The following is a 57671-nucleotide window of genomic DNA, read 5'->3' as shown; positions in this document are numbered from 1 at the left end:
CTTTAGAGAGGCTAGGAGAATACGAAGCGGATCATATGTTTTTTATTGTCGGAGTTCAACATGGATGGTATCAGCAAATGGACAAGCGGATGGAGGAAAGCGATGTTCTCCGGCAATTACCGGCTGTGAAGAACGGAACCTTTTATCCAGTAAAACTGGAGGAGTTTCGATTTGATGAAGGGGAGCGTGCGCTTTATTTGATTGACCGATTCGTCTGCCGCTTGTCACAGACAGCTCATCCAACAATTGTCCATATGTAAGTTGCGAGAATCCTCCATAGACCACTTCAAGTGAGGTTGATAGAATACATGAGACTAGTAATTGATAACTATTCTCATTTGGAGTAGGGAAATAAAGGAGGAATATTCAGATGAAAAAGGCGTATTGGATATGTGCTGTCATCCTGCTCATGATATTGGCGGCCTGTGGCAATAAAGAACAAGCCAAAACAGCAGAATCAAAGCAGCAAACGAAAACGGTCGAAACAGTGAAAGGAAAGATAGAGATTCCAGCTCATCCAAAACGAATTATCGTAGATGGATATTTAGGGAGCGCCATTGCACTTGGTGTTCAACCTGTAGGTGCGACCACACAAGATTTAAAGAACGTACACTTGAAGGGCAAGATAAAAGGAATAGAGGATATCAGTGACGAACGTTCAGCTGAAAAAGCACTTAGCCTAAAGCCTGATCTGATTATCACAGCCGTACAGGATGAAAAAGTCTATGATGTGTACAAAAAAATAGCCCCTACCTTAGTGTATCCTTACGGTTCTTTCAAAGATGCACATGAAGAAGTGACAACGCTGGCAAAAGTTTTAAATAAAGAGGAGGAAGGAAAAGCATTCCTTACCACCTTTGATCAACGAATTGAGGCAGCTAGAAAAAAAGTGACATCTGCTTTAAAAGGTGAAACAGTTTCCATCATGGGCGCATTTAAAAACGATGTTTATGTGTATGGTAACGGAATTTACCGAGGCGGGCAGGCGCTCTATCAACAACTACAGGTAAATCCACCAAAACAGGTCAAAGACACGATTTTAAATAGTAAGACAGGTTATGAATTGATCTCATATGAAACCCTTCCGAAATATGCGGGTGATCATATCTTCATTGATGAATCCAATGGCGGGACATTTGATCAAAATAATTCCATCTGGAAAAGCCTAAAAGCTGTCAAAAAAGAGCAAACCTATCAACTGGATACAGAGTTCTTTTGGCCTTATGATCCGATTGCAGTAGCGAATCAAGCGGAGAAGTTTGCCGACATATTGACAGGAACGTCTGATCGGTAGGAGGTCTGTCAATTGTTAAAGCGCTTCTTCTCATACTACAAACCATATATGGGGCTGTTTGTACTAGATTTTTCCTGTGCAGTACTGGCCGCCTTACTCGAATTATCCTTCCCCCTTGCCATCAGTAAAGTCATGGATGACTTGCTGCCAAATGGTGATTGGGAAGCCATTTGGTTTTGGGGCAGTTTGCTCCTCATTTTATATGTGATTAGCTCCACCATGCATTATGTTGTGACTTATTTTGGCCACAAATTGGGGATTAATATTGAAACAGATATGAGGAATCAGCTATTTTCTCACGTCCAAAGAATGTCCTTTCGCTTCTTTGACAAAAAGAAAACGGGGAAACTCGTTTCCCGTATGACAAATGATTTAATGGACATTGGCGAAATCGCTCATCATGGTCCAGAGGATTTATTTATCGCTGTGATGACACTAACTGGGGCCTTTGGCCTGATGCTGTCGATTAACTGGCAGCTTGCCGTCCTCACATTTATTGTCGTTCCATTCCTGATCGGATTATCCGTCTACTTTACGAAAAAAATGTCCGCTGCTTTTGATAAAATGTTCTCAAGCATTGGACAATTCCACTCACGTGTTGAAAACAACATTAGTGGAATACGTGTTGTAAAAGCATTTGGGAATGAGTCACATGAAATGGACCGTTTCATTGAACATAACCAGCAGTTTAGAAAAACAAAGCTGGCCACTTATCAAATGATGGCAGTGCATACAGCGGTCAGTCATTTTCTCATGAAAAGTGTCACGGTTTTTGGTCTTGTGTGCGGGGCATGGTTTGTGCTGCAAAAGAATATGACGTATGGAGAATTTGTTTCATTTGTACTTTTAACAGGCATTTTCTTAGGGCCCATTCAACAAATCAATGCAGTCATTGAAATGTATCCAAAAGGTGCAGCAGGCTTTAAACGATTTGCATCACTCATCGACCAATCGCCAGATGAAAAGGATGCTGATGACGCAATTGAAGTCGATCAGTTAAACGGGGATATCGTTTTTCAAAACGTGTCTTTTCAATATGAATCAGATAAACCAGTTCTGCATGATATCAATCTTGAGGTCAAACAGGGAGAAACGATTGCCATCGTAGGCCCTTCAGGTGCTGGGAAATCTACGCTTTGCAGTCTGCTGCCTCGTTTTTACGAATGGCAGGAGGGAACCATTACAATTGATGGGATTGAGACAAGAAAGATGACACTCGCTTCACTGCGTAGACAAATTGGTGTCGTGCAGCAGGATATTTATTTATTCCATGGAACAATCCGAGAAAATATCTTATATGGAAAACTAGATGCATCTGATGAAGAAGTGTGGAAGGCATTAGAGAAGGCGCAGCTGAAGGATTTTGTGAATAGCTTGCCAAAAGGGATGGATACGATCATCGGTGAGCGTGGCATGATGTTATCCGGCGGACAAAAACAGCGGATTTCCATTGCACGTATTTTCCTTAAAAACCCGCCCATTTTTATCTTAGATGAAGCCACATCTTCGCTTGATACGGAGACAGAGTCATTTATCCAAGCATCACTTGAAGAGCTGGCTGAAGGACGAACAACGTTTATCATTGCCCATCGTTTAGCCACCATACAGCATGCCGACCGTATTGTTGTCTTAACAAAAGAAGGCATAAAAGAGCAAGGAAGACATGAAGACCTGCTCAAAAAGGACGGGCTGTACCGGCGGTTATATGAAACACAATTTAGCAAGTAAAAGAGAGAAGCCGGCAATTAACTGCGGGGCGCAAATAACATCACACTGACGCCGGCTAAACAGATCAAAGCACCCATCCAGTCATAGAGGTCAGGGGTTTTTCGGTCGACCCACCAGCCCCAAAACACAGCAAGGACGACAAAAACACCGCCATAGGCAGCATAAACCCGCCCAAAGGTCGGGAACTGCTGGAAGGTGGGGATGACGCCATAAGCGACCAGGATGAGGCTGCCGGCAATCCCGTAGCCCACAGGTTTTGCTTCACGCAGCCACAGCCAGACAAGGTAGCCGCCACCAATTTCAGCCAAACCAGCTAATAAAAAAAGGACAATCGTTACAATCATTTACGGACACTCCAGTTCTCCTATTTCGTTCTATTATGACATGATGAAAGAATGTGTTCCACCCGCACTACCATTCAGCCCTGCTGCTGGGAACTTGTATGTCCTGACAAAGAGGACAGAACAAGCAGAAAAACCTGTAAAAATCGTTGCGGCAAAATGTCTGGCATCTGCCGTTTATCAAATAGGGCCCATTAAAGGAGCTCAGCCGGTGCTTTGAAAATAGACAGGTAAAAGGAAGCATACGTCAGCTGTCAGCCTTGAATCAAAAAAGGATGCCTTTTAAAGGGGATGCCTTTTAAAGGGCATCCTTTTTTGATAGGCAAAGGGAACTTTTCTCAAAATGAGGCGTAGTACATGTAGAGGTGAAACGCATGCAGTCATGTACAGAGAAACAATTATTTCTTTTATCATTCAGATACGCATTTATCGCATTATACTCTTTGTTGATTCCATTCATTGCAAAAGTCCTTTTTGTGCAGTCCCCTTTATTTATTGTGTTGATCGCTCTTTTCATCACTCACAATCTCGTAGTAAGTATTGTGTGGTTTTACAAATCGAGGAAAATTAGAAAGCGCCAGTCAGGCGACCTATCCAAGCGGGGACATATCTTGGTCCAGCTCGTGCAAAGACTCGAACAGCTCATGATGCTTGGATTTGTGATGCTTTGGGTCAGCGAGTGGATACAGGGAGGGGCAGATAACTTTATCCTCTCATTCACTATGTTTCTATTGATCATCGTTATCCTACAGCACATTCAGTTTTATTACGTTCAGCTCTTTTTTAAGTCCACCAGCTGGTTCACTTATGTTCTCTCTTTGCAAAAGGCTCGCCCTTCATACATGGCGAGGGAGCGAAAGGCTTTCAAGAGGTCCTAAATGTGCCAGCGATTGCTGACCAATCCATAAACTTTAGAAAATTATGATAAAATGTGGAAAAGAAGCATGGAGAAAGGGAGTGCAAGCGAGTGAAAGCAGTTGGATTATTTGAGTACTTGCCGATTGAGGATGAGCAAAGCCTGATTGATCATGAGGTGGCAAAGCCTCAAGCATCTGGCAGGGATGTATTGGTGAAGGTAGAGGCTGTGTCGGTGAATCCAGTTGATACAAAGGTGAGATCACCGAAGAAGCAGAAGGAAGATGAGCTGAAAATTCTTGGCTATGATGCAAGCGGTACAGTGGTGGAGGTAGGCGAAGCGTGTACGCTGTTTCAACCGGGTGACCACGTATATTACGCAGGAGATATCACGCGTCAAGGCTCAAATAGTGAGTACCAGCTTGTGGATGAGCGCATAGTGGCGAAAAAGCCTGCAAATCTCTCTTTCGCAGAAGCAGCCGCAATGCCTCTTACAACGATTACGGCATATGAAGCGTTATTTGACCGGATGCATATGAAGCGGAATGCAGAAGGCGCGACACTGCTGATCATCGGCGGTGCAGGCGGGGTGGGCTCAATTGCCATTCAGCTGGCCAAATTAGCAAAAGCAACTGTGATCGCTACCGCATCAAGACCCGAAACAAAAGAATGGTGTCTCTCATTAGGTGCTGATCATATCATTGACCATCATCAGCCGCTCTTAACGCAGCTTCAGGAAAAAGGGATTGGCGAAGTGGATTATATTTTATGTTTAAATGATACAGATGGTCATTTCAAAGGAATGGCAGAAGCGATTAAACCCCAAGGGACGATCTGTACCATTGTTGAAAATCAACATCATTTAGACATTCAATTGCTCAAAAACAAAAGTGCTGCATTTGTATGGGAATTCATGTTCACACGGCCTATGTACGAAACAGCGGATATGATCAAGCAGCACGAGCTTTTAAAAGAAGCAAGTGCATTATTTGAGGAGGGGACATTAAAGCATACGTTAACAAAGGTACTCAGCCCTATCAATGCGGCCAATTTGAAGCAGGCGCATCAAACGCTTGAGCAAGGGAAAATGATCGGCAAATTTGTGCTTGAAGGATTTTAAGGAGGGGCATCGTATGACGACATCATGACAATATCCGATTGGTTTATATAAACCGGTCGAACGACAAACGAAAGAACAGCTCAAGGCATGGATTGATCAGCAGTCTGCATCGCCGATGGGTCACGTTACTTCGCGAGATGACAGAGGAAGATTTCAACGCTGTTTATTACCATCCAGCTGATCAACAAACGGTGTCCTTATATGATGCAACAGGAATGTACGTCTGGCATTCACAGCATCACCTTGCCCATATAACGGAATTAATCAAAAGAAATCAGTGGAATGAAAGGAGTCGAAAACATGTCTAGTAGAAGAATTGTCGGCGCCATGTTTATCTTCATGGCCACTTTGTTTTATATAGCAAAATATGTTTTATTCGAGATACATTATTTTAATACGAATCTAGAGGATGATGGGAGTAAATTTCAGCTCCTTGAAGAAGTTCTGCCTGGTGGAACATGGATCAGCCTCCTTTTCCTCATCATCGGTGCAGGCTATCTCTTATGGGATGATAGGGAAGTGATTCGTAAATATCTTTTCACCCCAGATCGACAAGAAACAGAAGAAATAAAAAAGACGGATCTCAAGTGACCGTCTTTTTTCCTTTTTTTCTTTTTTCCTTTTAGCCACGTTCGGGACGAAGTGCCTTTTCTAAAATGGCTAGACCTTCATTGACTTTTGCTTTTTCCTCATCATTGAGCCGTTGTAGGGAATTTTTAATTTTTTCGTGCCCTTTTTGATAAATACTTCTGAAAATGTTTTTCGCTTCCTCTGTCAGTTCTACGACAATCATTCGCCGGTCACGCTCTGAATGCTTTCGTTCAACAAAGTTAGACTGCTCTAATCGATCAAGCAGACCTGTCATATTAGACAAAGAAGCGCCCATTTTTTCAGCTATTTCGGACACTTTAAGGGAGCCATGGTTATTAAGCAGCATGAGCACCTTCATTTGAGGCATACTCATATCAAGCTTCATCCATTCAGAAACATCTCCAAGTCCTGCGGCAGTGAGCACTTTCATATAAAGCACCCATGTCTTTTTTTCCTCAGGAGATAGAATTTCCTCTTTTAGTACGGTGGTGTCATGAATATTATATTCCACGCTTGTTCACTTCCTTTAAGCGGCTCTTTTCTTTATATTACTGATTTTTACTTCTAATTGAAAGTATCATGAAGCTTTTGAATGTGAAACTGCATGAATCAAGTGGTATTTGTTGTATAATAATGTTCAGTTGAAATAAATGAAGCAACCTAGAAAGTTGGGAGAAACATGTGGAACAAAAAAACGGGTATGACGATTTTAAAAATGCTCTTTCCCATCGTCATCATCCTTGTCTTAATTTTTTTCGCCAAGCAGGAGCTGAGCGGCCTTTCCATTAAAAAGACGTTTTATATTATTGATAGCTTGAATCGAATGGACTTGTTTATTCTTGTTTTTCTAGGACTTGTCGCTGTTCTATCAATGTCCTTATATGATTTTATTTTAAGAAGAAGCCTTGATATGCCGATCAGTGGCTGGAAAACGATTCGTATTTCTTGGATTGCCAACTCCTTTAACAGTGTACTTGGGTTCGGCGGATTATCAGGAGCAGGGCTCAGAACGCTTTTATACAAGGAGTACATCACAGATACGAAAAAGCTACTGAAAGGCATTGCCCTTTTGACATCCTCTGTCCTGCTGGGCTTATCTATTTTCAGTGATTTGATCTTGGTCAGGGTTCTGCCTGTTGAAAGTATTATTAGTCGGGAGCCATGGCTATGGGCATTTGTCATTATTTTTGCCTGTATTGTGCCCATTTACATCATCATGGCCTCCATTCGAAAAAGCTCGATTGAGAGCGGTGAAAATGGACTGAAGCACCCGATTTACGCTTATATTGGTGCATCGTTTTTAGAGTGGCTGGCAGCTGGACTTGTCATGTATATGGCTGTCGTCTCCATGGGGATGAACGTCGATGTCCGTATCATATTAGGCGTGTTTGCGATTGCATCAATCGGCGGTTTAATCAGTATGGTTCCTGGCGGATTTGGATCGTTTGATCTCATCTTTTTACTCAGCATGCAATACATTGGTTTTGATAAAGAGATGGTGCTGACGGCTCTTGTATTGTACCGCTTTGTTTACTCGATTTTCCCGTTTATTCTTGGGCTTTGTCTTGCCGCATATGATTTAACCGGCACGACGATTAGACGTCTCGAAGGCAACCCGAGAATGGCACCTGCGATTGAAACAACGAACGTCTTAATTATTTTGCACCGTGCCCTTTTAATTCGTTTATTGTACGGCTCTTTATCCATTTTAACGTTTGGAAGCGGTTTGCTCATTATGGCTTCCGTTGTGCTTCCTGTTGATCGCTTAGGTGTGATTACAACCATTCCACACTTTCTGCTGTCAGGATTTAATGGTCTTTCTTTAATGTTCGGGATCATTTTGATGATTTTGTCCATTGAAGTGTATAAAAGAACGAAAAGATCTTATATTTTGACAATGATTGCCCTAGCTGGTGGTTTTGTGTTCACCTTGCTAAAAGGGTTTAACCTGAGTTTAATCTTTATTCTGCCGGTCATCATGGCGGTGTTTTTCTCCCTTCGAAATCAATTTGTGAAGCAGCAGGCACCTTATTCCCTGTATGAATTTGTAGCGGCTGCCGCTGGATATTTACTCGTTTTGTTTAACTATAATGTCATTGGGAACTTCATTTGGACAAAAATCGGACATTTCCTAAGTAAGGACTACTTGGTTCATAATGAACGGCATATCACGATGACAAGTATGATCGCCTTAATTGGGGTACCGCTTTTCTTTTTCATTAGCAAATTGATTTTTAATAAAAAGGCATTTCCAATTGGAGAAGAAGCAGAGGAAGAAAAATTAAAAACGTTTTTAGAAGAAAAGGGAGGAAATGCCCTCAGTCATCTTGGTTTTTTAGGAGACAAAAAGCTGTTTTTCTCCAGTGATGGCGAGGCGATGCTTCAATTTGGCCGTATTGGCCGCTGCGTCATTGTGCTCGGTGACCCATCCGGTCGTCAAGCGTCTTATCCGCTAGTACTGGAAGAATTTTTGCAGCAGACAGAGAAAGCGGGCTATCGTGTCGCTTTTTATCAAGTAGAAAGGGAAGGAATGGCTCTTTATCATGATTTAGGCTTTCACTTCTTTAAGCTTGGGGAAGAAGCCATCATTGATTTAGAAACATTCTCTTTGTCAGGGAAGAAAAAATCAAATTTACGAGCTGTTGCGAATAAGTTTGAACGAGAAGGCTACACCTTTGAAATGCTGGAACCGCCTTTTTCGGATGAATTGCTCACGACGTTGAAACAGATATCTGACAGCTGGCTTGGAAAGAAAAAAGAAAAAGGATTTTCTCTCGGTTATTTTGATGAAAACTACCTTCAAAAAGCGCCAATTGCCATTTTAAAAGATCAACAAGGTCAAATCATTTCCTTTGTGTCGTTAATGCCGATGTATCAAGAAGGAGAGATATCAATCGACTTAATGCGTCATATGCATGATGCGCCGAATGGGATGATGGATGCGCTATTTATCCACTTGTTTCAATGGGCGAAAGAAAAAGGCTATAAGTCCTTTAACATGGGAATGGCGCCGTTATCGAATGTAGGGACGTTCCAACAGTCCTTCCTCACAGAGCGTTTGGCGAGTGTCATCTTCAACAACGTCAGATATATGTATAGCTTCAGCGGCTTACGGTCGTTTAAACAGAAATATAAACCCGAATGGCGCGGAAAATATTTAGCCTATAAAAAGAATACGTCACTGCCCGTCACAATGGTACTTGTCACCAAGCTGATTGGGATGGACCCAAATCGAAACAGGCGTCCATAAGAGCAAAAACCTTTACCTTTCACTAGGTGAAGGTTTTTTTAGACAAAAGAATAGCAAAAGTGGTAAAGTTGAAGAGTAAAGGGGATGTTCATATGACATTAAATGGATGGTTTACAAAGGGATTAACTGAACGTACATATGTACACAATATGGAGAAAAACCGTGAAAACTTACTCACGGTGTACAACCAGTACTCAATTCATCAAAAAGAAAAAGAGCTGCTTCAACGGCTGCAAAAGAAAAAGCTAAGAGCGCTTGTGATCACAGCGGATTGGTGCGGGGATGCAATGGTTAATGTACCAATTTTCATGCGTATCGCAAATGAAGCACTGATTGATGCGCGCTATTTCATTCGGGATGAGCATCTAGACCTAATGGATCAGTATTTAACGAACGGGACCGCAAGATCGATTCCGATTATCGTCATCATTGATCAAGACGGGAATGAAGTGGGGAAATGGGGACCTCGCTCAGCAGAAGCTCAGCGCTTTGTCGACGAGAAAAAGCCGGACAAAGATGCACCTGATTTTGAAGAAGCTTTTCAGGTGTTTGCGAAAGAAGCCGCACACCACTATACGACAGATCGTTACCTATGGAAAGATATTGAGAAAGAAATAGTAGAAGTTTTGGCAAAAATATAAACCAAAAGACTACTTCACCGCAATGGGAAGTAGTCTTTTTTTATCTTGTTTTTGCGTTTTGCCTACAAAAAACACCGCATAAAGATGTAGAAAAACCGCAGAATTCTATCAAATACCGCAGAAAACCGCAAAGCACCACGATTTTCCCAACCACTTTTAGTTGAAAAACCTCATATATGCCATGAAATCATCAATTTTGCCCTTATCTAAAGGCTCATATAACGCACGTCGGATGGCTTTTTCCCAATACAAGAGGCCCATCAACTATAGTAATCTAGTTGTAATCTCCTTTGAACGAACTAAAAAAAACAAATGACGGAAAAGGACTGGCGATCAATCTATGAAAAAAATCATCTATCTCGATCAAGAAAAAAAGAAGCTCGCTGAATCAAAAAAAAGAGAACAGCGTTCCATCAAATCACTCAGGCTGCTTGTGTTTTATGATGGACAAAGTCCTACATGTGCAAAAGCGATTGACCTGTTGAAATCACTCGATTGGAAGAACAGAATTCACTTTGAATCATTTAGACATTCACAGCTGCTGAGGCTGAATAAAATAAGTGAAGAGAAGGCAGAAAAACGAATCGTGTCTATTTCCTTAGCTAAAAATCAGAAAAATTCAGGGATTTATACTTGGCTTCGAATTGCTTGTAACATTCCTGCCCTATGGGGAACGGTCCCATTCATTGTACTCAGCATTTGGCTTGGCTTTGGTCAGCATGCGTACGATTATTTTGCGAGAAAACGGTATATTCATTCTGTCGAACAAGTCACCCGTCCTGATACAGATCAACAAAAGACCATCTAATCAATAGAAAAAGCATGACCTTCAATCGGCATAAGGTCATGCTTTTTTGTAATATGGGACAAATGATGCCAAGTGATCAAGCAGCTTTGTTGTGTAGGACTTATAGGCTTTCTCATCAAGCTCTGAAGCCGCATAGGATAGCAAGGTTCTAAGGGCAAACAAGTACTCGCTATGCAACTCATTGTGTTCAAAGTAAGGAATGGCCGCTTCTACTAAATACGTTTTTAAATCATGAGGATTCTCCTCAATCATCAATTTATAGATTTTAATCATATATAAACAGTTTGGCTGAATACGAGGCTGTTTTAACAGCTCGTGTATGTAAGGAAGCGCCTTTTTTCGATCATATTCTGCATACAATGTCGCAATTTCATAGAGTGTTTCACAGTAACGATCTTCTATCTGCTCTTGATTAAAATAATTGAGTGAATCTAGTAAATAAGGCACAGCTGATGAAAAATCGCCTTCACGTTTTAAGAGAACTCCGTAATAAAAATAAGCTGTCATTTTAATATAGGCATCAGGGTGAAGGGAAGTGTGTAAAATCACTTCTTTTATATATTTTTTAGCTGTTTGAAAGGCTTTTAGTTCGAGTGAGATCACGCCATGAATGAGTGTACAATGGATGACCCGCTTGAAATTATTCTTTTGTCTATATAAATCCATTGCTTGATGTGTTGCTTCAAGCGCATCACCGAGATGCCCCATGGTTCCAAGTGCTTTTGCATAGTGATAATAAAGGTCGCTCTGTTCAACAGAAGCATAAGAAAAACAGTTTTCAAGTCTTTTCAGCCCTTCTTCCAGCTGACCATTTTTGATCTGATGGATGCCATCTAGATATTCAAAAATTTCTTTTTCTGTTTCAATAAAGGTTTTTTCAAACTTTTTAAGCACACGGTACGTTTTTAAGGCAAGCGGCTGTTTGTCAGTTAATAAATAAAATTGAAATAAGGACAAATGATATTGAATCCCCAAATCGAGCGAAAAGAACTGTTCTTCGTGATGAATAATCATTTCTGCATTTTGTTCAGCCTGATCGAGTGCATAGAAATACATGTTCATTTGAAACTCATCGAGCAATGACAGCAGGTGACGAGCCTTTTGCGACAGTGTTTCTTGGCTGATGCCAAGCCGCTCAAGCAGGAGATTAATCGTATCTTGATTGGCCTCCTTTGAGCCATTTTCAATTTTACTTAAATGAGAGACAGAACAAATGCCTTCTGCCAATTCAGATTGGGTCATATTTTGTTTATAACGATATAGCTTGATGATTTGTCCAATATTGATCTTCATTCCATCCAGAAGCCTCCCTTCCAATCATGGGTTGAAAGCCTTTTGAAAAAATGGCCGAATCAAATGAAATGGGAATACATGAAATCATTTCATCATCTTGGATGTTTTCTCAAAATTTGTTTAAAACGTAATATGATTGTAACATTACTTGAAAAAATCAAACAACTTTTTAGCTGACAGGGAAGGGGACTCTATTTGCAACAACACACCATCATGTTTATAATGTGAATGAGAATCAATTTCAATTAAAATTGATTGAAAGGATGACATATATGCCACAAATCAAACAACAAACAGAGGCGTTAACAGTTCGAGACGCTGTCAGATATAGACGATCGATTCGGAAATTCAAAGAAACACCGGTGACCATTGAGCAGCTCCAGCCATTATTAGAAGATGCAGTCTATGCACCAAATCATAAAATCACTGAGCCATGGCGCTTTTTATATGCAACGACTGATGAAGCAAAGGCAGTATTTGTTGAGCGGTTCATTGCTTTCTTTACACGCAATAACCCAGATGCAAAAGAAGAAAAGCTGAATCAATACAGAGACTATTTTTCAAAAGTACCAACTCTTTTACTTGTCGTGCTAAAAGAAGACGAGAACCCAGTCGTGAGAAATGATGATTTTGCTGCAGTGAGCGCCCTTATTCAAAACTTCCAGCTGCTTGCTTGGGATCAAGGAATCGGCATGGTATGGAAGAGCGGCCGTATTTTATACGATAAAGGATTTCAACAGGAGATGGGATTAAACGAAAACGAGCGTTTTGCAGCGATTCTTCACATCGGTTATCCAGATGAAGTGCCTGAGGAAAAATCACGTCAGAAAGCATCAAGCCTGCTTACTGAAATCAAGTAAAAGAAAAACAGACCCTGTGAGAAGGTCTGCTTTTTTTCTTATTGTTTTTTGGCACGCTGATCGGCTTCTTTCATACGTGCCATTGCTTTTATGTCATTTGGATCTGCAAGTTCTTTGGAAAATTCAACATATTCGCCATCCGTCTCCTGTGCAGCGAGCTGGTGGTTGAATTCTTTCTGTTGGTCTTTTTTCAAAGCCTTTCCCTCCTTTACAAGATCACTATAGTTATGTGCTTGTGAAGGAGGAATATCCATTTTATTTGTTTCTTTTTTCTGCTGCTCTTTCCGCTTTTTTGAATTCCTGCTGATACAGGACTTCCTGGGTTTTCTTCAGCTTAGACGTTGGTTGGTGTTCTTTTTTCTTCATCAAAACAGCCCCCTCATATCATTTCTTCATAGGATGGGTGTTTTGTCCATTTTTTATTCCTCTGAATGCAAAATCGCTTCTTGAAGCTCAGGATGCAAAAATTCATAAGAAGACAGCAGCGCCTTTTTCGGCAGGGCACGCTGACCTTCTAAAACAAGTAATGACATGTCGCCAAGTGCAGTTTTGATGACAAAGGATGGTACCTTCAGCCAGTGCGGGCGATGAAGGGCAGAAGCAATCGTTTGTCCAAGCTGTTTCATTTGAACAGGGTTTGGAGACGTGACATTGAGTGGACCTGATATCTGTTCATGTTGAATGGCATAAGCAATGAGATGTGCCACATCCTCCACGTGAACCCATGATACCCATTGCGAGCCAGAGCCAATCGTTCCACCAGCAAAGAGCTTGTATGGCAAGGTCATAAGAGGGAGTGTGCCTTTTTCTCCTAACACAACCCCAAAACGTGTATAAACCGTGCGAATGCCGAGTGCTTCTATTTTTTGACCTTCAGCTTCCCAAAGCTTGGACGTATGACTTAAGAAATCTGTATCGGCTGGAGGGGATTCCTCCGTAAAATCCTCTGTCTTCGAAGTGCCATAAATACCGACAGCGCTTGCCTGAATGAGTACAGACGGTTTCGTTTTCTGCGCTTCTATGATGCGCTTCACTTCCTGCGTTGATTGTAGACGGCTGGAGAGAATGCCTTCTTTTGCCTTGTCTGTCCAGCGTGTGAAGATGGATTTTCCTGCGAGGTTAATCCATACATCAATGGCAGGCAATTCATGTTCAGGGGACGCACCATCTGTCAGCCACTGCACGTAATGTAAATGATTTTGTTCGGATTCCTTCGGATTTCTTGTTAAAATATATAGATGATGTCCTTCAGCTGCGAGCACCTTTGTGACGTGCTGGCCAATAAAACCGGTTCCTCCGGTGATGGCGATATTCAATTGACATCTCTCCTCTCATATACATACCTATATCTTTCACGATTTTGAATCAGAAGAAACATCCTGACTGTTTGAAAAAAGGAGTGATCACAGGATGCCGTATATTACGAAAATTTCTGCTCAGAAAAACAATACAGAGCGCGTGAACATCTTTCTTGATGAAAAGTACGCGTTTAGCGTGGATCTAGATGTGCTCGTCCAACACGATTTGAAAAAGGGGAAAGAACTGGACGAAGCCGATATCATAGAGATTCAATTCGGTGATGCAGTGAAAAAAGGATTTCAGCAGGCCGTTGATTATTTATCCTATCGCATGAGATCGGTGAAGGAAGTCACCGATTATTTGACGAAAAAAGACATACCTGCACCTGCTATTAGTGAAATTATACACAAATTAAAGCATTACAAGTATGTCAATGATCTTGAATTTGCTGAAGCATATGTGAACACTCACCGAAAAACGAACAGCAAAGGCCCGTCCGTCCTAAAAAAAGAATTAAAGCTAAAAGGCATAGACGATGACACCATTGAACAAGCGCTATCGCAATATCCGAACGATTTGCAGCTAGAGGAAGCTGTCAAACAAGTTCTCAAGCTTGTAAAGAAAGAGAAAAATCGTTCTGCAAAAGAGATTGAGCAGCGCATCAAGCTGCAGCTTCAGCGCAAGGGATTTTCATTTGATATCATTGATAAAGCCCTTCAAGAAGCCTATGATGGACAAGAAGAGGAAAAGGAAGAAGAAGCCCTCCACTATATGCTGGAGAAGGCAAAACGCAAGGTAGGATATGACGGGTCATTTGAAAAGAAGATGAAAGTGAAGCAGTTTCTTTACCGGAAAGGCTTTGATCTTAATACAATTGATCACGTTTTAGACAAAGGGGAATGACGGATGGAAAAACGCTATAGTGAGATGACAGAATACGAATTAAAGCAGGAGATTGCCGCCCTTTCTGAAAAAGCAAGAAAGGCTGAGCAGCTCGGCATTGTGAATGAATATGCTGTGTTGGAGCGGAAAATTGACATGGCGAAAGCCTATTTATTAGATCCATCGGCCATTCAGACGAAGACGACCTATCACATCAAAGATACGGACGAGCAGTTTTATGTAGAGTATTTGAATGGGGTTTTTGCTTGGGGATACCGAGTATCAGCGCCAGAAACAGAAGATGCACTGCCGATTTCATTGCTCACGAAAAAGGACTGATCCTAAGATCAGTCCTTCAGCGTGTAGACAAACCCTCGCATTCTTTGTCAGTCCTGCGTGCCGGTGCTCACGAATGTCAAATTCGCTCCGCGCCGGTACTCGTCCTTCCTAGACTGCAAAGGTTTTCAGATCACGCTGAAAAGAAGACAAAGGGCTAAAATAAAGGTCATTTCAGCCCTTTGTCAACAATGAAAGGACTGATCCTAAGATCAGTCCTTCTCTTTACTTCGAACGTTGTTTACGGACGTTGTTCTGAAGTACGATGTCGTGCTGCGTTTGCTGAGTTTCTCCGTTGACCTGAGAGGCAGAATGCTTTGCATTCGCCCATGGTTGAGGGTAAGCGGTTGTCCTTAATTGAACAAAATCTGCCATATACGATTTCCCATTTGAACTCATATCTCAAGCACTCCCTTTGGAAAAATTAGCGTTTCCCTGATGCCCTCATACGTTCCTGTGGACGAGTATTCGTCTCACCATTCGGCCTTTTAGATGCATACGCATCTGTGGCGCCTGGTTCGCCTTCAAACTTGTGATTCACTTGATTTGGAAAGCCCTTTGCTTTATTACGCATACTGATTCCCTCCAAACAATACAAATCATTTGCGTCTTTTGAAGACGTAAGGGTAGTATATGAAAAAAGAGATTTTTTTAATAAGGCACTTTCTGCTAGACGAAGGAGGAACCGGTATGGAACAATACTTTGAGCGATTAACCGAACAATTGATGGAAAAAAACAATATGCTGACATATGAAGAAGCACGTACATGGGTAGAACTGCTATGGAGTGATTTTGAAACGACCTATGCAAAGGCTGGCTATAAGTATAAAGGACAGGAAACAACAGAACGGATTGTCCAAGAATGGATTGAAAGCTACGGCGCGCAGCTCCATTTATTTCAAAATAAACAATCAAAGGCAAACGAGCATTTGCAACAAAATAACAAAGGGCTGCTGCACTAAAGGGGCGGGCTTTTTCACGTCTAATTATCTTTTTTTTTAAAAAAGGAAAATATATAAGTATATAAACAATTTTATGAAACAATACCCAGTCTGTGATAAGAATTACAGGCTTTTTACAATGGTTAAACTTAAAATTACATTAAATTCATCTGGCTGAAAATCACTGGAAATAAAACTTTGATATAATGAGACGATCAAAAATAAATGAAATTTATGGATAATAAAAAAGTGTTTCGTTTTCTGACAAAAAAGGAATAATAAATGTAACAATCTGAAAAAAGTGAAGAGAAGGTGCGATATGGAACGGGAATTGCTCTCTGTTATAATTCCTTCTTATAATGAAGGTGAAAACATCAGACGAATCTTTGAAGCACTTGAGGACGAGTTTCGCGATTTTCATTATGACTTTGAAATCATCTTTATTAATGATGGAAGCCAAGACAACACGCTTCAATACATGAGAGAGCTCTCTCACAAAAGTACAAAGGTTAAATACATTTCCTTTTCTCGTAACTTTGGGAAAGAAGCGGCTATTTTGGCAGGACTTGAACATGCAAAAGGAGTAGCTGCGATCATAATGGACGCCGACCTGCAGCACCCAACGTATTTGATCCAGGATTTTGTCAGAGGATATGAAGAAGGCTACCATCAAGTCATCGCCAAACGGAACCGTAAAGGGGACAGCAAGCTTCGCTCTTACTTATCATCCATGTATTATAAAGTGATGAACAAGGTGGTTGAAGTGGACTTGCGTGATGGTGTAGGAGATTTCCGTTTAATTTCACGCCAAGCGATTGACGCATTGCTTCAGCTGAAAGAGGGAAATCGTTTTTCGAAAGGGCTTTTTTGCTGGATCGGTTTTGAAGAAAAGGTCATCTATTATGAAAATGTAGAAAGACAGCATGGTGATACAAAATGGTCACTGAAGAAATTATTTAACTATGGCATTGATGGTGTGATTTCCTTTAACAACCGCCCGCTGCGTATTTGTTTTTATACTGGCATACTGATCTTATTTCTCTCTTTGATTTACATTGTGGCCACCTTTATTCAAATCGTCAGAACGGGCATCATGGTACCGGGTTATTTCACTTTAATCTCCGCTGTGCTTTTCCTCGGAGGGGTTCAGCTTTTGAGTCTAGGCGTGATTGGAGAATATATTGGCCGGATCTACTATGAAACGAAAAAGAGGCCGCATTATTTAATTCAAGAATCCAATGTCATGGAGCAAGAGACAAGCTCAAAAGAACAAGAACGAGTGTTAACGCAGTTATTTAAATAGCGTGGAGTCACATAACCGGCAAGCACGATTCGCTTGCTGGGTTGTTTTGTTTCAAAGAACAGTGGATCTTTTGTGGAAAGGATTTAGATGATGAAACGTAGATGGAAAATCATTGGAATGTGCCTCATTCTCGCACTATTAGGACACTCCTTTTTCTTATATGAATATACGCAAGGCCGCTATATGACAGGAGATGGGGATGGCATCTCGCAAATGCTCCCATTTAAAAAGCTGCTGTATGACGAATATGTGAAAGGAAACTTCTTTTATTCCTATCAGTTTGGTCTAGGCGGCGGTACATACACACAATTAGGTTATTATTTTACAACGTCGACGGTCTTTATGGTTACAGTCGCTGTCGTCTGGCTGATGAATGTGCTCCATCTCATTCAGTCAACGGACATTCATTTTTGGGCAAATGCTGTGATTTGGCTTAGTGTGATCAAGCTGACGGTCATTTTGTTCATTGCTTACCACGTACTCCTTTCAATCGTTCAGCATAGACTAGGTGCGCTGACAGGTGCTGGCATTTACGGACTGTCTATTGTGTACTTTCGGCATCAAACGTTTTGGGAGTTTTTCACCGACAGCATGATGTGGCTTCCGCTGCTTGTGCTTGGGGTTGAACGAATTTTCAAAACAGGCAAACCGGCTTGGTTTATTGCGGGTTGCAGCCTCATGCTGATCAATAATTTTTATTTTGCCTATATTCATTTTATCTTTTTAGCAATTTATCTCGTTTTCAGATATATGATCAAGCTTCGAAGTGAGGAGCGCGGGTGGAAGGTTTTCTGGACTCTTGCGATATCTACGCTATTATCCTTTGGGATCAGTGCAGCCTTTTTTATCCCATCTGTTTACGGATTTCTCAATAATATAAGGCCGCCGTATGAACAGGCCATTCCTTGGTTCGAGCTGCATGATCATCTGCTGTTTACAAGCAGGGTGTATTTAATCCCTATCATTTTTCTCATTTGCTTGTTCCTCGTTCCGCTTTACCGGAACAGGTGGTTTTTCATGTTCACAGCGATCAGCGTTTTGCTGATGATGTTTCACTACAGTCCAAAGATGGCGAGCGTGTTTAATGGTTTTTCTGCACCGCAATACAGATTTGAATACATTCTAGCCTTTACAGTTGGAGCGGTCGTTGCGATTACCATCAAGCATTTCTCGCAAATAGAGTGGGAGTGGAAAAAGCGAGCGGTATTAGGCGCCTGGATCGTTTTTATCCTCTCTATCATTTTGTCAGAACGAGCGATGCGAAATATGGATGTCGTTGTCTTTACAGGAATAGGACTGCTTGTGATTAGTTTATTCTTCCTCTGGATACATGCGGAAAAACGTCAGCACCTTCGTCTGTTTTCAGCTTTGCTCATTGTCGTTAGTCTACTGACAGCTGGTGTTTATCAACAAGGTTATTTATCTGAACGAAGCAATATCAAGGAAGTGTCAGATACGTATATGAAAAGTGAAGCATATGCGGGGCAAGAGCAAATGAAGCTCATTCAGCAAATTCAAAACCGCTCAAAGGACTCGCTCGCCCGGATTGATTGGATGAATGGTGTGCGAAACAACACCCCGTTATTTGAAGGCTTTCAAGGGATGAGTGTGTATTCGAGTATATTGAATAAGCATTTGCTCAATTTCTACTGGAATGACCTGCAAATTGATATGGGACGGGAAAGTGTCAGCCGTTATGCGACAATGGGTGACCGAGCGAATTTATATAGCTTGACTTACGGAAAGTATTATATGCGAGACAACATGATGTCTTACTCACCGCCAGCTTATTTTAAGCCAATATTGGAAAGTGAGCATTATGAGGTGTATGAAAATACACGGCCGCTGCCATTTGCAAGAACAACAAGCACCGTTTATTCAGAAGCGTCCCTTCAGCATGCTTCAGCGCTTGATAAAGAACATGCCATGCTACAAGGCGTGATTTTAGATAAAAAAGGAAACGCTGTAATCGAACACTCGCCTGATCGAATAAAGGATACAAACATTCATAGTGAACAAGCGGTGTATGAAAATGGCGTACTTGATGTATACGGGGAGACAGGCGGGCTGAATATCACCCTTCCAGATGATATAGCTCGTACCGGGGACGTGTATGTGAGCTTTTATATGAAGCGGACAGACCGTAACGAAGGGTTTCAATTATCCGTTGACAACTACGTCACCTCACGAAAAAGCAATACATCTATCTACAAAACAGGTGTAAATGAAGTGACGATTCGGGTTCCTGCTGAAAAAATCCTCTCCATTCGAGTGCCAAAAGGGACGTATGAGCTCAATCAACTAAAGCTGTATCATGAGTCTTACCGCATACTAGAGAAGGCATATGATAAAGAAAAACAGGATGATGGCAGCCAGCAGGTGAAGCTTAAAAATAACCGCTTTACGATTTCATATGATAACAAGCGCGGCGATAATTATATGATTCTGCCTGTTCCATATGAAAAAGGCTGGGAGCTCACTGTGAACGGCCAGCAAACTGATATTGAAAAAGCCAATTACGCATTTATCGGCTTTCCAATAGAAAAAGGCAAAAACAAGATTGTGCTAACCTACTATCCGCCGTATATCAGGATTCTTGCGTTCATTTCACTGATCAGTCTGATCGTTGCGGTCCTATATGCACGGAGAAAACACAAGGAACACCACTTTACATCATAAGTGGTGTTTTTTTTCTCATCACTTAATTGATACAATCAACATAAGAGCAAATGAATGGGGGAGAACCATTTGACGTTAAACAGAGAGTCCATTATTGATCACTATGAACACTCCATTGAATGGGTACAATCGCTAATGGAAGTAACAGACGAAGAATGGCGCAGAGCCATCGCCGATGGAAAATGGAGCATTGCTGAGATCACTCGCACATTTCGTTCCGTGGGATGAATTGATTTTACACGATCAATCGTTACCTCAAGCACCTGATGTGCATGACATGAATCAGCTAGGCAGCCGAAAGAGCGAGAAAGGAAGAGAGAAGCGAGACGATTCGACGATTTGCTGCCGTCAGAACAGAATGACTTCAAGAAATGAAGAAAATCGAAGCATCTCGCTGGACTGAATTCTTTTTGATTGCTCAAACTGAGCGGACGTTATCAAATTATTTTCAAGGGCTGATTGAGCAGGATATTCATCACATGAAGCAAATCAAAGAAGCCCTCTAACCAGAAAGATCATAGAGGCATCAGGTCACGAAGCTTCTTTCTCAAACGGACACGTAGCACAATCAAACAAAAAATGAAACAACCACAGACTCACAGCAAAGAGAATTTCCTCAGAAGTAGACAACAAAATGCCGTCGACAAACTCATCTGATAAATAGACGGCTCCCCAAATAAACAAAAGATGACATGTAATGGCATAGAAAACGATGGCGTGTTTATTAAACCTACTCTTTCTAACAAACCGCATGAGTACATGCTCTATATGCTCAAAGGACAACCCAATCACAACATATATGCCCATAAACAGAAGGATCGATAAAATCGATTGATAAAAAGCACCCGTCAAATGAAAGAACAGCACACAAAACAACAAAAATATGTAACAGACAGCCGATGTCGCCACGAGCCATTTCAGTCCTTGCCATAAAGCGTGAACAGATTGCTGCATAGGTGAACAATCACTCCTTTACATGAAGATACCTGCAAAAAGGGGAGCCCTTTTTGCAGGAAGTAATACGTTAATCCTCTTTTTTAGGTCCAGCGATGACAGGATGTTTTTTTGTATCAAGCAATTTTAAGAAGTCTTCTCCCTGATCTAAATGATCGAGAACGAGCTGTTTTGGTGTGACCGCAAGCCACTGATTGAGTGAAATGTCTGCATAATGATCGCTCTTGAAGATTTCTAAGAAATAGAGCGGTTCGTCCCCAATATTTTCTACATAATGACCCATCGCAAATGGGACATATCCAACGTCTCCTGCCTGATAGTTGAAGGTTCTTGCATGTCCATCAGAAGCAAACACTGTCATTCGTGCCTTTCCAGAAATGAAATATTGCCATTCATCCGTATTTGGATGCCAGTGCAGCTCACGAATGGCACCAGGATCGACTTTGACAAGAGCAGACGCAATCGTTTTAGATGCTTTGAAATTGTTTGAGTCCGCGATCCAGACTTGTCCGCCGCTTGAAGTAATCGGCTCTTGTTTTAACAGCTCGTATTTAAAGGAATTCGGAACTTCTCCTTGCTCTGTTTTCACCTTGTCACATTCAAGCGAACCAGGCAGTCCTTTTTGGAAAATATACTTCTCTTTCTCTGGCAGCTTGTTAAACTGCTCCTTTGTCATACCAAAGTTCTTGAGCACAACTTCCTCTGGCGTATGAGCAAGCCAATCGGTTACTTGGAACGTACTATTTTCCGAGAAAGACCCATCATCAAACACAAGCAAGAATTCAGCTCCCGGTTCAAGTGCTTGGATGGAGTGCGGTAAGCCAGAAGGGAAGTACCACAAATCACCCTCGGTCACATCCTCTGTAAAATTACGTCCTTCTGCATCAACCGACGTAATCCGTGCTTCCCCATAAATCATGTATGCCCATTCCGCTTCCTTATGCCAATGCAGCTCACGAATCGCACCAGGCTTTAGGCGCATGTTCACAGAGGCAAGGCTTTGAGAGATTGGTAATTCACGAACTGTTACTTCTCGGGCATAGCCGCCTTTTTCTAAACGGTTGTGCGTATCAGAAAAAGAATATTTCATGTTGGAGACTGTTCCATGATCTGTTTCCGGCGGCGTGAGCATATCTGGGTTTTGTCTGTCTCGCTCGAGGTTACGCGGAATTTTGACCGTTGCTCCTTTTTCTCCCCGGATTGGCTGTGGTACACCATTTTGTTTTTCACTCATAATAAAATCCCCTTTCAACATCGTATTGGGTGAGGTGATAAAAGGCCTTTCATTTCGCCCTCGTTTTCATAAGGTGAAACCAATCAAGCGGATGTCAATCTGATTCATCATTTTTTTGAGCAGCGACTAACGTTTGGATGAGCTTGCTTAATTCATCAAACTTTCGTTCAAAGCGTGTCAGTAAGTAAACCGTCAAAATCGCAGGGAAGCCAGCCTGACCGAGCTGCTTCAGCCATTCCTCTGAAAAAAAGTTTTCCATTTGTCTCACCTCCCAGCTCATGCTCGTCTTCTTTATAGGTGGTATGAAAGAAGAAATAGGAAATCAAAGCGGGAGAAAATGAACCATTAGACCCGTTTCATAGAGTTTACTTTTTTTAACTTTTGTCCACTTAATTCAAATAGAGGAAACAAAGGGGAGGATGCAAATGGATTATCGGCTGTTATTGAAAGTAAAATGGAAGGAAATCATTGATCACCCGCTCATTCAGCAATTTTTAAGCAATCCTAATAATCAGCAGCTGCTCAGGCAAGTCATGAAAGAACCAAACGAGGAAAATGCCAAAAAGCTAGATTCCGAGTTCAAGCAGTTCTATCAAAAAATCCGCATCATCAAATATATTTCCACGATGATACGTATCTTTTCAGTCGATTTTGACAAACGGGTGAAAAAGAAGCAGCAGCGTTTTCCGCTCACACTGGATCATCCTGATTATCAAGAAGTGAAAGACTCTGTTCAAACAGATACGTACGAAGCTGTACTCTCCAACCAGCAGGACCTAGGGGAACATCTGCAAGACCCAAGACTGTACAAGGCCTATCAGCAGCTCACAGACAAACAAAAAATGGTGTTGACCCATATTTATGTCGAAGGCCAAACGATGAAGGAAATCGCTGACCGGCTAGGCGAAACAAGACAAAACATCTCAAACATTCACAAAAAAGCACTCAACAAACTAAAAGAAGAAACAGGGGGAGATGTCCGTGAAAGAAGACAAAATCACCAATGGAGAAATGGAAAAACTCATTGAAACCTTTACACCCATGATCAAAAAGAAACTACAAAACACGGCATATCAAGAAAGAGAAGACCTCGAACAAGAACTCTATATCAAACTGATCGAAAGAGTAGACTGGCTGATTTATCAAGAAGTACCTGGTTTTTGGGAATTTATTGTGGATTATCTAACGAAGTTGTAAAAGAGGCTGATGGTGCGAATGTGAGGTGAACATAAAATCCCCGGAGCATTCGCACCTTTTTATTCGACAAAATTGAGAAAAAATGTATATTTTGTAGAGGGGAAAACAAAATTTGAATGAGAATATTGGTGATTTTGACTGTGATGCCCTAAAAAATGTTATCATTAGGGCAGAAATCGCCGTCGCACTCTATGTGAGTGCGTGGATTGAAATAACACAGATGATATTGAAGTCCTTAAAACAGATGCAGTCGCACTCTATGTGAGTGCGTGGATTGAAATATCCATGAATTTATCATTTTTTAATAGCTCTAAGTCGCACTCTATGTGAGTGCGTGGATTGAAATTAAGGGAGAAACAAATAACATCACAACAGGTAAGTCGCACTCTATGTGAGTGCGTGGATTGAAATCTAACATGTGTGGATTTAAATTAGCTAAAACTTTGTCGCACTCTATGTGAGTGCGTGGATTGAAATTCGCATACTATCATGTGTAATTGGAGCAAGGGGTGTCGCACTCTATGTGAGTGCGTGGATTGAAATCCTAATTCCATGAATCGTGACTGGAACCTGCTCATGTCGCACTCTATGTGAGTGCGTGGATTGAAATTCTTGTCAGTAAGACAGCTGGAAAGAAATGTTGACAATTGCGCTTGATTTAGGCTTGAAAAACATGAGTCTTTTTAAATGAATTCTAAGATGATCAAGAGCAATAGTTTCTAATTAAATAGGATTAAAAAATTTGGTGCGAATGTAAGGTGAACATAAAATCCTTGGAACATTCGCACCTGTTTATTCGACAAAATTGAGAAAAAATGTATATTTTGTAGAGGGGAAAACAAAATTTGATTGATAATATTGGTGATTTTGACTGTGATTACCTAAAAAATGTTATAATTAGGGCGAAAATCGCAGTCGCACTCTACATGAGTGCGTGGATTGAAATTCTCCTTTAGTAGAATTAAAGAATGTGTTAATAGTCGCACTCTACATGAGTGCGTGGATTGAAATACCTTGTGTAACGTACAGGTAGTCCATTGGGAATGTCGCACTCTACATGAGTGCGTGGATTGAAATGTATAATATTAAGTCTGACAGGCGTTCCAACGCGTGTCGCACTCTACATGAGTGCGTGGATTGAAATATAGCCATTGTAGCTATGTTCTTGGTATCAAAACAGTCGCACTCTACATGAGTGCGTGGATTGAAATTTGATGATATTGGTGCAGAGTATGTCAAAAGAGAGTCGCACTCTACATGAGTGCGTGGATTGAAATAACAATCAACCGTAAAGTGATATCAGTTAAAGGTCGCACTCTACATGAGTGCGTGGATTGAAATACAATTGATATATCATCTCCTCTTAATACTCCAGTCGCACTCTACATGAGCGCATACATCACAATTTCAAGTGCCTATCCAATTCAACATCTACACAAATGAATAATCAACATAATGTACTCTCCCCTAGATCCAAGCCCTACATAACACAAAAAAAGACTCGCTCACACAGAGCCGAGTCTTAATTTTTTTTGCAGTTTTTCTTCACTGAAAATCCAGCCGGTATAGGAATTTTTGATTTGGTGGTCCATGTCGATATGGCAGATCGCGACAAAAGGATAGTGACCTTTGCTGCGGTAGCGCAAATCAATGAACCGCACCTCATAATGATCCTTGTATTTATCTACTTCCCACCGGTAGACAGGGGAGAAGGAGAGAAAGGCTGAAATGTTTTCATCTTGTTTGGCAATTTTCATAATTTCTGTATCAGGGACAGGCACACGGTTAAATGTGTCTAAAATGACGATCTCTCCATTCATACTGCGTCCAACATGGAAGGAGGATTTACATTTCACGGCAATGCGCCATTGTCTGAACTTCATTGTAGGCGAAATAATAATGTCTTCAATGTCATCAAATCGTGCACGCAGCTGACGTTTAATCTGAAGCTGCATGATCACCCTGACGATATAGTAACAGAAAATCACGGCATACAGCGAGATGAACGTATAGCCGGGATGCCCACCAATTGCCCAAATGACAATGGCGACAAGGTGTGTAAAAAAGATAAACGGATCAAAGGTGTTAATGATCCCAAGGGCTACCCACTTCTTCGAAAATGGACGAATGGCCTGCGTACCGTATGCATTGAAAATATCGACAAACACATGGAGCACGACGGCCAATAGTGTCCATAACCAAAGGTGAAGTAAATTCGCCCCAGGCACAAATGGGTAAAGTACAGCCGGAATCAGCAATGACCAGAACAGTACAGCCGGAATGGAATGAGTAAATCCCCGGTGATTTCTTATATAAACCGCATTATTTTTTAGTTTTAGCACAGTATCAATGTCTGGTGCTTGGGAGCCGGCAATGGTCGCGATCATCACGGCATGTGCCATTTGTGGATCTGCGCTGACGGCTGGATCTAAAAGCGCAAGTCCCCCAAGAGAAATGCCCATTACTACATGAGTACCAGTATCCAATTGATTACCTCCTAGTTGTCATGCTTAGGAACAATCATACAAAGTATACGTCATCATTCAAGACTATGTGCAAAATCACTTTTGCTTTGTCCTGATTTAATGTAACATGTTAACGTATCTACAAACAGTATACAACAAATAAGGTTCTTTTCAGAACGTTAGCCCTTGGTTCAATGAGAAGGAGTATAAATATGAAAGACATTCAAGAAAAGCTGGACCGTAAAGATATTTCGGGCTTTCAGCATGATTTAATTGATTGGTATGAAAAAGAACAACGGACACTTCCATGGCGTGAAAATCAAGATCCATACCGTGTCTGGGTATCAGAAGTGATGCTTCAGCAAACGAGAGTGGATACGGTCATTCCGTACTTCCAGCGGTTTATGGAGCAGTTCCCAACGGTGAAAGATCTTGCTTTAGCTGATGAAGAAAAGGTCATGAAAGCATGGGAAGGTCTTGGCTACTACTCAAGAGTTCGTAATTTACAGGCAGCTGTGAAAGAAGTATATGAATCCTACGGGGGCGTTGTCCCTGATACGAAAGAACAATTTTCAAAGCTGAAAGGTGTAGGCCCGTATACGAGTGGTGCTGTGCTGAGCATCGCCTATAACAAGCCGTATCCTGCGGTAGACGGCAACGTCATGAGGGTCATTTCCCGTATTTTATCCATATGGGATGATATTGCCAAACCAAAAACGAGAAACATGTTCGAATTTGCTGTCGATCAGCTCATTTCCCGGGAAAAGCCGTCACAATTCAACCAAGGGCTCATGGAGCTAGGTGCACTCATCTGTACCCCAACTTCCCCGGCATGCCTCATTTGCCCTGTCAACATGCATTGCTCGGCACTCGAGGAAGGCGTCCAGCATGAGCTGCCAGTGAAAAGTAAAAAGAAAAAGCCAACTGCTAAATCAATGGCAGCAGCAGTGTTATTTGACGACACAGGTCACCTATATATTCATAAGCGGCCAAGTACAGGCCTCCTTGCGAATTTATGGGAATTCCCTAACGTGGAAACAACGAAGGGAAGAAAAACGGAAAAAGAGCAGCTGATTGAGTTCTTAAAAGAGGAGGCAGGTGTACAAGCGGAGCTTGGTGATTTAGAAGGCACCATCCAGCATGTATTTACCCATCTCATCTGGAATATTTCCGTTTTCTTTGGACGTGTGACATCTGTATCAGATGACACTGCGTTAAAAAAAGTCACAATAGAAGAATTTGAGGCATATGCTTTGCCAGTCTCACATCAAAAAATATGGAAGATGGCACTCGAGCAGCCTAGTCGTATTTAACCGTCGTACCATGGGTATAATCGGCTTCATTTCGGTGCAGGCCTCCGCGGCTTTCGATTTCAGAAATGATTTCTCGATACTTCGATTGCCCTTCTTCGTTTAAATAAGGTAAAATTTGTTGGAAAGCATGATGAAAGTAAGCAAGCTCGGTATCTTTCCATTGGTCCTTGGACATCATGCCAAGCTGGCTTAAATCGCGTCCTACATACATGAATGCAACCTCCTAATAGGAATTTTCCTATTAGTGTGAAGCGAATGGACGAAAACTATTCAAATCAGGAGATGAACCATAATGAACAAGCGTAAATGTGCATTAATTACAGGCAGCAGTAGAGGGGTTGGGAAAGAAGTGGCCCTTCGTCTGGCTGAAAAAGGATATGACATTGTCATTAACTACGCGAGAAGCAAAAAAGCAGCAATTGAAACAGCGGAAGAAATTGAAGCGATGGGTGTCAAAACGTTGGTGGTCAAAGCCAATGTCGGACAACCTGAGAAAATCAAAGACATGTTTCAGCAAATCGACGAAACCTTTGGCCGTTTAGATGTATTTGTTAACAATGCGGCTTCTGGTGTTCAGCGCCCCATCATGGACCTTGAAGAAAATCATTGGGACTGGACCATGAATATCAATGCGAAAGCCTTATTGTTCTGCGGACAAGAAGCAGCAAAATTAATGGAGAAAAACGGCGGCGGACATATTGTCAGCATTAGCTCACTAGGCTCTATCCGCTACCTTGAAAATTACACAGTGGTTGGCGTATCTAAGGCAGCACTAGAAGCATTGACACGCTACTTATCCGTTGAGCTGTCACCAAAGAATATCGTCGTGAATGCAGTATCAGGCGGCGCTATCGATACAGATGCATTAAAGCATTTCCCAAACCGTGAAGAGTTATTAGAAGATGCGAAGAAAAATACACCAGCTGGCCGAATGGTGGAGATTAAAGACATGGTCGACAGTGTGGAATTCCTTGTATCAGGCAAGGCAGATATGATTAGAGGACAGACCATTATAGTGGATGGCGGACGTTCTCTGCTTGTTTAAAAAATCATGAATAGGATGTACACCTTCTGCACAAAATAATGTGCGTGGAGGTGATAATGATGGATAAACAACAAAACAAAACAAACGCACAACAAGTGAAAAAACAAAACCAAGCTGCTGCACAAGGTGGTCAATATGGCACTGAATTTGCTAGTGAGACTGACGCACAGCACGTAAAAAAATACAACCAAAAAGCTGAGCAAAACAAACAACAAAACAGCTAATCACTGAAACAGAGGAAAGCACTTCATCTACGAATGAAGTGCTTTTCTTTTTGCCTGTCACCACTATCCGACAAAACCTGTAAAACCTCTACATAAACAGTCAAAGGACTTCTTCATTCTTTCAAGAAATGGTATAGATACAAAAAGTCGATTCGAATGAAAGGGAGGAGTTAGATGTCTAATTTTGACCAGCTTGTCAGGGAACAAATGCAGCTCATGGATCAACTGCTTGATGTACAAGGTGAACTCGATTTGTATGTAGAGACCGAAAAACGAATGTTGCAAGGTGAAAAAAAGGAAGAGCTGCATCGGCTTCATGATCAAATTAAACAGAAACGAGAGGAACTGCGAAAAGTCCAAACATTATTTACAAAGCAGACAGAACAGGTCATCAATTCATATAAACAAATGGAGAAGAGCTCAACCGTGATGTAAGGGGGTGTGCCGTTCAAGTGGGTTGAATGGCTTTTTCATTTCATTTTTTACTTATGTAACGGTATAATATAATAGAGACATGTTTAGTTGGGAAATTAGGTCTTTGGACTGTTAGGTTTGTTTGTTATAGAAAGTAGGGGAGAAAATATGGGCTATCCCAAGGAAGGAGAAACCATCCAAATTCAAAGCTATAAACATAATGGCTTGATCCACAGGATTTGGAATGAAACCACCATTCTGAAAGCAACGGAATTGTGTATCATTGGGGCAAATGACCGCACAATGGTGACTGAATCCGATGGCCGCACATGGATGACGAGAGAACCGGCTATTTGCTATTTTCATGCAAAACAATGGTTTAATGTCATTGGGATGCTTAGAGATGATGGCGTATATTATTACTGCAACATTAGCTCTCCTTTTGCGACAGACGAAGAGGCAATTAAGTATATTGATTACGATTTAGATGTCAAAGTCTTTCCGGACATGACGTATAATATTTTGGATGAGGATGAGTATGCAGATCATAAGAGACAGATGAATTATCCAAAAGAAATCGATAGTATCTTAAGAGAGCATCTAAATACATTACTGCATTGGATTCACCAGCGGAAAGGGCCATTTGCTCCAGAATTTGTAGATATGTGGTATGAACGTTTTTTACGTTATACAAAATAAGCAAGAGCAGCAAAAACCTGTTTGGCTTTTTATGAGCTAACAGGTTTTTGACTGCTTGCGGATAAGAGGCACTGATAGATTGGGAAGGAGATTTACATGGGGGTCATTAAACGCTACATGGCTTTTGTTACACCGTATAAAAAACAGATTGCATTGACAATGGTAATCGGAATGATCAAATTCTCGATTCCCTTAACCTTGCCTCTGCTCTTAAAGTATGTCATTGATGATGTCATTCAAGGTTCTGGATCGGCTGAAGAAAAAACATCCACTCTCTTTATTATTATGGGAATCATGCTTGTATTATTTTTAGTAATGAGACCGCCTGTTGAGTACTACAGACAATACTATGCGCAGTGGACAGGCAGTAAAGTATTATTTGATATTCGGGAAAAACTGTTCTCGCACATTCAAAAGCTAAGCCTTCGTTATTACGCCAACACGAGAACAGGGGAAATTATTTCAAGGGTGATCAACGATGTGGAGCAGACAAAGGAATTTGTCATCACAGGTCTGATGAACATTTGGCTTGATTTGATGACCGTCCTGATTGTGATAGCTATTATGTGTACACTCGATCTCAAGCTCACCATCGTGTCTGTCATTATTTTTCCTCTATATGCGTTAGCTGTGAAGTATTTTTACGGACGACTTCGCAAGTTGACAAAAGAGCGGTCGCAGGCACTGGCTGAGGTGCAAGGACATCTCCATGAGCGAGTTCAAGGAATGCCCGTCATTCGCAGCTTTGCGATTGAGGAGTACGAACAAGAGAATTTTCACGATGAAAATCAAAATTTCTTAAACAAAGCGATCAACCACACGAATTGGAATGCCAAAACATTCGCAGTCGTCAATACCATCACAGACATTGCGCCGCTGCTCATCATTGCATTTGCTGGTTACACTGTGATTAACGGATCGCTTTCAATTGGGACAATGATTGCGTTTGTCGGCTACATTGACCGGATGTACAACCCAATTCGCCGACTCATTAACTCATCAACGACTTTAACCCAGTCAGTGGCGTCAATGGATCGTATTTTTGAGTTTATTGATGAGCCGTATGAGGTAACAGACCGGCCAAATGCAAAAGAAGCCAATCATTTAAAAGGAGAGGTAGAATTTAAAAATGTGTCCTTCCGTTATGAACATACGCAGGAAGAGATTTTACACAATATCTCCTTAAAAGTAGAAAAAGGACAAACCGTTGCGCTTGTAGGCATGAGCGGTGGAGGGAAGTCTACACTCGTCAGCTTAATTCCTAGATTTTATGATGTCACAAGCGGGTCACTTGAAATTGACGGCATTGATATTAAAGAGTACAAAGCAAGAAGCCTTCGAAATCAAGTTGGAATGGTGCTCCAGGATACATTCTTATTCAGTGACACAATTAAAGAAAATATCGCTGTTGGAGACCCGGAAGCATCCTTTGAGAACATTGTGTCGGCTGCCAAAGCGGCGAATGCCCATGAGTTCATCATGTCTCTTCCTGAAGGATATGACACCAAGGTAGGAGAACGGGGCGTGAAGCTGTCAGGCGGTCAAAAACAACGGATTTCAATTGCGAGGGTATTTCTCAAAAATCCACCCCTCCTCATTTTAGACGAAGCGACATCTGCACTTGATTTAGAAAGTGAGCATTATATTCAAGAAGCGATGCAAAAGCTGGCAAAGGACCGCACAACCTTTATTGTCGCGCACCGTTTATCGACGATTACACATGCCGATCAAATTGTGGTCATGGAAAAAGGCGAGATTGTGGAAAAAGGAACACACGAAGAATTAATGAACCGAGACAGCCACTATCGCCATCTATTTACCATTCAAACATTAAATTAGTAGAAGCCTATCCGATTCTAGCGGATAGGCTTTTTTATGCTTGTCAAAAACATGACATATTTCCCAGCTTGTCTCAATACAATTTTAAAAAGTATGACGGGGTGGTGAATATGTGAAAGAACAAGAAGTGTTGCTAGATGTCAAACAGCTGTCCATTGCCTTTCAGCAAAAAAAGCAGAGAGTGCCGATCGTCCATGATATATCTTTCTCTATTCAAAAAGGAGAAACCTTAGGCATTGTTGGTGAATCTGGCTGCGGGAAAAGTATGACTTCGATGTCTTTAATGGGACTGAATCAGCAAACAGAAACAACAGGTGACATACAATTTGAAGGTCAAAACCTGCTGTCACTTTCGGAGAAACAGTGGCGAGAGATCAGAGGAAATGACATTTCGATGATTTTCCAAGAACCTATGACCTCCCTCAATCCTTTAATGACCATCGGCAAGCAAATGACAGAAGCTCTTTTCACACATCAAGCCATCAGCCAAAAAGAAGCAAAAGTGAAGGCGGTAGATTTGCTTCAAACGGTAGGCTTGAAACAAGCAGCATCGTTACTTAAAAAATATCCCCATGAATTATCGGGCGGCATGCGTCAGCGTGTCATGATTGCGATGGCGATGCTATGTCACCCAAAGCTCATGATTGCCGATGAACCGACGACTGCACTTGATGTCACCATCCAAGCACAAATTCTTCGTTTGCTCAAAAAGTTAAACGAAGAGATGGACACCGCTATTTTATTTATTACCCACGATCTAGGTGTCGTGCGGCAAATATGCCAGCGTGTCATGATTATGTATGCCGGTCGAATCGTAGAAGAAGGAACTGTTGACCGTATTTTTCAAAAACCTCTGCATCCCTACACAAAAGGCCTTTTCGCCTCTGTTCCATCATTTAAAGAAAAAAAAGAAAAGCTCATCTCTATTGCGGGTCATGTACCCAAACCCGGTGCCATCCAATCAGGCTGTCAATTTGCACCACGCTGTCCACATCAAATGGCACAATGTCTTGAAAAAGACCCAGCCTTACAATCCATTGAACAGTATCACCGCGTCGCATGTTTTCTAATGGAAGGAGGAGAAGGCACTGAGTCACCCACTCTTGCAAGTGAATCAGCTGACAAAGCGTTATGACACATCGGCATTTTTTTCTAAAGACAAACATACGAAATTGGCTTTAAATCAAGTATCCTTTCATGTGAATGAAGGGGAAACGCTCGGCATTGTTGGTGAATCTGGCTGCGGGAAATCAACGCTTGGCAAAAGCCTAATGAGATTAATTGAACCGACTTCTGGTTCTATTCGAATGAAAGGACAAGAAGTAACCCTTCTGAAAGAACGAGAGATGCGTTCCTTAAGAAAAGACATTCAAATGATCTTTCAAGATCCATACGCTTCCTTAAATCCACGAATGAAAATCAAAGATATTTTAGAAGAACCGCTGATCGTCCATAAACATGGAACGAAAGCAGAAAGGCAAAAGCGGGTAAAAGAGATGCTGCACATTGTGGGCTTTGATCCTTCCTTTGGAGACCGCTATGCACACCAATTCAGCGGCGGACAGAGGCAGAGGATTGGGATTGCTAGAGCGCTGATCACTCATCCAAGCCTTGTGATTGCAGATGAACCAGTTTCTGCTTTAGACGTATCCGTTCAAGCACAGATTTTGAATTTAATGCTTGAATTGCAAAAGACGCTTTCTCTTACGTACTTGTTTATTTCTCACGATCTAGGCGTCGTCAAGTATATGAGCGACCGGATTGCCGTCATGTATGCCGGCCGTATTGTCGAAATAGGTCCTGCGGAAGACGTATTTCACAAGCCGCTTCATCCCTATACTTCGCTGCTTCTCAAATCCATTCCACATATGGACCATGTGCTGGAGACGCAGGATGTGGCAGCGGAAGAATCCACGACGGCGACAAGCGGCGGCTGTCCTTTTTATCAAAGATGTCCAAAAAGGTGGGCGCAATGCCTGCAAGCTGTTCCTCCTTTATATGAGGAGGAAACAGATCACGCAGTTGCGTGCTATTTATATCAAAAGGAGGAACACAATGAAGAAGACATGGTTATTCAGTAGTTTCATTTTTGTGCTGGCACTTGCCCTATTTCTAGGGGGCTGTTCGTCTTCACCAACATCCGAAGAAAAAGCCACAAAAGACACTCTCGTCTTCGGCAGAGGAGGAGACTCCACGTCACTTGATCCAATTACAACAACGGAAGGTGAAACCTTCAAGGTCACAGAGAATATGTTTGAAAAGCTTTTGAATTACGGTGAGAAAGACACGACCATCCATCCAGGCCTCGCAACAGAATGGGATGTGGCCAAGGACGGGAAATCGTACACGTTCTACTTAAGAGAAGGTGTGAAGTTTCACGATGGCACAGACTTTAACGCGGAAGCCGTGAAATTCAACTTTGACCGCTGGATGAATGGTGATGCAGAAAAATTTCCCTACTACGGCATGTTTGGCGGCTATAAAAAGGATAAAGGACACGTTATTAAAGACATCATCGTCAAAGGAGAGCATGAAATAGAATTTCAACTAAAACGTCCGCAGGCAACATTCCTGAAAAACATCGCCATGTCACCATTTGGTATTGCCAGTCCTGCGGCTGTTGAAAAAAGCGGCGATGCATTTCGTGAAAATCCAGTTGGTACAGGACCATTCAAGTTTAAAGAGTGGAAGCAAAATGACCGTATCGTCTTAGAAAAGAACGAAGATTACTGGCAAAAAGATAAACCGAAGCTAAATCAAATCATCTTCCGCTCCATTCCAGAAAATTCAGCTCGCTTAAATGCGCTGAAAACAGGCGAGATCGACTTAATGGATGGTGTCAACCCGTCAGATTTAGATGGCATTAAAACGGATAAAGCACTCCAGCTTATTGAAAGACCATCCATGAACGTAGGCTATATCGGGCTGACAGTGACGAGAAAGCCGCTCGATAATAAGCTGGTTCGTCAGGCGCTCAATTATGCTGTCGATAAAGAGTCAATCATTGAGTCGTTTTATGGCGGACTTGCTGAACCAGCGAAAAATCCACTTCCACCGTCATTAGAAGGCTACAATGACGACATTGAGCCATATCCATATGATCCTGAAAAAGCGAAAGAGCTATTGAAAGAGGCAGGCTTTCCTAACGGTTTTCAAATCAAGCTTTGGGCGATGCCTGTACCTCGTCCATATATGCCAGATGGGATGAAGGTAGCCGAAGTCATTCAGTCAAACTTTGAAAAGGTCGGCGTTAAAGCCGAAATCGTCACATATGACTGGGCGACTTATTTAGATAAAGCAAGTAAAGGAGAAGCCGATGCGTTCTTATTAGGATGGACTGGGGACAATGGCGACCCTGATAACTTCATCTATACACTGTTGGATAAAGACAGTATAGGCGGTAACAACTATACATTCTTCAAAAACGATAAAATGCATGACATTCTCATTGAAGCGCAAACAGATACTGATCAAAAGAAACGAAATGAATTGTATCAAAAAGCCCAAGAGATCATTCATGATGAAGCACCTTGGATTCCATTGGTACATTCAATTCCAATGCTTGCAGCATCTAAAGATGTAAAAGGTTACCAGCCGCACCCAACGGGTTCAGAAGCTTTGACGGACGTATATTTCGAATAAGCACATAAGGGAGATGAGCTATCTCCCTTATTCAAACAATGAAAAAGGCGGTGAAAGCTGTTTGTTTGCTTATTGTATGAAGCGAGCAGGAATGCTCATCCCAGTATTGATCGGAATGACCTTGGTCGTGTTTTCGATCATTCGATTTATACCGGGGAATCCAGCACAGGTCATCTTAGGGCAGCGGGCAACAAAAGAAGCAGTAGAGCAATTGACGATCCAGCTTGGTTTAGATCAGCCGTGGTACGTTCAATATGGTCACTACATCCTGGGTCTTTTAAAAGGTGATTTAGGGACTTCCATTCGAACAGGAGCGGCTATTGCCCAGGAAATGAAGCCTTACTTATTCGCTACATTAGAATTGACATTCTTTGCTATGCTGCTGGCGATTATGGTGGGAGTGAATGCAGGAATCATTAGTGCTTGGTTTAAACATTCTTTCTTTGATTATGTTGCGATGTTTATTGCTCTCATTGGGGTGTCCATGCCGATTTTCTGGTTAGGCTTAATGGGACAGTGGCTGTTCTCAATCGAATTAGGAATTTTGCCGACAACTGGGAGAGAAAACGTTAGAAATCCAGTGGACTCGATCACCTATATTCATACGCTGGACACGCTTTTGCAAGGAAGGTTTGATCAATTCATTGACAGCATCAAGCATTTGATTTTACCAAGTACCGCTCTTGCAACCATTCCGGCTGCGATAATTGCGAGGATTACGAGGGCTAGTATGCTGGAGGTGCTTCATTCCGATTTTATTCGAACGGCAAAAGCAAAAGGGGTACGTTCGTTTTTTATCATTTATCAGCATGGGCTGAAAAATGCGCTCATTCCGATTTTGACTATTATCGGCCTTCAGACAGGTCTCCTGCTGGGTGGGGCCATTTTAACCGAAACCATTTTTGCTTGGCCGGGAATTGGGCGGTATATATACGATGCGATCAGCTATCGTGATTATCCAGTCATTCAAACAGGCATTCTCGTTGTTGCGCTCATATTTGTGTTGATCAATTTCATTGTGGACATCTTGTATGCAGTCATTGATCCAAGAATTAAATACTAGAGAAGGGAGAGTGACAACATGGAAGCACAAAAAGAGCGTCAAGCTCCTATATCAAAAGAAGAACGCTCTCAATCACTGATTCTTGAATCGATGAAGCAATTCTTTCAGCATAAGCTGGCGGTCATTGGCAGTGTGATTGTCTTTTTATTTCTCATTCTAGCGATCTTCGCACCGCTCCTTGCTCCGTATGGAATCAATGAGCAGTCACTTGGTGAACGGTTTAGTGCGCCTTCAGCTGCACACTGGTTTGGTACGGATGATTTCGGCAGAGACATATTTTCAAGAGTTGTGCATGGAGCACGGATCTCATTATGGGTAGGTTTCTTTTCGGTTCTCGGCTCTGTCATTTTAGGCACACTGCTTGGATTGATGGCGGGCTACGGCGGCAGATGGCTGGATGCTGTGATCTCGAGATTATTTGATATTTTACTTGCCTTTCCTAGCATTCTATTAGCAATTGCGATCGTCTCCATCTTAGGCCCATCCTTACAAAATGCGCTTATTGCCATAGCGATTATTAACGTCCCGACCTTTGGGCGGCTGGTTCGTTCAAAGGTGCTGAGTATTAAACAAGAAGAATACGTCCTAGCAGCAAAAGCAGTCGGCATGTCACACCGCCGCATCGTCCTCCGTCACATTCTGCCAAATAGTATGGTGCCGGTGATCGTTCAGGCGACCCTTGCGATCGGAACGGCCATCATCGAAGCGGCAGCTTTGGGCTTTTTAGGATTGGGTGCACAAGCGCCAAGTCCAGAGTGGGGGAAAATGCTCGCAGATGCGAGACCTTATCTCGTGCAAGCACCATGGACTTTATTCTTTCCAGGGGTTGCGATCATGCTGACGGTTCTTGGCTTTAATTTGATGGGAGATGGATTAAGGGACACCCTTGATCCTAAAATGAAGAAAATAAAATAAGACCGATTCTTAGAATCGGTCTCAGCGTGTAGACAAACGCTCGCATTCGGTGTCAGTCCTGCGTGCCGGTGCTCACGAATCTTAAATTCGCTCCGCGCCGGTACTCGTCCTTCTTAGACTGCAAAGGTTTTCATGTCACGCTGAAAAGAAGACAAAGGGCTAAAATAAAGTTCATTTTAGCCCTTTGTCAACAATCTGAGACCGATTTTGGAATCGGTCTTTTCTGTTTATGCTTCTTTTTCTTCAGTTTCGATCTCGCTATCTTTTGGGTGATACGTTTGGAAGCTGGTAATCAACGTATCTAAATGCTCCAATTCATCACGGTATTCAATGATGCTGGACATCACATTCAGCATATTATAATCGAGTAAGTCGCTTTCTTGGTTTTGCTGATGCTGAATAAATGATTTCGTTAATGTTTCAAGACGAAGAGAGCATTCATTTTGAAATTCATCGTCATGTGGCTTCATTTTTCCAACAAACTTCATTAAGGTGCGCTCATGCCAATAGAGTAAATAATCAATCTCATCGGTTAAGCTTTCCCTGAAATGCTCTGGCATCAAATGAATTTCATTTTCTAATTTATGAAGCTTTTTCAGTAAGTACAGAGCTCGATTAGACGTCATAATTGCCTGTCTGAACAAAACCAGCTTTCTTGATTTGACATAGGTGGTTTTCTTTAAATAGCTTCGTTCTTCTTTGTATAACAAGTAAATGTGATCTAATTTGATCATACGTTCTTTTATTTGATCGATGTCATCCTTTAAAATGGAATGATCTGTAGACTGTCTGGAGCTCAGACGGATCCATTTTAAAATCTCCTCCGTATTTTCCATAATGTGATGAACCAGCTTTGTTTCATACTTTGGCGGCAGAAAAATGAGATTCACTAAAAATGAAGAAAGCACGCCTAATACCACAGTAGCAGTTCGAATTAAGGCAAAGGAAAGGAAATGATCCCCTGCACTTTCTAAAATGGCGATGACGGTTACAAGTGCAATCGGAATCGTATGTTCAATCTTCAGCTTTAAATTAATGGCGATGACCATAACGGCGGTTAACCCGATAATAACAGGTCCTGTGCCAAAAAGCAGACCGAACGTAATGGCAAGTGCTGCTCCAATAATATTGGCTTGCACTTGATCAACAATTGTTAAAAATGATCGATAAATAGATGGCTGGATAGCAAATACAGCTGCAATTCCCGCAAAGACGGGCGTCGGCAACCCAAGCCATGTTGCCAGGTAAAGCGCGAGTACAATGGCAATACCAGTTTTTAAAATACGGGCTCCAAGTTTCATTGGTTTTGTCCCTGCATTCCTTTCTTTTTGATAATAGATGACCACTCGTCATATATCATACATATTTTGATGAAACAACTAAGTAATATACAGCGGTCTTCCGAAATATTCAAGTGCTTTTTGAAAGTTCATGAAAACATCAAAAGAAGGTATTGAGAAAAAATGTAACAGATTCGCTCGCTTTTGACAATCAAGAGCTGGTAAATAAAAAAACAGACGCACAAATTCACGTCTGTTTTTCACTCAATTATGATTGTTTCAGCTGTTCAAACGCATAATCAACCGCTTGCAGCGTCTCAGAAATATCTTTTTCAGTGTGTGCGATGGTTAAGAACCAAGCCTCGTATTTAGAAGGGGCAAGATTAATGCCTTGTGCGAGCATCAATTTGAAGAAGCGGGCGAACATCTCGCCATCCGTATTTTCAGCCTGCTCGTAGTTCACAATCGTTTCCTTTGTAAAATAAATCGTGAGAGCACCTTTTAAGCGGTTCACTGTAATATCTACTTGATGTTTTTTCGCATGGGCTAAAATTCCTTCTTCTAACATTGCGCCGAGCTGATCGAGACGCTCGTAGACTCCGTCTTCTTTAAGCACTTCCAAGCATGCAATCCCAGAAAGAATAGAGGCGGGATTTCCCGCCATCGTACCAGCTTGATAGGCTGGCCCAAGGGGAGCGACTTGCTCCATAATTTCTTTTTTGCCGCCATAAGCGCCGATTGGAAGACCGCCGCCAATAATTTTACCTAATGCAGTGAGGTCAGGTTTTACTTGAAGCAAGTCTTGTGCACCGCCATACATAAAGCGGAAAGCGGTAATCACTTCGTCATAGATGACAAGTGCGCCTTTTTCATGAGTCAGGTCATTGACCTGTTGCAAGAAGCCGTCTTTAGGCTCCACGATGCCAAAGTTTCCGACAATGGGCTCAACAAGAACAGCTGCTACTTCATCGCCCCAACGATCTAGTGCTTCTTTATAGCTGTCGATATCGTTAAATGGAACGGTAATGACTTCATTGGCGATGCTTTTAGGAACGCCCGCTGAATCTGGCGTTCCTAAAGTGGAAGGGCCAGAGCCAGCTGCAACTAGCACAAGATCAGAATGACCGTGATAACATCCGGCAAATTTAATGATCTTTGTTCTGCCTGTATAAGCGCGGGCCACACGAATGGTGGTCATTACAGCCTCCGTACCTGAATTGACAAAACGAACTTTATCCAATGCAGGCATTGCTTCTTTCAACATTTTCGCAAAAGTGACTTCATGCTTCGTTGGTGTTCCATAAAGGACACCCGTCTCGGCTGCTTTCGTGATGGCTTTTGTAATATGAGGATGAGCATGTCCCGTAATAATTGGACCGTATGCTGCCAAATAGTCGATATAACGGTTTCCGTCAACATCCCAAAAATAAGCGCCTTCTCCTTTTTCCATTGCAACGGGTGACCCGCCGCCTACTGCCTTATATGAACGAGATGGGCTGTTAACCCCTCCAACAATATGCTCCAGTGCCTCTTGATGTAATTTTTCTGATTCTGTGAATTTCATAAATAGCCTCCTGTCTCAACGTAACACGTCGTCTAACATTATTTTAACATGCCGATGCAAGCGTCCTTAGTTGAATATTCTCTCGAAATTGGATAGGCTAATGAAAAAATAGGTTGGAGGGATTGTGTCATGACAATCGAAGTGGGGCAGCAAGTGCCGGATATTGAATTAACAGGTGATAATGGAGAGAAAGTAAAGCTTTCTGATTTTAGAGGAAAACATATTGTCCTTTATTTTTACCCAAAAGATATGACGCCAGGCTGTACAACCGAGGCCTGTGATTTCCGTGACCGCCATCAGAGCTTTGCGGAATTAGATGCTGTCATCATTGGCGTAAGCCCAGACAGTCAGGACAAGCACCAAAAGTTTAAAGAAAAACATGATTTACCGTTCCTGCTTCTTGTAGATGACGAGCAAAAGTTGTCCGAAGCTTTCGGTGTATGGAAGCTGAAAAAGAACTTCGGCAAAGAATACATGGGAATTGAACGTTCCACATTTCTTATTAATAAAGAAGGAACGCTTGTAAAAGAATGGCGCAAAGTAAAGGTGAAAGATCATGTAGAAGAAGCGCTTGAGGAACTGAAAGCTCACGCTTAATAGGATGATAAGATGAGATCGGCAGATGTGCCGGTCTTTTTTGTAAAGAAGAATAGGTAAAAAAGAGGATTGTAATTGACAAAGTTTCGGCTCTGGGGGTACACTATTTATAAAGATTATAATATAAGAATATTTTTGAAGAGAGGTGCATGATGAAATGGCTGCTCACGAACTAAAAGACGCTTTAGACGCTCTAAAAGAAACTGGTGTTCGAATTACTCCGCAGCGCCATGCCATCTTGGAGTTTCTCGTAAATTCTATGACTCACCCAACCGCGGACGATATATATAAAGCACTTGAAGGGAAATTTCCGAATATGAGTGTAGCAACGGTTTACAACAATTTACGAGTATTCCGGGAATCTGGATTAGTAAAAGAATTAACGTATGGGGACTCCTCAAGCCGATTTGATTTTGCGACATCTGATCATTACCATGCAATTTGTGAAAACTGCGGAAAGATCGTTGACTTTCACTATCCTGGCCTTGATGAAGTAGAACAGCTTGCATCCCATGTGACAGGCTTTAAAGTGAGCCATCATCGCTTGGAGATCTATGGAATCTGTCAAGAATGTGCGAAAAAAGAAAATCATTAATGAAAAAGCTGACCAGTTGAATGGTCAGCTTATTTTTATGACTTTTTTCGATTGTAGGATTCATCAAACTCTTTACCCTCTAACGCCCGGTCCAGTGTAAGGGGCTCTCTGCAATGCATGCACATATCCACTCGTCCAAGCACCTTCGTTTCCTTCTCGCACCCTGGACACACAACTCGTACCGCCTTTGTAGAAAGCATACCGATCCAAAAGTAAACGGCTGTACTTAATCCAATCGATAAGACGCCAAGTAGCATAAAGAAAGTCGACAGCCAGATCGATTCCTTGAAGAACACACCGATATACATGATCAGAAAACCAACAAAAACCAAACTAAGTGCAAATGTTCTGATTTTATTAATCTTACTGGAGTATTTCGCCATCCCTAGTCCCCCTTATCTCCAATATAGCACATTTTACCTTTCTGTTTGAATTAGTTATAGAGTTTTGTGAATAAATTGCTTATAATGATGCAATGATCTTTTTTCATGTATTGAAGGAATTTTGATTCTATGAGGAGAAATACATAGCATTAGAGAAGAACCTTACACCCGAGTATTGGAGGAATCACTATGGAAAATCTTCTCCGTCCTATTTATCAAGAGAGAGCAAGCCACCCGGATACATTAGCTGTGATTATAGTAGAAAGAAGACATAAAGTATCTTCTGAAACAGATAACTTTGATGCCGCACTTTTAGTCATCGTAAAAGAAGCGGAAGAGCCATTATTTATCAAACACTATGAATCCGATCACCAAACAGCTTCTTTAAATGTCGTCACAGACGATCAGCTTAAAGAATGGATTACCCTCGGCACCAATCGCCGAATCATTGATTGGATTTTGAATGGAAAAGTTTTGTTTGATCGAAATGAATATATTTTCAACTTGATTGATGAATTGAGTACATTCCCGTTTTCAAACCGTAAGCTCAAAATTGGTTTGGAATATGGTAAGCTCATTCGCAGATATATAGAAGGAAAAGCATTTTTTGAATCAAATCAATTCCTTGATGCATATAATTCCATTGTGCATGCCCTGCATCATTTGGCACGGATTGAAGTGATTGATAAAGGCTTCCACCCAGAAGTGACCGTTTGGAACCAAGTGCGTCATATGGAGCCTGAAGTATATAAACTTTATTCAGAACTAATTGAAAGCCATGAAAGTCTGCATAAGCGGTTAGAATTGTTATTCTTAGCGAATGATTTTTTAATCCATTCAAAAGCAGAAATTGGAGCCGCTCATTTGCGTCATGTCATGGAGCAGCAAGATATTTGGCTTTTTGGCGAGCTTCTTGCACATCCTGACCTCAAACATTTCACGCCTGACCTTAGCATCATGATTGATTTCTTTGTGGAAAAAGGAATTGTTCAGGTGGAGCCAATTGAGACAAAGGGGCAAAAAATCTATCATCGAGGATATTTTGTGAAAAAAGATATTGACGCATGAATATTATGATGGTATATTATTAAACGTCGCTAACGAGCAACCGAGTTGCTTTGAAAGAAAAGCTGACAAAAAGAAATCCCGAAAAACACTTGACGCACAAGGTGCTCAAATGTTATATTAAGAAAGTCGCTTCCGAGCGATAACGAAAATGATCTTTGAAAACTAAACAAGACAAAACGTACCTGTTAATTCGAGTTTTAATAAAAAAATCCTATGAAACATCATAGGTAGTCAGTCAAACTGACGAGACAGGAAATGATCACATGCTAAGTTCGCTACATCGTGTAGCAACGCATGTGTGATATGCATCCTGCATACCTCGGAGAGTTTGATCCTGGCTCAGGACGAACGCTGGCGGCGTGCCTAATACATGCAAGTCGAGCGGACAGAAGGGAGCTTGCTCCCGGATGTTAGCGGCGGACGGGTGAGTAACACGTGGGTAACCTGCCTGTAAGACTGGGATAACTCCGGGAAACCGGAGCTAATACCGGATAGTTCCTTGAACCGCATGGTTCAAGGATGAAAGACGGTTTCGGCTGTCACTTACAGATGGACCCGCGGCGCATTAGCTAGTTGGTGAGGTAACGGCTCACCAAGGCGACGATGCGTAGCCGACCTGAGAGGGTGATCGGCCACACTGGGACTGAGACACGGCCCAGACTCCTACGGGAGGCAGCAGTAGGGAATCTTCCGCAATGGACGAAAGTCTGACGGAGCAACGCCGCGTGAGTGATGAAGGTTTTCGGATCGTAAAGCTCTGTTGTTAGGGAAGAACAAGTGCAAGAGTAACTGCTTGCACCATGACGGTACCTAACCAGAAAGCCACGGCTAACTACGTGCCAGCAGCCGCGGTAATACGTAGGTGGCAAGCGTTGTCCGGAATTATTGGGCGTAAAGGGCTCGCAGGCGGTTTCTTAAGTCTGATGTGAAAGCCCCCGGCTCAACCGGGGAGGGTCATTGGAAACTGGGAAACTTGAGTGCAGAAGAGGAGAGTGGAATTCCACGTGTAGCGGTGAAATGCGTAGAGATGTGGAGGAACACCAGTGGCGAAGGCGACTCTCTGGTCTGTAACTGACGCTGAGGAGCGAAAGCGTGGGGAGCGAACAGGATTAGATACCCTGGTAGTCCACGCCGTAAACGATGAGTGCTAAGTGTTAGGGGGTTTCCGCCCCTTAGTGCTGCAGCTAACGCATTAAGCACTCCGCCTGGGGAGTACGGTCGCAAGACTGAAACTCAAAGGAATTGACGGGGGCCCGCACAAGCGGTGGAGCATGTGGTTTAATTCGAAGCAACGCGAAGAACCTTACCAGGTCTTGACATCCTCTGACAACCCTAGAGATAGGGCTTTCCCTTCGGGGACAGAGTGACAGGTGGTGCATGGTTGTCGTCAGCTCGTGTCGTGAGATGTTGGGTTAAGTCCCGCAACGAGCGCAACCCTTGATCTTAGTTGCCAGCATTCAGTTGGGCACTCTAAGGTGACTGCCGGTGACAAACCGGAGGAAGGTGGGGATGACGTCAAATCATCATGCCCCTTATGACCTGGGCTACACACGTGCTACAATGGACAGAACAAAGGGCTGCGAGACCGCAAGGTTTAGCCAATCCCACAAATCTGTTCTCAGTTCGGATCGCAGTCTGCAACTCGACTGCGTGAAGCTGGAATCGCTAGTAATCGCGGATCAGCATGCCGCGGTGAATACGTTCCCGGGCCTTGTACACACCGCCCGTCACACCACGAGAGTTTGCAACACCCGAAGTCGGTGAGGTAACCTTTATGGAGCCAGCCGCCGAAGGTGGGGCAGATGATTGGGGTGAAGTCGTAACAAGGTAGCCGTATCGGAAGGTGCGGCTGGATCACCTCCTTTCTAAGGATATATGGAGCAGTGTGCGTTTTGGTCTTGTTTAGTTTTGAAGGATCATTCCTTCAAAACATGTCTCTAGCGAGACAGGATTGTTCTTTGAAAACTAGATAACAATAAGTAATACATTCACATTGAATGCAATGCAAAGTTCATCACACATAGTGATTCTTTCTAGAGTAAGAAATGGTTAAGTTAGAAAGGGCGCACGGTGGATGCCTTGGCACTAGGAGCCGATGAAGGACGGGACGAACACCGATATGCTTCGGGGAGCTGTAAGCAAGCTTTGATCCGGAGATTTCCGAATGGGGAAACCCACTGCTCGTAATGGAGTAGTATCCATACTTGAATACATAGAGTATGAGAAGGCATACCCGGGGAACTGAAACATCTAAGTACCCGGAGGAAGAGAAAGCAAATGCGATTCCCTGAGTAGCGGCGAGCGAAACGGGAACAGCCCAAACCAAGAGGCTTGCCTCTTGGGGTTGTAGGACACTCTATATGGAGTTACAAAGGAATGATATAAGCGAAGAGGTCTGGAAAGGCCCGCCAGAGAAGGTAACAGCCCTGTAACTGAAATGTCATTCTCTCCAGAGTGGATCCTGAGTACGGCGGAACACGTGAAATTCCGTCGGAATCCGGGAGGACCATCTCCCAAGGCTAAATACTCCCTAGTGACCGATAGTGAACCAGTACCGTGAGGGAAAGGTGAAAAGCACCCCGGAAGGGGAGTGAAATAGATCCTGAAACCGTGTGCCTACAAGTAGTCAGAGCCCGTTAACGGGTGATGGCGTGCCTTTTGTAGAATGAACCGGCGAGTTACGATCCCGTGCAAGGTTAAGCAGAAGATGCGGAGCCGCAGCGAAAGCGAGTCTGAATAGGGCGCATGAGTACGTGGTCGTAGACCCGAAACCAGGTGATCTACCCATGTCCAGGGTGAAGTTCAGGTAACACTGAATGGAGGCCCGAACCCACGCACGTTGAAAAGTGCGGGGATGAGGTGTGGGTAGGGGTGAAATGCCAATCGAACCTGGAGATAGCTGGTTCTCTCCGAAATAGCTTTAGGGCTAGCCTCAAGGTAAGAGTCTCGGAGGTAGAGCACTGATTGGACTAGGGGCCCCTACCGGGTTACCGAATTCAGTCAAACTCCGAATGCCGATGACTTATCCTTGGGAGTCAGACTGCGAGTGATAAGATCCGTAGTCGAAAGGGAAACAGCCCAGACCGCCAGCTAAGGTCCCAAAGTATACGTTAAGTGGAAAAGGATGTGGAGTTGCTTAGACAACCAGGATGTTGGCTTAGAAGCAGCCACCATTTAAAGAGTGCGTAATAGCTCACTGGTCGAGTGACTCTGCGCCGAAAATGTACCGGGGCTAAACGTATCACCGAAGCTGCGGACTGTTCTTACGAACAGTGGTAGGAGAGCGTTCTAAGGGCTGTGAAGCCAGACCGGAAGGACTGGTGGAGCGCTTAGAAGTGAGAATGCCGGTATGAGTAGCGAAAGACGGGTGAGAATCCCGTCCACCGAATGCCTAAGGTTTCCTGAGGAAGGCTCGTCCGCTCAGGGTTAGTCGGGACCTAAGCCGAGGCCGAAAGGCGTAGGCGATGGACAACAGGTTGATATTCCTGTACCACCTCCTCACCATTTGAGCAATGGGGGGACGCAGGAGGATAGGGTAAGCGCGGTAATGGATATCCGCGTCCAAGCAGTTAGGCTGGGAAATAGGCAAATCCGTTTCCCGTGAAGGCTGAGCTGTGATGGCGAGCGAAATATAGTAGCGAAGTTCCTGATTCCACACTGCCAAGAAAAGCCTCTAGCGAGGTGAGAGGTGCCCGTACCGCAAACCGACACAGGTAGGCGAGGAGAGAATCCTAAGGTGATCGAGAGAACTCTCGTTAAGGAACTCGGCAAAATGACCCCGTAACTTCGGGAGAAGGGGTGCTTCTTAGGGTGTTAAAGCCCCGAGAAGCCGCAGTGAATAGGCCCAGGCGACTGTTTAGCAAAAACACAGGTCTCTGCGAAGCCGTAAGGCGAAGTATAGGGGCTGACGCCTGCCCGGTGCTGGAAGGTTAAGAGGAGCGCTTAGCGTAAGCGAAGGTGCGAATTGAAGCCCCAGTAAACGGCGGCCGTAACTATAACGGTCCTAAGGTAGCGAAATTCCTTGTCGGGTAAGTTCCGACCCGCACGAAAGGCGCAACGATCTGGGCACTGTCTCAACGAGAGACTCGGTGAAATTATAGTACCTGTGAAGATGCAGGTTACCCGCGACAGGACGGAAAGACCCCGTGGAGCTTTACTGCAGCCTGATATTGAATGTTGGTACAGCTTGTACAGGATAGGTAGGAGCCTTGGAAACCGGAGCGCTAGCTTCGGTGGAGGCATCGGTGGGATACTACCCTGGCTGTATTGACCTTCTAACCCGCTGCCCTTATCGGGCAGGGAGACAGTGTCAGGTGGGCAGTTTGACTGGGGCGGTCGCCTCCTAAAATGTAACGGAGGCGCCCAAAGGTTCCCTCAGAATGGTTGGAAATCATTCGCAGAGTGTAAAGGCACAAGGGAGCTTGACTGCGAGACCTACAAGTCGAGCAGGGACGAAAGTCGGGCTTAGTGATCCGGTGGTTCCGCATGGAAGGGCCATCGCTCAACGGATAAAAGCTACCCCGGGGATAACAGGCTTATCTCCCCCAAGAGTCCACATCGACGGGGAGGTTTGGCACCTCGATGTCGGCTCATCGCATCCTGGGGCTGTAGTCGGTCCCAAGGGTTGGGCTGTTCGCCCATTAAAGCGGTACGCGAGCTGGGTTCAGAACGTCGTGAGACAGTTCGGTCCCTATCCGTCGCGGGCGCAGGAAATTTGAGAGGAGCTGTCCTTAGTACGAGAGGACCGGGATGGACGCACCGCTGGTGTACCAGTTGTTCTGCCAAGGGCATCGCTGGGTAGCTATGTGCGGACGGGATAAGTGCTGAAAGCATCTAAGCATGAAGCCCCCCTCAAGATGAGATTTCCCATTCCGCAAGGAAGTAAGATCCCTGAAAGATGATCAGGTTGATAGGTCTGAGGTGGAAGCGTGGTGACACGTGGAGCTGACAGATACTAATAGATCGAGGACTTAACCTATATTTAATGTGAAGCATGAACATTGTTATCTAGTTTTGAGAGAACATTTTTTAAATATCTCTTGATTTATTTTCAATACATAGTATAATATCTTTTGTCACTAAATTGTCTGGTGATGATGGCGAAGAGGTCACACCCGTTCCCATACCGAACACGGAAGTTAAGCTCTTCAGCGCCGATGGTAGTTGGGGGTTTCCCCCTGTGAGAGTAGGACATCGCCAGGCTTTCTTCATTCCGCAGTAGCTCAGTGGTAGAGCTATCGGCTGTTAACCGATCGGTCGTAGGTTCGAATCCTACCTGCGGAGCCAATTTGGAGAGCTGTCCGAGTGGCCGAAGGAGCACGATTGGAAATCGTGTAGGCGGTAACCCCGTCTCAAGGGTTCGAATCCCTTGCTCTCCGCCACAAGATACATATAATAGAGGGCCCGTTGGTCAAGCGGTTAAGACACCGCCCTTTCACGGCGGTAACACGGGTTCGAATCCCGTACGGGTCACCATTTTTATAGAATACATACCAGCATTTTATTCGGAGGATTAGCTCAGCTGGGAGAGCATCTGCCTTACAAGCAGAGGGTCGGCGGTTCGAGCCCGTCATCCTCCACCATATCTCTTATATCGTCGCGGGGTGGAGCAGTTCGGTAGCTCGTCGGGCTCATAACCCGAAGGTCGCAGGTTCAAATCCTGCCCCCGCAACCAAAATTTTTTGTTTATGAATTAGGGAGTACTCATTGAGTGCAGTCAAAATGGTCCGGTAGTTCAGTTGGTTAGAATGCCTGCCTGTCACGCAGGAGGTCGCGGGTTCGAGTCCCGTCCGGACCGCCATTTTTTTAAAAGAATACTTGGCTCGGTAGCTCAGTTGGTAGAGCAACGGACTGAAAATCCGTGTGTCGGCGGTTCGATTCCGTCCCGAGCCACCACTATTTGCCGGTGTAGCTCAATTGGTAGAGCAACTGACTTGTAATCAGTAGGTTGGGGGTTCAAGTCCTCTTGCCGGCACTGTTTTTCAAATGTGGAGGGGTAGCGAAGTGGCTAAACGCGGCGGACTGTAAATCCGCTCCCTCCGGGTTCGGCGGTTCGAATCCGCCCCCCTCCACCATTTTTATTTTCATAGGGGCATAGTTTAACGGTAGAACAGAGGTCTCCAAAACCTCCGGTGTGGGTTCGATTCCTACTGCCCCTGCCAATTATATGATTCATAACATCTATGGCGGTTGTGGCGAAGTGGTTAACGCACCAGATTGTGGCTCTGGCACTCGTGGGTTCGATTCCCATCAATCGCCCCATTTTATTATTGGGCTATAGCCAAGCGGTAAGGCAACGGACTTTGACTCCGTCATGCGTTGGTTCGAATCCAGCTAGCCCAGTTGATATGCGGAAGTAGTTCAGTGGTAGAACACCACCTTGCCAAGGTGGGGGTCGCGGGTTCGAATCCCGTCTTCCGCTCCAATAATGGCGGCATAGCCAAGTGGTAAGGCAGAGGTCTGCAAAACCTTTATCCCCGGTTCAAATCCGGGTGTCGCCTTTTTTGAAAAGACTGCCGGGGTGGTGGAATTGGCAGACACACAGGACTTAAAATCCTGCGGTAGGTGACTACCGTGCCGGTTCAAGTCCGGCCCTCGGCACCATTGTTTTTTTATATAAGTTGCGCTCTTTAATGATCATGCCGGTGTGGCGGAATTGGCAGACGCGCACGACTCAAAATCGTGTTCCTCACGGAGTGCCGGTTCGACCCCGGCCACCGGTATCTATAATCGGTAATTGAATGAATGTACCGTCAATCTAATGCTTCTCCATTGTGGAGAGGCATTTTTTTGTGTTTTAAATTTGCTTTGGTGTTTGCACAGGCAGCATGTAACATCATTCCTAAGAACAGATCATGAGTTTGAATCATCTATCGTCATAGTGAATTGTATTTCATTCTTGAATATTTCAGATAAACAGAAGATCCGTATCCCTTTCTAGAAAGCAAAGTGTTGAAAACTCCTTTAGTTGATCCATCCCATTTGATAATATAAAATTAGCGATCTAAAGAAAGGGCAACTTAATACCCTTGACATGGTTTACAAAATGAAAAGTTATACAGTCCTTCGTTTTAAGTATTCGATTACTTTTCTGTGTAAATCATTCAAGGGATACAGGGATGCATGCTGTGGACAATTATATTCCCTTTGCTAAGCAGGGCCCTTTAGATAGCTGCTTTTATGTATAGGGAAAACTCCACCTCTGGCTGGTATCCCGTCTTTAGGGGGATTTTTAATGAAAAATCAATATAACAATGAAGAATTACTGACAGGCGGGAATGTCTCAAACGTCTATCGTTCGGGAGATACGGTTAGACGGGAATTAAAGCCAGGCAATAGCAACATACACAAATTATTAAAGCATTTGGAGAAAAAGAATTTCAATTATGCCCCAAAGTATTTAGGTATTGATGATGAAGGGAGAGAGATACTCTCTTTTATCGAAGGGGAGGCCGGCAATGATCCTGTAAAAGGCTATATGTGTTCTCATGATGTTTTAAAAGAAATAGCGAAAATGCTAAGACTCTACCACGATGCTGTAAGTGACTTTCCAATATCAGATGATTGGGAACGAATGGACAATACACCTAACCAAACAGAGGTGGTGTGCCATAATGATTTTGCCCTGTACAACATTATTTTTAATCATGGAAAACCTGTAGGAATCATTGATTTTGATGTTGCGGCTCCTGGTCCAAGACTTTGGGATATCGCTTATACACTTTACACTTGTGTCCCTCTTAGTAGATTCATTCGCACCGAGACTGGTAAGCTGGTTCAATATCATTCATTAGAACATGCAGATCCTATAAAATATAGGATTCAATTGTTTTTCGAATCCTATGGTGAGAAAATGGGAGAAAGTTTTTTGGATATGGTGTTGCTGCGCTTAGAGGGGTTATGTAAATACATGAAAGAAAAGCACATGAAGGGGACATAGCTTTTCAGAAAATGATCGCTGAAGGGCATCTTGAACACTATCAAAAGGACATGGAATTCATTCAGGCGCACGGAAAAGAATGGATTTAAGAGCAACCATTTTTTCATGGAGGGTTTGTCTTAGGATTAAATTGAATGTAAAAAAGGCGGCGTTATTCTATTGCAATCTACTACTATATTACGGGTCATCATTCAAGACGAGAGGTCAACACATGATCCGCATTTTAGACAGTACTGTGTACAAAAAGAGCAAGGGCTGCGTAAAGAGGCGCTAAAAGTCCTTGATTCCTTTATTGAAGAAATGAAGAAGAACGATTTTGAAACACAGCGTGTCTTTGTGGAGTGGGGTGTTTGAGTGGATTGAACAGTTTGAGGATGGTCACCATTTGCTTGTGTATCCGTTGGTGAATGGAATTACCCAGCCTGTTCTTCAAAAATGGGTGGATATTGATCCATTGGATGTGAGACCGTATCGCTGGCAAGGTCTGTTTGTGCACCAAGGAGAAGCACTGCCTTATTTATTGAAGGCGGTAGAGCTTGGAGGCGGTGAGGAGCAGCGTGTGATTGTTCAGATTTGTGAAACCTATGTATCGGCGTTGTGGTATTCGTTTCACCATATACATGAAGATCTTTATTTAAGTACCTTTGAGATGGATCAAGAGCGAATTCAGGGCATTCAGGATGTCGTGATGCTGTTACAAGATGAAAGGACACGTACCTATTATCAAAAACAAGCAGATTACTATACGCAGCTTTTATCAGACTGGATTAAATTTCAGCAAACGGAGACAAACAATTTTAGGAATGGTGTGCTGAGCGAGAGAAGTCGTATGAATGGGTGGAGACTTTTTATTATCGCCAATAGATATGATGGATAAACGACAGAAGGTTTCTGTCGTTTTTATATGTCGAGCCATATGCGCTTTATTTCTAAATGATCTGGTCGAAAGTATTTTAGGACATAGACATCTGGGTTGCTGAGTGTTTTCCATTCATTGAATCCTATGTCCGGATCAGCATATTTGAGGAGCAGGCTCATGATATTGCCATGTGTGACAAAGAGGGTATGATCTTCTCCTCTTTTTATTTGTTCGTCAAGAGCCTCTACGATCCGGTTCATGGCTTCCTGCCTGGATTCTCCGCCTTCATACGCGATGGTTAAATCCATAAAAGTGAGCTTTAGCTTTTCATACCAATCGTCCATTGACTTGCTGCTTAACACACGTTCAGAGAGACGCTCATCCGTTTTTATCTTAAGCTGTTTTGCATGGGCAAGAGGCTGGATGGTTTGGATCGCCCGTTTATAAGGACTTGAGATGATCTGATTGAGTTGTATGCTCGAAAAGAACTCGGCGAGTGTGTGTGATTGTGCGATGCCCTGCGGTGTTAAAGCTGCGTTTTTGGATTGTCCATCTGCTTGGCAGTGTCTGACGATATAATAGGTTTTCATGGGATTACACCTTTCATTGAGTAAATAGAGGATAAAAAAATCATCCAGTTTTGGATGAGCATTCACGAAAGTCTAGGTTCATTTGTTTGTATCTGTTTCTTTATAGGGATCAGTGAGCTTGGAGGTCAGGTCTAAATTGAATAAAAAATCATCTAAGGTGTCTGTACCAAAGGGAAGGGTGGAAAAGTTAATTGGGATACAGTCTTCTTGCGTTTCTGAAGTGATCGGTTGTTTGGGCTGCTTTTTTCTCCAGTTCTTAAACAAGCGCATGTATGGCCCCCTTTTCTAAGAAAAAGATGGATTTATACATAATATACGGGGAGAGTTGTCCGAGCGTCAATTGTTTTCTTCAAATGGGTCTATTCAATTTATACGAAAGAAGCCACAGGCAAGTGCGGCTCTTTATGAATATTTACATAGCATGACGTAATGCTTGCAGTAATTTACGTTCGCACCTTAAGTTGTATCGCTTTTTATGGAGTTTCTCCGTTTTAAACCTGCCAATGGCATGGCGAACATCTTGGTGATAAATGATCAGCTCTCTACTTGTTTGCTCATTTAATAACGCTTGAAACCAGCTATATTGTTTCAGATGTACTGCGTTCCTGGAGATATCCTCTTCATCTACCTGTAGAAAAGGGATATACAGAGCAAGGGTAAAGATGTCTAAAATAAAACCCATATCATCTCCTCCTTTCATATGATTCATTACGCTTAGAAAAGAGGAGAGGTTTCATTCAATTGATCTCTAAAAACAATCCCAGTGCATCAACCATTCTTTCGTTTCTTTGTTGTAATAGAAATACATGGTGCCATGATCACCAATCATGAAACGAGGTTTTTCTTCTGAGGCGATTTGCAGCATGAATTCACCTTGCTTTTGATGGGGCGGAGATTGAATATAAGCCCCATATCCGCCGATTTTTGTGAACGAGTAATTAGAGTAGTGTTGAAAGAAGTAGTCTGTTGCTTCTTCACTTTCATTCACTTCTGATAAATCAACGTACGACCAAGCTTCCTCCCAGCACGGGTAGTCTTCTTGTTCACTTTCGCTCCACTGGATTTGAAAGGGTTTGATTCCTTTCACTTCTTCAGAGGTCTCAACGATTTCTAATCCTTCCATTGTTGAATATTCAATGAGCTTCCAGCCTTCACCGTTTTTGGTGATATCAATCGGAAGTGCTTTCTGGTTGAGAAAAATTTGTATCATCTTACATTCATCAAAGCCGTTTATTCCCCCTGGTACTTCTGGTAAATATATTTGCAAAATGGGAATCATAGCTCCGTCTTGATCTGTCGGCCATCCTTTATCAGGGTGCATGAAAAAATGACCGGCAAACCAGCTGTATCTATATGGATCAGAACGAAATCCGCCAATCTTGGCCATGACTGGTGTTTTCCCTATTTGATTTAATTCATGAAAAGCCTTGATCTCCATTTAACATCTCTCCATCCATTAGCCTGCAATATGTGCATCCTGAAACGTGCCATTGATATTTCCAGTGACAATGATGACATGTCCCCAAAATACATCACCGTCATGATAGTAGGCTTCAAATTCTCCATTTGGATAAGCATGGAGGCTTTCCAGTGACATGCGGTTAATCAATTGATCTTGCGAGATCTCTTCTTGATGTTCAGCCGAGTCGTCTTGTTCCTGCCAATCTTTGGCTAATTCAATCAGTTTATTTGCCGCAAATGATTTAATAGAGGAATCCCATTTAGCCTGTTCTTGTACGAGTTGTCTAGCGGTTTGGAGAGAGGCGGCTATGTCTTCGTCTTCTTCAAGATTGAAGTAGAGAAGGCTTTCCTGGTTGCCCCATTGGATGGTTGTTTCAAATAAGTCCAGTCCTTTTACTAATTCAAAGGTGCCCAATTTGTCATCGTGATAAAAGACAGGTTTTTGAGCCTCTTCTAATATCTCTTCAAGATCTCTATCCTCGGTATCTGTATCGGTAAGTGATACGAGCATGAATTCACCTTCACCTTTTCGAACCTGAAGTCTAACGATTGATTCTTGATGTATTTGTGCTTGTTTTTCTCGTAATCCCTTGTCATCTGTTAACCAGCACAGTCTCATTTTTTCGGTTGTGATTCGGTCATTTTCCTTCCAAGCAATGAGTGGAATGGAAGCGGTCCAAAGCGTTTCTTTTCCTGCTTTTCCTGCACCGACCCCAGAAGGTCCTGTGACAGCTATGATGTCTATCACTTCTTCTGAAAATCTTTGTTCAAATGTGTTGATTTGTTTGTTCGTTTTCATAGGATGTCCCCCAGCTTGATTAATTGATGGAGCTATACCTTTATCACACCGTACATTGGCAGAGGAAATCAAGCTTTTTTTGCTTAAAACTGTTTTTAGGTTTATAGAAGCAGAGCGGATACATGGATTGTTGGAGGTTGAGTCACAATAAAAGAGCAAATGGGCTGAGATCGAATTTTGTATAATTTTGGGTAAATAAGTCGAAAAGCCTAGGTGATTCTTCCTTTTCTTTATAATTACTTTGACACGATTAGATGAAAAAAGTAAAGTAGTACTGAGTGATTTACAAAACCTTCATGATTCACTGAAATGTGAAGTTTTAGTAAATTTAGTGTAAATGGATAATTTTCCTTTTATTTACTCGTATTTTTTTTGAAACTTATGATGCTTCTCATTCGTTATATTAAAGGAGCACATGTAGCCAGCGGAGACAGAGCATCGGAATACCTGGTGCAGAAGATTTACATTTGCAAAATGAATGTAAATTTTTTATGATTTCATTTATATCAGATCGAAATGAAGAAAGAAGAGGTTTTATGAAAAAAATATTTGCGAACAAATATAGCTTTTTTGTTTTGGCTGTTCTTTTATTTTGGGCAAAATCGTATACAGCTTACAAAATGGACTTTAATTTAGGAGTCAAAGGTTCTTTTCAAGAGGGGCTTCTTTTATTAAATCCATTCAGTTCAGCCATTGTGTTTTTAGGACTTGCTCTCTTTTTGAAGGGGCGTAAATCTGCCATTGTTTTAATTGTCATTGATTTTATTATGACCGCACTTTTATATGCGAATGTAGCGTATTACCGTTTCTTTGATGACTTTTTGACTTTCCCAACTATGAAGCAAGCGGGCAATCTTGGGGGAGGCATGACTGGCGGTGTGTTAGCCAGCATTAAGCCGCATGACCTTTTGTACTTCATTGATATCATTATTTTAATTGCTATTGTCATTTGGAGACCAGAAGTGAAGAAGTTCCAAATGAAAAAGACGTTTGCACTGCTGATTGTGGCTGCGGGTGTTGGACTGTTCTTTGTCAATCTACATTTAGCTGAAAAGGATCGTCCTGAATTATTAACGAGAACATTTGATCATAAATATATTGTCAAATATTTAGGTGTTTATAACTATGCGATTTATGACGGTGTGCAAACGGCGCAAAATGCAACGCAGGTAGCAAATGCAAGCAGTGATGATTTAACGGATGTTGTGAACTACACGACCTCTCATTATGCGAAGCCAAATGCTGAGTATTTTGGTCAAGCAAAAGGGAAAAACATCATTAAAATTCATTTAGAAAGCTTCCAGTCGTTCTTAATTGACTACAAGCTAAATGGAGAAGAAGTCACGCCATTTTTAAACAAGCTGGCTCATGGTAAAGATGATTTTACGTATTTCGATAACTTCTTCCATCAGACTGGTCAAGGGAAGACATCTGATGCTGAGCTGATGATGGATAATAGTATGTTTGGCTTGCCAGAGGGTGCAGCGTTTGTGACAAAAGGTGAAAATACCTTCCAATCACTTCCTGCGATCCTAGATCAAAAAGCAGGCTATACAAGTGCAGTGCTCCACGGTGACTATAAATCTTTTTGGAACCGTGACACGATTTATAAGCATATGGGAATTGATCAATTCTTCGATGCTTCATATTACAACATGGATGAAGAAAACCTTGTGAATATGGGTCTGAAGGATAAGCCGTTCTTTAAAGAATCAATCCCAATGTTAGAATCGTTGAAAAAGCCATTTTATGCCCATTTAATGACTCTCACAAATCACTATCCATTTAATTTAGATGAAAAAGATGCGACGATCGCTAAGGCAACAACTGGCGATAAAACCGTAGATAATTACTTCCAAACAGCAAGATATTTGGATGAGTCATTAGAGCAATTCTTTAAGGACTTGAAAAAATCAGGTCTTTATAAAGATTCGGTGATTCTATTATATGGTGACCATAACGGTATTTCTGAGAACCATAACCGTGCAATGAGCGAAATCCAAGGGAAAGAAATTACCCCTTATCAAAATGCACAAAATCAGCGTGTTCCGCTCATGATTCGTATCCCTGGAAAACAGGGCGGCGTGAACCATACGTATGGCGGTGAAGTCGACGTGATGCCAACACTTCTTCACTTACAAGGTATTGATTCCAATGAGTTCGTGAATTTTGGGACAGATCTATTTTCTAAACAGCATGATCAAACCGTTGCATTCCGTAATGGAAACTATGTGACACCGAAATATACCCTTGTAGATAATACAGTCTACGATACAAAAACGGGTAAAGTTGTGAAACAAAATAAAAAGACAGAAGCAATTAAAGCCCGTGTTGATAATCAGTTAAGCCTTTCAGATAAAGTGCTCTACAGGGATCTTCTTCGATTCCATAAACTATCTGATTTTAAACCAGTGAATCCATCTGATTATTTCTATGGTAAAACAAACAAAGAGAACGAGGCGGATTCTTCTGCTAACTAACTGAGTTTTGGGCAAGCACAGAAAGGTGCTTGCCTTTTTCTCTCTCAGCTTGATTTGTTGGCAAAATATGTTTATATTTAGGGAGGAAACAAGTGTGACGTCAGCGGCCAGCTGGCGAAAAACTCATTTCGTCCTAGGGGATTTCAGGAGGAGCTTATGACGACAAATACAAAAACACAAAAAAAGAAATCAGAGTTATGGGGCTGGATCAAAGCCATCTTAATCGCATTTATTGCTGTTTTTATCATTCGTAACTTTTTATTCGCACCGTATATTGTGAAAGGGACTTCTATGGAACCGACCCTGCATAATACAGAGCGGGTTTTTGTGAATAAAACCGTTGATTACTTCGGCGATTATAAACGGGGACAGATCATCGTTCTTGATGGGGAAGACCGCAGCACTCACTATGTGAAACGATTGATTGGTTTACCTGGTGATAAAATCGAAATGAAAAATGACCAGCTGTATGTGAATGGTAAAAAAGTATCTGAGCCTTATTTAGAGTCAAACAAAAAGAAAGCAGAAGCAGACGGCACTTTGCTGACGCCTGATTTTGGTCCTCTTACCGTTCCTAAAGGGAAGTACTTTGTGATGGGTGACAATCGCCAAAATTCAATGGATAGCCGCAACGGTTTAGGTCTTTTTACAAAGAGTGATATTCAAGGGACAACATCATTTGTGTTTTATCCCATCCAAGATATTCGTTTACTCAATCATTAATAAAATAGATCAAAAAAAGCACACCCGTGTGCTTTTTTTGTTTGTTTAAGACTGACTTTTTGAAATCGCCTGTTCTAGATCTGCCAAAATGTCTTCAATCGCTTCTG

General features: G+C 42.5%; 55 protein-coding genes, 16 tRNA genes, 3 rRNA genes, 4 pseudogenes and 2 CRISPR repeat arrays (2 of these 80 cut by a window edge). Of the genes and pseudogenes, 56 read left to right on the top strand and 22 right to left on the bottom strand.

Features of this window, described 5'->3' with window-relative positions:
• From BK049_RS04100 to BK049_RS04090, 3 genes are all read left to right on the top strand, one after another.
• On the top strand, positions 1–260 hold the end of the coding sequence (locus BK049_RS04100; protein ID WP_071167890.1) for a helix-turn-helix domain-containing protein. It extends 1345 nt beyond the left edge of the window; the window shows 260 of its 1605 coding nt (coding positions 1346–1605); its start codon lies off the left edge, out of view; the stop codon is at positions 258–260.
• 110 nt (positions 261–370) lie between these two features.
• Entirely contained in the window at positions 371–1294 is a 924-nt protein-coding gene (locus BK049_RS04095) for an ABC transporter substrate-binding protein (protein ID WP_071167889.1), read from the top strand.
• A 12-nt stretch (positions 1295–1306) separates the two neighbouring features.
• Complete coding sequence (locus BK049_RS04090) at positions 1307–3022, top strand: ABC transporter ATP-binding protein (RefSeq protein WP_071167888.1); 1716 nt, start codon at positions 1307–1309, stop codon at positions 3020–3022.
• 17 nt (positions 3023–3039) lie between these two features.
• Here the strand turns inward: BK049_RS04090 and BK049_RS04085 are convergent, their stop codons facing one another.
• The gene (locus BK049_RS04085) at positions 3040–3366 is read right to left on the bottom strand and encodes a YnfA family protein (protein ID WP_071167887.1); all 327 of its coding nucleotides are present in this window, start codon (positions 3364–3366) and stop codon (positions 3040–3042) included.
• Positions 3367–4330: 964 nt separating this feature from the next.
• Between BK049_RS04085 and BK049_RS04075 the strand changes: the two genes are divergently transcribed.
• The 3 genes and pseudogenes from BK049_RS04075 to BK049_RS04065 all read left to right on the top strand — a co-directional run bounded on the left by BK049_RS04075 (position 4331) and on the right by BK049_RS04065 (position 5929).
• Positions 4331–5338, top strand: a complete 1008-nt coding sequence (locus tag BK049_RS04075; RefSeq protein ID WP_071167885.1) for a zinc-binding alcohol dehydrogenase family protein — start codon at positions 4331–4333, stop codon at positions 5336–5338.
• 95 nt (positions 5339–5433) lie between these two features.
• Positions 5434–5646 (top strand): annotated as a pseudogene (locus tag BK049_RS04070) (DinB family protein); the annotation flags it as partial.
• A complete protein-coding gene (locus BK049_RS04065; RefSeq protein WP_071167884.1) occupies positions 5639–5929 on the top strand; it encodes a hypothetical protein in 291 nt (96 codons plus the stop codon). The pseudogene BK049_RS04070 and the gene BK049_RS04065, both read left to right, overlap by 8 nt.
• A 31-nt stretch (positions 5930–5960) precedes the next feature.
• Here the strand turns inward: BK049_RS04065 and BK049_RS04060 are convergent, their stop codons facing one another.
• The gene (locus tag BK049_RS04060) at positions 5961–6440 is read right to left on the bottom strand and encodes a MarR family transcriptional regulator (protein ID WP_008359293.1); all 480 of its coding nucleotides are present in this window, start codon (positions 6438–6440) and stop codon (positions 5961–5963) included.
• Between the two features lie 168 nt (positions 6441–6608).
• On the opposite strand from BK049_RS04060, the gene mprF reads away from it, so the two are divergent.
• The 3 genes from mprF (at position 6609) to BK049_RS04045 (ending at position 10628) form a co-directional block, all read left to right on the top strand.
• Positions 6609–9179, top strand: coding sequence for a bifunctional lysylphosphatidylglycerol flippase/synthetase MprF (gene mprF / locus BK049_RS04055; protein ID WP_071167883.1), 2571 nt, complete (start codon positions 6609–6611; stop codon positions 9177–9179).
• 92 nt (positions 9180–9271) lie between these two features.
• The gene (locus BK049_RS04050) at positions 9272–9820 is read left to right on the top strand and encodes a thioredoxin family protein (RefSeq protein WP_008359296.1); all 549 of its coding nucleotides are present in this window, start codon (positions 9272–9274) and stop codon (positions 9818–9820) included.
• 340 nt (positions 9821–10160) lie between these two features.
• Complete coding sequence (locus tag BK049_RS04045; RefSeq protein WP_008359299.1) at positions 10161–10628, top strand: thiol-disulfide oxidoreductase DCC family protein; 468 nt, start codon at positions 10161–10163, stop codon at positions 10626–10628.
• 36 nt (positions 10629–10664) lie between these two features.
• Here the strand turns inward: BK049_RS04045 and BK049_RS04040 are convergent, their stop codons facing one another.
• On the bottom strand, positions 10665–11921 hold the full coding sequence (locus BK049_RS04040; RefSeq protein ID WP_008359300.1) for a transcriptional regulator: 1257 nt from the start codon (positions 11919–11921) through the stop codon (positions 10665–10667).
• 272 nt (positions 11922–12193) lie between these two features.
• Between BK049_RS04040 and BK049_RS04035 the strand changes: the two genes are divergently transcribed.
• Positions 12194–12781 carry a nitroreductase family protein gene (locus BK049_RS04035; RefSeq protein WP_071167882.1) on the top strand — a complete coding sequence of 196 codons (588 nt, stop codon included), beginning with the start codon at positions 12194–12196 and terminating at the stop codon, positions 12779–12781.
• Positions 12782–12819: 38 nt separating this feature from the next.
• Here the strand turns inward: BK049_RS04035 and BK049_RS04030 are convergent, their stop codons facing one another.
• From BK049_RS04030 to BK049_RS04020, 3 genes are all read right to left on the bottom strand, one after another.
• Positions 12820–12975, bottom strand: a complete 156-nt coding sequence (locus tag BK049_RS04030) for a YfhD family protein (protein ID WP_008359302.1) — start codon at positions 12973–12975, stop codon at positions 12820–12822.
• Positions 12976–13036: 61 nt separating this feature from the next.
• Entirely contained in the window at positions 13037–13147 is a 111-nt protein-coding gene (locus BK049_RS04025; protein WP_017358836.1) for a YfhE family protein, read from the bottom strand.
• A 53-nt stretch (positions 13148–13200) separates the two neighbouring features.
• Entirely contained in the window at positions 13201–14097 is an 897-nt protein-coding gene (locus BK049_RS04020) for a TIGR01777 family oxidoreductase (protein ID WP_071167881.1), read from the bottom strand.
• Between the two features lie 94 nt (positions 14098–14191).
• On the opposite strand from BK049_RS04020, the gene recX reads away from it, so the two are divergent.
• Both recX and BK049_RS04010 read left to right on the top strand, forming a co-directional pair.
• A complete protein-coding gene (gene recX / locus BK049_RS04015) occupies positions 14192–14983 on the top strand; it encodes a recombination regulator RecX (RefSeq protein ID WP_071167880.1) in 792 nt (263 codons plus the stop codon).
• A 3-nt stretch (positions 14984–14986) separates the two neighbouring features.
• Positions 14987–15301 (top strand): YfhH family protein, encoded by a 315-nt coding sequence (locus BK049_RS04010; protein WP_008359305.1) that lies wholly within the window; start codon positions 14987–14989, stop codon positions 15299–15301.
• Between the two features lie 222 nt (positions 15302–15523).
• On the opposite strand, the gene BK049_RS18730 is transcribed toward BK049_RS04010, so the two are convergent.
• Complete coding sequence (locus tag BK049_RS18730; RefSeq protein ID WP_008360604.1) at positions 15524–15697, bottom strand: YpzG family protein; 174 nt, start codon at positions 15695–15697, stop codon at positions 15524–15526.
• 25 nt (positions 15698–15722) lie between these two features.
• Positions 15723–15872 carry a small, acid-soluble spore protein K gene (locus tag BK049_RS04005; RefSeq protein WP_003217849.1) on the bottom strand — a complete coding sequence of 50 codons (150 nt, stop codon included), beginning with the start codon at positions 15870–15872 and terminating at the stop codon, positions 15723–15725.
• A 116-nt stretch (positions 15873–15988) separates the two neighbouring features.
• On the opposite strand from BK049_RS04005, the gene BK049_RS04000 reads away from it, so the two are divergent.
• The 5 genes from BK049_RS04000 to BK049_RS19945 all read left to right on the top strand — a co-directional run bounded on the left by BK049_RS04000 (position 15989) and on the right by BK049_RS19945 (position 20728).
• On the top strand, positions 15989–16261 hold the full coding sequence (locus BK049_RS04000; protein WP_071167879.1) for a YfhJ family protein: 273 nt from the start codon (positions 15989–15991) through the stop codon (positions 16259–16261).
• Positions 16262–16559: 298 nt separating this feature from the next.
• Positions 16560–17543, top strand: a complete 984-nt coding sequence (locus BK049_RS03995; protein ID WP_008360610.1) for a glycosyltransferase family 2 protein — start codon at positions 16560–16562, stop codon at positions 17541–17543.
• An 87-nt stretch (positions 17544–17630) separates the two neighbouring features.
• On the top strand, positions 17631–20222 hold the full coding sequence (locus tag BK049_RS03990; RefSeq protein WP_071167878.1) for a YfhO family protein: 2592 nt from the start codon (positions 17631–17633) through the stop codon (positions 20220–20222).
• Positions 20223–20291: 69 nt separating this feature from the next.
• Positions 20292–20450 carry a hypothetical protein gene (locus tag BK049_RS19675; RefSeq protein WP_232532056.1) on the top strand — a complete coding sequence of 53 codons (159 nt, stop codon included), beginning with the start codon at positions 20292–20294 and terminating at the stop codon, positions 20448–20450.
• A 143-nt stretch (positions 20451–20593) separates the two neighbouring features.
• Positions 20594–20728 carry a hypothetical protein gene (locus BK049_RS19945; RefSeq protein WP_008360616.1) on the top strand — a complete coding sequence of 45 codons (135 nt, stop codon included), beginning with the start codon at positions 20594–20596 and terminating at the stop codon, positions 20726–20728.
• 25 nt (positions 20729–20753) lie between these two features.
• Here BK049_RS19945 and BK049_RS03980 read toward each other — a convergent pair whose 3' ends face one another.
• The 3 genes from BK049_RS03980 to BK049_RS18725 all read right to left on the bottom strand — a co-directional run bounded on the left by BK049_RS03980 (position 20754) and on the right by BK049_RS18725 (position 22669).
• Positions 20754–21176, bottom strand: coding sequence for a regulatory YrvL family protein (locus tag BK049_RS03980; protein WP_071167877.1), 423 nt, complete (start codon positions 21174–21176; stop codon positions 20754–20756).
• Positions 21177–21246: 70 nt separating this feature from the next.
• Positions 21247–22410: an oxalate decarboxylase family bicupin gene (locus BK049_RS03975; protein ID WP_008360620.1), complete on the bottom strand. Its 1164-nt coding sequence runs from the start codon at positions 22408–22410 to the stop codon at positions 21247–21249.
• Between the two features lie 94 nt (positions 22411–22504).
• On the bottom strand, positions 22505–22669 hold the full coding sequence (locus BK049_RS18725) for a YvrJ family protein (protein WP_008360622.1): 165 nt from the start codon (positions 22667–22669) through the stop codon (positions 22505–22507).
• Between the two features lie 166 nt (positions 22670–22835).
• Between BK049_RS18725 and BK049_RS03970 the strand changes: the two genes are divergently transcribed.
• A complete protein-coding gene (locus BK049_RS03970; protein ID WP_008360624.1) occupies positions 22836–23438 on the top strand; it encodes a sigma-70 family RNA polymerase sigma factor in 603 nt (200 codons plus the stop codon).
• Positions 23386–23607, top strand: coding sequence for a sigma-O factor regulator RsoA (gene rsoA / locus BK049_RS03965; RefSeq protein ID WP_071167876.1), 222 nt, complete (start codon positions 23386–23388; stop codon positions 23605–23607). Before BK049_RS03970 ends, rsoA begins: the two co-directional genes overlap by 53 nt.
• Positions 23608–23788: 181 nt before the next feature.
• Positions 23789–24217: a CRISPR direct-repeat array (repeat unit 32 nt).
• Positions 24218–24520: 303 nt separating this feature from the next.
• A CRISPR array of direct repeats spans positions 24521–24948; the repeat unit is 32 nt; unit sequence GTCGCACTCTACATGAGTGCGTGGATTGAAAT.
• A gap of 164 nt (positions 24949–25112) precedes the next feature.
• Here the strand turns inward: rsoA and BK049_RS03960 are convergent.
• On the bottom strand, positions 25113–26093 hold the full coding sequence (locus tag BK049_RS03960) for a metal-dependent hydrolase (protein WP_008361067.1): 981 nt from the start codon (positions 26091–26093) through the stop codon (positions 25113–25115).
• A gap of 191 nt (positions 26094–26284) precedes the next feature.
• Here BK049_RS03960 and mutY point away from each other — a divergent pair, with 191 nt between their 5' ends.
• Positions 26285–27385: an A/G-specific adenine glycosylase gene (gene mutY / locus BK049_RS03955; protein WP_071167875.1), complete on the top strand. Its 1101-nt coding sequence runs from the start codon at positions 26285–26287 to the stop codon at positions 27383–27385.
• On the opposite strand, the gene BK049_RS03950 is transcribed toward mutY, so the two are convergent.
• Positions 27372–27596, bottom strand: coding sequence for a hypothetical protein (locus tag BK049_RS03950; protein ID WP_008361064.1), 225 nt, complete (start codon positions 27594–27596; stop codon positions 27372–27374). The genes mutY and BK049_RS03950 overlap by 14 nt on opposite strands.
• 81 nt (positions 27597–27677) lie before the next feature.
• Between BK049_RS03950 and fabL the strand changes: the two genes are divergently transcribed.
• From fabL to BK049_RS03900, 10 genes and pseudogenes are all read left to right on the top strand, one after another.
• Complete coding sequence (gene fabL / locus BK049_RS03945) at positions 27678–28430, top strand: enoyl-[acyl-carrier-protein] reductase FabL (protein WP_071167874.1); 753 nt, start codon at positions 27678–27680, stop codon at positions 28428–28430.
• A gap of 74 nt (positions 28431–28504) precedes the next feature.
• Positions 28505–28654, top strand: a pseudogene (locus BK049_RS03940) (gamma-type small acid-soluble spore protein); the annotation flags it as partial.
• A 174-nt stretch (positions 28655–28828) separates the two neighbouring features.
• On the top strand, positions 28829–29089 hold the full coding sequence (locus BK049_RS03935) for a YgaB family protein (RefSeq protein WP_071167873.1): 261 nt from the start codon (positions 28829–28831) through the stop codon (positions 29087–29089).
• A 147-nt stretch (positions 29090–29236) separates the two neighbouring features.
• The gene (gene ntdP, locus BK049_RS03930) at positions 29237–29767 is read left to right on the top strand and encodes a nucleoside tri-diphosphate phosphatase (RefSeq protein WP_008341956.1); all 531 of its coding nucleotides are present in this window, start codon (positions 29237–29239) and stop codon (positions 29765–29767) included.
• A gap of 96 nt (positions 29768–29863) precedes the next feature.
• Complete coding sequence (locus BK049_RS03925) at positions 29864–31606, top strand: ABC transporter ATP-binding protein (RefSeq protein WP_008361055.1); 1743 nt, start codon at positions 29864–29866, stop codon at positions 31604–31606.
• Positions 31607–31718: 112 nt separating this feature from the next.
• Entirely contained in the window at positions 31719–32741 is a 1023-nt protein-coding gene (locus BK049_RS03920) for an ABC transporter ATP-binding protein (protein WP_071167872.1), read from the top strand.
• Positions 32710–33687 (top strand): ABC transporter ATP-binding protein, encoded by a 978-nt coding sequence (locus tag BK049_RS03915; RefSeq protein ID WP_071167871.1) that lies wholly within the window; start codon positions 32710–32712, stop codon positions 33685–33687. The genes BK049_RS03920 and BK049_RS03915 overlap by 32 nt, the downstream gene beginning before the upstream one ends.
• Positions 33662–35248, top strand: coding sequence for an ABC transporter substrate-binding protein (locus BK049_RS03910; RefSeq protein WP_008361051.1), 1587 nt, complete (start codon positions 33662–33664; stop codon positions 35246–35248). The genes BK049_RS03915 and BK049_RS03910 overlap by 26 nt, the downstream gene beginning before the upstream one ends.
• A gap of 61 nt (positions 35249–35309) precedes the next feature.
• Complete coding sequence (locus tag BK049_RS03905; protein ID WP_008361050.1) at positions 35310–36311, top strand: ABC transporter permease; 1002 nt, start codon at positions 35310–35312, stop codon at positions 36309–36311.
• 18 nt (positions 36312–36329) lie between these two features.
• A complete protein-coding gene (locus BK049_RS03900) occupies positions 36330–37226 on the top strand; it encodes an ABC transporter permease (RefSeq protein ID WP_008361049.1) in 897 nt (298 codons plus the stop codon).
• A gap of 227 nt (positions 37227–37453) precedes the next feature.
• Here BK049_RS03900 and BK049_RS03895 read toward each other — a convergent pair whose 3' ends face one another.
• Together BK049_RS03895 and BK049_RS03890 are read right to left on the bottom strand one after the other, a co-directional pair.
• Entirely contained in the window at positions 37454–38527 is a 1074-nt protein-coding gene (locus BK049_RS03895; protein WP_071169180.1) for an FUSC family protein, read from the bottom strand.
• 247 nt (positions 38528–38774) lie between these two features.
• Positions 38775–40070 carry a glutamate-1-semialdehyde 2,1-aminomutase gene (locus BK049_RS03890; RefSeq protein ID WP_008361047.1) on the bottom strand — a complete coding sequence of 432 codons (1296 nt, stop codon included), beginning with the start codon at positions 40068–40070 and terminating at the stop codon, positions 38775–38777.
• Positions 40071–40199: 129 nt separating this feature from the next.
• Here BK049_RS03890 and bcp point away from each other — a divergent pair, with 129 nt between their 5' ends.
• Positions 40200–40667, top strand: a complete 468-nt coding sequence (gene bcp / locus BK049_RS03885) for a thioredoxin-dependent thiol peroxidase (protein ID WP_008361045.1) — start codon at positions 40200–40202, stop codon at positions 40665–40667.
• Positions 40668–40824: 157 nt separating this feature from the next.
• Positions 40825–41262 (top strand): peroxide-responsive transcriptional repressor PerR, encoded by a 438-nt coding sequence (gene perR / locus BK049_RS03880; RefSeq protein ID WP_008361043.1) that lies wholly within the window; start codon positions 40825–40827, stop codon positions 41260–41262.
• A 35-nt stretch (positions 41263–41297) separates the two neighbouring features.
• On the opposite strand, the gene BK049_RS03875 is transcribed toward perR, so the two are convergent.
• Positions 41298–41645, bottom strand: a complete 348-nt coding sequence (locus BK049_RS03875; RefSeq protein WP_008361040.1) for a YgzB family protein — start codon at positions 41643–41645, stop codon at positions 41298–41300.
• 189 nt (positions 41646–41834) lie between these two features.
• Between BK049_RS03875 and BK049_RS03870 the strand changes: the two genes are divergently transcribed.
• From BK049_RS03870 to BK049_RS03765, 22 genes and pseudogenes are all read left to right on the top strand, one after another.
• Complete coding sequence (locus BK049_RS03870) at positions 41835–42713, top strand: nucleotidyltransferase-like protein (RefSeq protein WP_008361039.1); 879 nt, start codon at positions 41835–41837, stop codon at positions 42711–42713.
• Positions 42714–43029: 316 nt separating this feature from the next.
• A 16S ribosomal RNA gene (locus BK049_RS03865) occupies positions 43030–44578 on the top strand.
• A gap of 182 nt (positions 44579–44760) precedes the next feature.
• Positions 44761–47691: ribosomal RNA gene (locus BK049_RS03860) — 23S ribosomal RNA — on the top strand.
• A 108-nt stretch (positions 47692–47799) separates the two neighbouring features.
• Positions 47800–47915, top strand: a 5S ribosomal RNA gene (gene rrf, locus BK049_RS03855).
• Together the 16S, 23S and 5S rRNA genes with 16 tRNA genes alongside form the textbook arrangement of a ribosomal RNA operon.
• Before the next feature lie 9 nt (positions 47916–47924).
• Positions 47925–47999 (top strand) — tRNA-Asn (locus BK049_RS03850).
• A 4-nt stretch (positions 48000–48003) separates the two neighbouring features.
• Positions 48004–48094: transfer RNA gene (locus BK049_RS03845), tRNA-Ser, on the top strand.
• 19 nt (positions 48095–48113) lie between these two features.
• Positions 48114–48188, top strand: a tRNA-Glu gene (locus BK049_RS03840).
• 31 nt (positions 48189–48219) lie between these two features.
• Positions 48220–48295 (top strand) — tRNA-Val (locus tag BK049_RS03835).
• A 15-nt stretch (positions 48296–48310) separates the two neighbouring features.
• Positions 48311–48387, top strand: a tRNA-Met gene (locus BK049_RS03830).
• 49 nt (positions 48388–48436) lie between these two features.
• Positions 48437–48513, top strand: a tRNA-Asp gene (locus BK049_RS03825).
• A 19-nt stretch (positions 48514–48532) separates the two neighbouring features.
• A tRNA-Phe gene (locus BK049_RS03820) sits at positions 48533–48608 on the top strand.
• A gap of 6 nt (positions 48609–48614) precedes the next feature.
• Positions 48615–48687, top strand: a tRNA-Thr gene (locus tag BK049_RS03815).
• 15 nt (positions 48688–48702) lie between these two features.
• Positions 48703–48787, top strand: a tRNA-Tyr gene (locus BK049_RS03810).
• 13 nt (positions 48788–48800) lie between these two features.
• Positions 48801–48874 (top strand) — tRNA-Trp (locus BK049_RS03805).
• A 24-nt stretch (positions 48875–48898) separates the two neighbouring features.
• Positions 48899–48974 (top strand) — tRNA-His (locus tag BK049_RS03800).
• A 9-nt stretch (positions 48975–48983) separates the two neighbouring features.
• Positions 48984–49055, top strand: a tRNA-Gln gene (locus BK049_RS03795).
• Between the two features lie 7 nt (positions 49056–49062).
• Positions 49063–49137: transfer RNA gene (locus BK049_RS03790), tRNA-Gly, on the top strand.
• Positions 49138–49142: 5 nt separating this feature from the next.
• A tRNA-Cys gene (locus tag BK049_RS03785) sits at positions 49143–49213 on the top strand.
• 14 nt (positions 49214–49227) lie between these two features.
• Positions 49228–49316, top strand: a tRNA-Leu gene (locus BK049_RS03780).
• Between the two features lie 37 nt (positions 49317–49353).
• Positions 49354–49435: transfer RNA gene (locus BK049_RS03775), tRNA-Leu, on the top strand.
• Positions 49436–49947: 512 nt separating this feature from the next.
• Positions 49948–50741 (top strand): annotated as a pseudogene (locus BK049_RS03770) (phosphotransferase).
• 70 nt (positions 50742–50811) lie between these two features.
• Positions 50812–51516: pseudogene (locus BK049_RS03765) on the top strand (hypothetical protein).
• A 36-nt stretch (positions 51517–51552) separates the two neighbouring features.
• Here BK049_RS03765 and BK049_RS03760 read toward each other — a convergent pair.
• From BK049_RS03760 to BK049_RS03740, 5 genes are all read right to left on the bottom strand, one after another.
• Positions 51553–52101 (bottom strand): histidine phosphatase family protein, encoded by a 549-nt coding sequence (locus BK049_RS03760; protein ID WP_071167870.1) that lies wholly within the window; start codon positions 52099–52101, stop codon positions 51553–51555.
• 78 nt (positions 52102–52179) lie between these two features.
• A complete protein-coding gene (locus BK049_RS03755) occupies positions 52180–52371 on the bottom strand; it encodes a hypothetical protein (protein ID WP_071167869.1) in 192 nt (63 codons plus the stop codon).
• Between the two features lie 142 nt (positions 52372–52513).
• Complete coding sequence (locus BK049_RS03750; protein WP_008358651.1) at positions 52514–52783, bottom strand: hypothetical protein; 270 nt, start codon at positions 52781–52783, stop codon at positions 52514–52516.
• A 66-nt stretch (positions 52784–52849) separates the two neighbouring features.
• Positions 52850–53539 (bottom strand): DUF1963 domain-containing protein, encoded by a 690-nt coding sequence (locus BK049_RS03745; protein WP_071167868.1) that lies wholly within the window; start codon positions 53537–53539, stop codon positions 52850–52852.
• An 18-nt stretch (positions 53540–53557) separates the two neighbouring features.
• Positions 53558–54361, bottom strand: a complete 804-nt coding sequence (locus tag BK049_RS03740) for a DUF2262 domain-containing protein (protein WP_071167867.1) — start codon at positions 54359–54361, stop codon at positions 53558–53560.
• 536 nt (positions 54362–54897) lie between these two features.
• Here BK049_RS03740 and ltaS point away from each other — a divergent pair.
• Both ltaS and lepB read left to right on the top strand, forming a co-directional pair.
• A complete protein-coding gene (gene ltaS, locus BK049_RS03735; RefSeq protein ID WP_034739123.1) occupies positions 54898–56841 on the top strand; it encodes a lipoteichoic acid synthase in 1944 nt (647 codons plus the stop codon).
• A 156-nt stretch (positions 56842–56997) separates the two neighbouring features.
• Positions 56998–57564, top strand: coding sequence for a signal peptidase I (gene lepB, locus BK049_RS03730; protein WP_071167866.1), 567 nt, complete (start codon positions 56998–57000; stop codon positions 57562–57564).
• Between the two features lie 45 nt (positions 57565–57609).
• Here lepB and BK049_RS03725 read toward each other — a convergent pair whose 3' ends face one another.
• Positions 57610–57671 carry the 3' portion of a homocysteine synthase gene (locus BK049_RS03725; protein WP_071167865.1) on the bottom strand. Its footprint extends 1231 nt past the window's final position, so the window shows 62 of its 1293 coding nt (coding positions 1232–1293); the start codon falls outside the window, past its right edge — the gene reads right to left on this strand; it ends in the stop codon at positions 57610–57612.

This window comes from Bacillus xiamenensis (assembly GCF_001857925.1).
GTDB lineage: Bacteria > Bacillota > Bacilli > Bacillales > Bacillaceae > Bacillus > Bacillus xiamenensis.
The sequence above is the reverse complement of the archived record's forward strand: the minus strand, read 5'-3'. Positions and strand labels throughout refer to the sequence as shown.

Coding starts and splice junctions, on each gene's coding strand:
- BK049_RS04095 (WP_071167889.1), top strand. CDS start 371: ATGAAAAAGGCGTATTGGATATGTGCTGTCATCCTGCTCATGATATTG.
- BK049_RS04085 (WP_071167887.1), bottom strand. CDS start 3,366: ATGATTGTAACGATTGTCCTTTTTTTATTAGCTGGTTTGGCTGAAATT.
- BK049_RS04065 (WP_071167884.1), top strand. CDS start 5,639: ATGTCTAGTAGAAGAATTGTCGGCGCCATGTTTATCTTCATGGCCACT.
- mprF (WP_071167883.1), top strand. CDS start 6,609: ATGTGGAACAAAAAAACGGGTATGACGATTTTAAAAATGCTCTTTCCC.
- BK049_RS04050 (WP_008359296.1), top strand. CDS start 9,272: ATGACATTAAATGGATGGTTTACAAAGGGATTAACTGAACGTACATAT.
- BK049_RS04045 (WP_008359299.1), top strand. CDS start 10,161: ATGAAAAAAATCATCTATCTCGATCAAGAAAAAAAGAAGCTCGCTGAA.
- BK049_RS04040 (WP_008359300.1), bottom strand. CDS start 11,921: ATGAAGATCAATATTGGACAAATCATCAAGCTATATCGTTATAAACAA.
- BK049_RS04035 (WP_071167882.1), top strand. CDS start 12,194: ATGCCACAAATCAAACAACAAACAGAGGCGTTAACAGTTCGAGACGCT.
- BK049_RS04025 (WP_017358836.1), bottom strand. CDS start 13,147: ATGAAGAAAAAAGAACACCAACCAACGTCTAAGCTGAAGAAAACCCAG.
- recX (WP_071167880.1), top strand. CDS start 14,192: ATGCCGTATATTACGAAAATTTCTGCTCAGAAAAACAATACAGAGCGC.
- BK049_RS04010 (WP_008359305.1), top strand. CDS start 14,987: ATGGAAAAACGCTATAGTGAGATGACAGAATACGAATTAAAGCAGGAG.
- BK049_RS18730 (WP_008360604.1), bottom strand. CDS start 15,697: ATGAGTTCAAATGGGAAATCGTATATGGCAGATTTTGTTCAATTAAGG.
- BK049_RS04005 (WP_003217849.1), bottom strand. CDS start 15,872: ATGCGTAATAAAGCAAAGGGCTTTCCAAATCAAGTGAATCACAAGTTT.
- BK049_RS04000 (WP_071167879.1), top strand. CDS start 15,989: ATGGAACAATACTTTGAGCGATTAACCGAACAATTGATGGAAAAAAAC.
- BK049_RS03995 (WP_008360610.1), top strand. CDS start 16,560: ATGGAACGGGAATTGCTCTCTGTTATAATTCCTTCTTATAATGAAGGT.
- BK049_RS03990 (WP_071167878.1), top strand. CDS start 17,631: ATGATGAAACGTAGATGGAAAATCATTGGAATGTGCCTCATTCTCGCA.
- BK049_RS19945 (WP_008360616.1), top strand. CDS start 20,594: ATGAAGAAAATCGAAGCATCTCGCTGGACTGAATTCTTTTTGATTGCT.
- BK049_RS03980 (WP_071167877.1), bottom strand. CDS start 21,176: ATGCAGCAATCTGTTCACGCTTTATGGCAAGGACTGAAATGGCTCGTG.
- BK049_RS03975 (WP_008360620.1), bottom strand. CDS start 22,410: ATGAGTGAAAAACAAAATGGTGTACCACAGCCAATCCGGGGAGAAAAA.
- BK049_RS18725 (WP_008360622.1), bottom strand. CDS start 22,669: ATGGAAAACTTTTTTTCAGAGGAATGGCTGAAGCAGCTCGGTCAGGCT.
- BK049_RS03970 (WP_008360624.1), top strand. CDS start 22,836: ATGGATTATCGGCTGTTATTGAAAGTAAAATGGAAGGAAATCATTGAT.
- rsoA (WP_071167876.1), top strand. CDS start 23,386: ATGTCCGTGAAAGAAGACAAAATCACCAATGGAGAAATGGAAAAACTC.
- mutY (WP_071167875.1), top strand. CDS start 26,285: ATGAAAGACATTCAAGAAAAGCTGGACCGTAAAGATATTTCGGGCTTT.
- BK049_RS03950 (WP_008361064.1), bottom strand. CDS start 27,596: ATGTATGTAGGACGCGATTTAAGCCAGCTTGGCATGATGTCCAAGGAC.
- fabL (WP_071167874.1), top strand. CDS start 27,678: ATGAACAAGCGTAAATGTGCATTAATTACAGGCAGCAGTAGAGGGGTT.
- BK049_RS03935 (WP_071167873.1), top strand. CDS start 28,829: ATGTCTAATTTTGACCAGCTTGTCAGGGAACAAATGCAGCTCATGGAT.
- ntdP (WP_008341956.1), top strand. CDS start 29,237: ATGGGCTATCCCAAGGAAGGAGAAACCATCCAAATTCAAAGCTATAAA.
- BK049_RS03925 (WP_008361055.1), top strand. CDS start 29,864: ATGGGGGTCATTAAACGCTACATGGCTTTTGTTACACCGTATAAAAAA.
- BK049_RS03910 (WP_008361051.1), top strand. CDS start 33,662: ATGAAGAAGACATGGTTATTCAGTAGTTTCATTTTTGTGCTGGCACTT.
- BK049_RS03900 (WP_008361049.1), top strand. CDS start 36,330: ATGGAAGCACAAAAAGAGCGTCAAGCTCCTATATCAAAAGAAGAACGC.
- BK049_RS03895 (WP_071169180.1), bottom strand. CDS start 38,527: ATGAAACTTGGAGCCCGTATTTTAAAAACTGGTATTGCCATTGTACTC.
- BK049_RS03890 (WP_008361047.1), bottom strand. CDS start 40,070: ATGAAATTCACAGAATCAGAAAAATTACATCAAGAGGCACTGGAGCAT.
- bcp (WP_008361045.1), top strand. CDS start 40,200: ATGACAATCGAAGTGGGGCAGCAAGTGCCGGATATTGAATTAACAGGT.
- perR (WP_008361043.1), top strand. CDS start 40,825: ATGGCTGCTCACGAACTAAAAGACGCTTTAGACGCTCTAAAAGAAACT.
- BK049_RS03875 (WP_008361040.1), bottom strand. CDS start 41,645: ATGGCGAAATACTCCAGTAAGATTAATAAAATCAGAACATTTGCACTT.
- BK049_RS03870 (WP_008361039.1), top strand. CDS start 41,835: ATGGAAAATCTTCTCCGTCCTATTTATCAAGAGAGAGCAAGCCACCCG.
- BK049_RS03760 (WP_071167870.1), bottom strand. CDS start 52,101: ATGAAAACCTATTATATCGTCAGACACTGCCAAGCAGATGGACAATCC.
- BK049_RS03755 (WP_071167869.1), bottom strand. CDS start 52,371: ATGCGCTTGTTTAAGAACTGGAGAAAAAAGCAGCCCAAACAACCGATC.
- BK049_RS03750 (WP_008358651.1), bottom strand. CDS start 52,783: ATGGGTTTTATTTTAGACATCTTTACCCTTGCTCTGTATATCCCTTTT.
- BK049_RS03745 (WP_071167868.1), bottom strand. CDS start 53,539: ATGGAGATCAAGGCTTTTCATGAATTAAATCAAATAGGGAAAACACCA.
- BK049_RS03740 (WP_071167867.1), bottom strand. CDS start 54,361: ATGAAAACGAACAAACAAATCAACACATTTGAACAAAGATTTTCAGAA.
- ltaS (WP_034739123.1), top strand. CDS start 54,898: ATGAAAAAAATATTTGCGAACAAATATAGCTTTTTTGTTTTGGCTGTT.
- lepB (WP_071167866.1), top strand. CDS start 56,998: ATGACGACAAATACAAAAACACAAAAAAAGAAATCAGAGTTATGGGGC.